Annotated in this window: 57 protein-coding genes (1 of these 57 running past the window's edge); 20 read left to right on the top strand and 37 right to left on the bottom strand. The window is 65.5% G+C overall.

The annotated features are described in order from the left end of the window. From ACWGQ1_RS07495 to ACWGQ1_RS07430, 14 genes are all read right to left on the bottom strand, one after another. Positions 1-987, bottom strand: partial view of an exo-alpha-sialidase gene (locus ACWGQ1_RS07495; protein ID WP_452312685.1) — the beginning only. Its footprint begins 1,224 nt before the window's first position; only the first 987 of its 2,211 coding nucleotides appear in the window; the start codon lies at positions 985-987; its stop codon lies off the left edge, out of view. A gap of 160 nt (positions 988-1,147) precedes the next feature. Beyond that, positions 1,148-1,909: a PIG-L deacetylase family protein gene (locus ACWGQ1_RS07490; RefSeq protein ID WP_211542604.1), complete on the bottom strand. Its 762-nt coding sequence runs from the start codon at positions 1,907-1,909 to the stop codon at positions 1,148-1,150. Positions 1,910-1,956: 47 nt separating this feature from the next. Next, positions 1,957-2,793, bottom strand: coding sequence for a carbohydrate ABC transporter permease (locus ACWGQ1_RS07485; protein WP_211542602.1), 837 nt, complete (start codon positions 2,791-2,793; stop codon positions 1,957-1,959). Further along, positions 2,783-3,691 carry a carbohydrate ABC transporter permease gene (locus tag ACWGQ1_RS07480; protein WP_211542600.1) on the bottom strand — a complete coding sequence of 303 codons (909 nt, stop codon included), beginning with the start codon at positions 3,689-3,691 and terminating at the stop codon, positions 2,783-2,785. Before ACWGQ1_RS07480 ends, ACWGQ1_RS07485 begins: the two co-directional genes overlap by 11 nt. Positions 3,692-3,742: 51 nt before the next feature. Then, positions 3,743-5,041: an extracellular solute-binding protein gene (locus ACWGQ1_RS07475; RefSeq protein ID WP_211542598.1), complete on the bottom strand. Its 1,299-nt coding sequence runs from the start codon at positions 5,039-5,041 to the stop codon at positions 3,743-3,745. Positions 5,042-5,192: 151 nt separating this feature from the next. Next, a complete protein-coding gene (locus ACWGQ1_RS07470) occupies positions 5,193-5,978 on the bottom strand; it encodes an SDR family oxidoreductase (RefSeq protein ID WP_452312684.1) in 786 nt (261 codons plus the stop codon). Next, positions 5,975-6,649, bottom strand: a complete 675-nt coding sequence (locus tag ACWGQ1_RS07465; protein ID WP_452312683.1) for an FCD domain-containing protein — start codon at positions 6,647-6,649, stop codon at positions 5,975-5,977. The genes ACWGQ1_RS07470 and ACWGQ1_RS07465 overlap by 4 nt, the downstream gene beginning before the upstream one ends. Positions 6,650-6,665: 16 nt before the next feature. Next, complete coding sequence (locus ACWGQ1_RS07460; protein WP_452312682.1) at positions 6,666-7,538, bottom strand: hypothetical protein; 873 nt, start codon at positions 7,536-7,538, stop codon at positions 6,666-6,668. After that, positions 7,535-9,046, bottom strand: a complete 1,512-nt coding sequence (locus ACWGQ1_RS07455; protein WP_452312681.1) for a sugar porter family MFS transporter — start codon at positions 9,044-9,046, stop codon at positions 7,535-7,537. The genes ACWGQ1_RS07460 and ACWGQ1_RS07455 overlap by 4 nt, the downstream gene beginning before the upstream one ends. Then, complete coding sequence (locus ACWGQ1_RS07450; protein WP_452312680.1) at positions 9,036-10,631, bottom strand: amidohydrolase family protein; 1,596 nt, start codon at positions 10,629-10,631, stop codon at positions 9,036-9,038. The genes ACWGQ1_RS07455 and ACWGQ1_RS07450 overlap by 11 nt, the downstream gene beginning before the upstream one ends. 4 nt (positions 10,632-10,635) lie before the next feature. Beyond that, complete coding sequence (locus tag ACWGQ1_RS07445; RefSeq protein ID WP_452312679.1) at positions 10,636-11,364, bottom strand: ATP-binding cassette domain-containing protein; 729 nt, start codon at positions 11,362-11,364, stop codon at positions 10,636-10,638. Beyond that, positions 11,361-12,068 carry an ABC transporter permease subunit gene (locus tag ACWGQ1_RS07440; RefSeq protein ID WP_452312678.1) on the bottom strand — a complete coding sequence of 236 codons (708 nt, stop codon included), beginning with the start codon at positions 12,066-12,068 and terminating at the stop codon, positions 11,361-11,363. Before ACWGQ1_RS07440 ends, ACWGQ1_RS07445 begins: the two co-directional genes overlap by 4 nt. After that, a complete protein-coding gene (locus ACWGQ1_RS07435) occupies positions 12,068-12,730 on the bottom strand; it encodes an ABC transporter permease subunit (protein ID WP_452312677.1) in 663 nt (220 codons plus the stop codon). The genes ACWGQ1_RS07440 and ACWGQ1_RS07435 overlap by 1 nt, the downstream gene beginning before the upstream one ends. A 52-nt stretch (positions 12,731-12,782) precedes the next feature. Then, positions 12,783-13,601 carry a transporter substrate-binding domain-containing protein gene (locus ACWGQ1_RS07430; RefSeq protein WP_452312676.1) on the bottom strand — a complete coding sequence of 273 codons (819 nt, stop codon included), beginning with the start codon at positions 13,599-13,601 and terminating at the stop codon, positions 12,783-12,785. 182 nt (positions 13,602-13,783) lie between these two features. Between ACWGQ1_RS07430 and ACWGQ1_RS07425 the strand changes: the two genes are divergently transcribed. Genes ACWGQ1_RS07425 through ACWGQ1_RS07415 form a run of 3 tightly spaced genes read left to right on the top strand, consistent with a single transcriptional unit; the run spans position 13,784 to position 16,546 of the window. Then, complete coding sequence (locus ACWGQ1_RS07425) at positions 13,784-14,923, top strand: enolase C-terminal domain-like protein (protein WP_452312675.1); 1,140 nt, start codon at positions 13,784-13,786, stop codon at positions 14,921-14,923. A 34-nt stretch (positions 14,924-14,957) separates the two neighbouring features. Beyond that, positions 14,958-15,596 carry a bifunctional 4-hydroxy-2-oxoglutarate aldolase/2-dehydro-3-deoxy-phosphogluconate aldolase gene (locus tag ACWGQ1_RS07420; protein WP_452312674.1) on the top strand — a complete coding sequence of 213 codons (639 nt, stop codon included), beginning with the start codon at positions 14,958-14,960 and terminating at the stop codon, positions 15,594-15,596. Beyond that, positions 15,593-16,546, top strand: coding sequence for a PfkB family carbohydrate kinase (locus tag ACWGQ1_RS07415; RefSeq protein WP_452312673.1), 954 nt, complete (start codon positions 15,593-15,595; stop codon positions 16,544-16,546). Before ACWGQ1_RS07420 ends, ACWGQ1_RS07415 begins: the two co-directional genes overlap by 4 nt. Before the next feature lie 54 nt (positions 16,547-16,600). On the opposite strand, the gene ACWGQ1_RS07410 is transcribed toward ACWGQ1_RS07415, so the two are convergent. Genes ACWGQ1_RS07410 through ACWGQ1_RS07395 form a run of 4 tightly spaced genes read right to left on the bottom strand, consistent with a single transcriptional unit; the run spans position 16,601 to position 18,478 of the window. Next, on the bottom strand, positions 16,601-17,068 hold the full coding sequence (locus ACWGQ1_RS07410; RefSeq protein ID WP_452312672.1) for an SRPBCC domain-containing protein: 468 nt from the start codon (positions 17,066-17,068) through the stop codon (positions 16,601-16,603). 9 nt (positions 17,069-17,077) lie between these two features. Further along, a complete protein-coding gene (locus ACWGQ1_RS07405) occupies positions 17,078-17,722 on the bottom strand; it encodes a dihydrofolate reductase family protein (protein ID WP_206252730.1) in 645 nt (214 codons plus the stop codon). Position 17,723: 1 nt separating this feature from the next. Continuing rightward, the gene (locus ACWGQ1_RS07400) at positions 17,724-18,062 is read right to left on the bottom strand and encodes an ArsR/SmtB family transcription factor (RefSeq protein WP_136035516.1); all 339 of its coding nucleotides are present in this window, start codon (positions 18,060-18,062) and stop codon (positions 17,724-17,726) included. A gap of 32 nt (positions 18,063-18,094) precedes the next feature. Further along, positions 18,095-18,478: an aminoglycoside phosphotransferase family protein gene (locus tag ACWGQ1_RS07395; RefSeq protein WP_452312737.1), complete on the bottom strand. Its 384-nt coding sequence runs from the start codon at positions 18,476-18,478 to the stop codon at positions 18,095-18,097. Here ACWGQ1_RS07395 and ACWGQ1_RS07390 point away from each other — a divergent pair. The 7 genes from ACWGQ1_RS07390 (at position 18,470) to ACWGQ1_RS07360 (ending at position 23,473) form a co-directional block, all read left to right on the top strand. Continuing rightward, the gene (locus ACWGQ1_RS07390) at positions 18,470-18,892 is read left to right on the top strand and encodes a TetR/AcrR family transcriptional regulator C-terminal domain-containing protein (protein WP_452312671.1); all 423 of its coding nucleotides are present in this window, start codon (positions 18,470-18,472) and stop codon (positions 18,890-18,892) included. The genes ACWGQ1_RS07395 and ACWGQ1_RS07390 overlap by 9 nt on opposite strands. A 650-nt stretch (positions 18,893-19,542) precedes the next feature. Then, positions 19,543-19,752: a DUF4113 domain-containing protein gene (locus ACWGQ1_RS07385; RefSeq protein ID WP_452312736.1), complete on the top strand. Its 210-nt coding sequence runs from the start codon at positions 19,543-19,545 to the stop codon at positions 19,750-19,752. A gap of 258 nt (positions 19,753-20,010) precedes the next feature. Beyond that, positions 20,011-20,763: a hypothetical protein gene (locus tag ACWGQ1_RS07380; RefSeq protein WP_452312670.1), complete on the top strand. Its 753-nt coding sequence runs from the start codon at positions 20,011-20,013 to the stop codon at positions 20,761-20,763. A 254-nt stretch (positions 20,764-21,017) separates the two neighbouring features. Beyond that, positions 21,018-21,143, top strand: a complete 126-nt coding sequence (locus tag ACWGQ1_RS07375; protein WP_452312669.1) for a hypothetical protein — start codon at positions 21,018-21,020, stop codon at positions 21,141-21,143. Between the two features lie 77 nt (positions 21,144-21,220). After that, on the top strand, positions 21,221-21,943 hold the full coding sequence (locus ACWGQ1_RS07370) for a DUF6338 family protein (protein WP_452312668.1): 723 nt from the start codon (positions 21,221-21,223) through the stop codon (positions 21,941-21,943). After that, positions 21,936-22,091 (top strand): hypothetical protein, encoded by a 156-nt coding sequence (locus tag ACWGQ1_RS07365; RefSeq protein ID WP_452312667.1) that lies wholly within the window; start codon positions 21,936-21,938, stop codon positions 22,089-22,091. Before ACWGQ1_RS07370 ends, ACWGQ1_RS07365 begins: the two co-directional genes overlap by 8 nt. Before the next feature lie 611 nt (positions 22,092-22,702). Then, positions 22,703-23,473, top strand: a complete 771-nt coding sequence (locus ACWGQ1_RS07360) for a hypothetical protein (protein ID WP_452312666.1) — start codon at positions 22,703-22,705, stop codon at positions 23,471-23,473. A gap of 378 nt (positions 23,474-23,851) precedes the next feature. On the opposite strand, the gene ACWGQ1_RS07355 is transcribed toward ACWGQ1_RS07360, so the two are convergent. Next, the gene (locus ACWGQ1_RS07355) at positions 23,852-24,346 is read right to left on the bottom strand and encodes a hypothetical protein (protein ID WP_452312665.1); all 495 of its coding nucleotides are present in this window, start codon (positions 24,344-24,346) and stop codon (positions 23,852-23,854) included. Positions 24,347-24,918: 572 nt separating this feature from the next. On the opposite strand from ACWGQ1_RS07355, the gene ACWGQ1_RS07350 reads away from it, so the two are divergent. Next, on the top strand, positions 24,919-25,803 hold the full coding sequence (locus tag ACWGQ1_RS07350) for an AbiJ-NTD4 domain-containing protein (RefSeq protein WP_452312664.1): 885 nt from the start codon (positions 24,919-24,921) through the stop codon (positions 25,801-25,803). Here the strand turns inward: ACWGQ1_RS07350 and ACWGQ1_RS07345 are convergent. The 7 genes from ACWGQ1_RS07345 to ACWGQ1_RS07315 all read right to left on the bottom strand — a co-directional run bounded on the left by ACWGQ1_RS07345 (position 25,800) and on the right by ACWGQ1_RS07315 (position 34,421). Further along, positions 25,800-27,350: a hypothetical protein gene (locus ACWGQ1_RS07345; protein ID WP_452312663.1), complete on the bottom strand. Its 1,551-nt coding sequence runs from the start codon at positions 27,348-27,350 to the stop codon at positions 25,800-25,802. The genes ACWGQ1_RS07350 and ACWGQ1_RS07345 overlap by 4 nt on opposite strands. Next, positions 27,350-27,955, bottom strand: a complete 606-nt coding sequence (locus ACWGQ1_RS07340) for a hypothetical protein (RefSeq protein ID WP_452312662.1) — start codon at positions 27,953-27,955, stop codon at positions 27,350-27,352. Before ACWGQ1_RS07340 ends, ACWGQ1_RS07345 begins: the two co-directional genes overlap by 1 nt. Before the next feature lie 89 nt (positions 27,956-28,044). Beyond that, entirely contained in the window at positions 28,045-28,599 is a 555-nt protein-coding gene (locus ACWGQ1_RS07335; RefSeq protein ID WP_452312661.1) for a hypothetical protein, read from the bottom strand. Positions 28,600-29,100: 501 nt separating this feature from the next. After that, positions 29,101-30,210, bottom strand: coding sequence for a tyrosine-type recombinase/integrase (locus tag ACWGQ1_RS07330; protein ID WP_452312660.1), 1,110 nt, complete (start codon positions 30,208-30,210; stop codon positions 29,101-29,103). Beyond that, entirely contained in the window at positions 30,210-30,437 is a 228-nt protein-coding gene (locus ACWGQ1_RS07325) for a helix-turn-helix domain-containing protein (protein ID WP_452312659.1), read from the bottom strand. The genes ACWGQ1_RS07330 and ACWGQ1_RS07325 overlap by 1 nt, the downstream gene beginning before the upstream one ends. Positions 30,438-33,359: 2,922 nt before the next feature. Next, positions 33,360-33,737, bottom strand: coding sequence for a hypothetical protein (locus ACWGQ1_RS07320; protein WP_452312658.1), 378 nt, complete (start codon positions 33,735-33,737; stop codon positions 33,360-33,362). A gap of 216 nt (positions 33,738-33,953) precedes the next feature. After that, positions 33,954-34,421 carry a helix-turn-helix domain-containing protein gene (locus ACWGQ1_RS07315; RefSeq protein ID WP_452312657.1) on the bottom strand — a complete coding sequence of 156 codons (468 nt, stop codon included), beginning with the start codon at positions 34,419-34,421 and terminating at the stop codon, positions 33,954-33,956. Between the two features lie 187 nt (positions 34,422-34,608). Here ACWGQ1_RS07315 and ACWGQ1_RS07310 point away from each other — a divergent pair, with 187 nt between their 5' ends. From ACWGQ1_RS07310 to ACWGQ1_RS07285, 6 genes are all read left to right on the top strand, one after another. Further along, the gene (locus tag ACWGQ1_RS07310) at positions 34,609-35,241 is read left to right on the top strand and encodes a hypothetical protein (RefSeq protein WP_452312656.1); all 633 of its coding nucleotides are present in this window, start codon (positions 34,609-34,611) and stop codon (positions 35,239-35,241) included. Further along, positions 35,225-35,845 (top strand): helix-turn-helix domain-containing protein, encoded by a 621-nt coding sequence (locus ACWGQ1_RS07305; protein ID WP_452312655.1) that lies wholly within the window; start codon positions 35,225-35,227, stop codon positions 35,843-35,845. Before ACWGQ1_RS07310 ends, ACWGQ1_RS07305 begins: the two co-directional genes overlap by 17 nt. A 209-nt stretch (positions 35,846-36,054) precedes the next feature. Beyond that, the gene (locus tag ACWGQ1_RS07300; RefSeq protein WP_452312654.1) at positions 36,055-36,558 is read left to right on the top strand and encodes a hypothetical protein; all 504 of its coding nucleotides are present in this window, start codon (positions 36,055-36,057) and stop codon (positions 36,556-36,558) included. A gap of 239 nt (positions 36,559-36,797) precedes the next feature. Continuing rightward, positions 36,798-37,532, top strand: a complete 735-nt coding sequence (locus tag ACWGQ1_RS07295) for a hypothetical protein (protein WP_452312653.1) — start codon at positions 36,798-36,800, stop codon at positions 37,530-37,532. A 102-nt stretch (positions 37,533-37,634) separates the two neighbouring features. After that, entirely contained in the window at positions 37,635-39,527 is a 1,893-nt protein-coding gene (locus ACWGQ1_RS07290; protein ID WP_452312652.1) for a DUF4209 domain-containing protein, read from the top strand. A gap of 464 nt (positions 39,528-39,991) precedes the next feature. Next, positions 39,992-40,834, top strand: coding sequence for an aquaporin (locus tag ACWGQ1_RS07285; protein ID WP_452312651.1), 843 nt, complete (start codon positions 39,992-39,994; stop codon positions 40,832-40,834). Between the two features lie 120 nt (positions 40,835-40,954). On the opposite strand, the gene ACWGQ1_RS07280 is transcribed toward ACWGQ1_RS07285, so the two are convergent. The 8 genes from ACWGQ1_RS07280 to ACWGQ1_RS07245 all read right to left on the bottom strand — a co-directional run bounded on the left by ACWGQ1_RS07280 (position 40,955) and on the right by ACWGQ1_RS07245 (position 49,184). After that, a complete protein-coding gene (locus tag ACWGQ1_RS07280; protein ID WP_452312650.1) occupies positions 40,955-42,259 on the bottom strand; it encodes an MFS transporter in 1,305 nt (434 codons plus the stop codon). A 19-nt stretch (positions 42,260-42,278) separates the two neighbouring features. Continuing rightward, positions 42,279-42,971: a VOC family protein gene (locus ACWGQ1_RS07275; RefSeq protein ID WP_452312649.1), complete on the bottom strand. Its 693-nt coding sequence runs from the start codon at positions 42,969-42,971 to the stop codon at positions 42,279-42,281. A gap of 86 nt (positions 42,972-43,057) precedes the next feature. After that, positions 43,058-43,522, bottom strand: coding sequence for a MarR family transcriptional regulator (locus ACWGQ1_RS07270; protein WP_452312648.1), 465 nt, complete (start codon positions 43,520-43,522; stop codon positions 43,058-43,060). An 87-nt stretch (positions 43,523-43,609) separates the two neighbouring features. Continuing rightward, complete coding sequence (locus tag ACWGQ1_RS07265; protein ID WP_452312647.1) at positions 43,610-44,581, bottom strand: amidohydrolase family protein; 972 nt, start codon at positions 44,579-44,581, stop codon at positions 43,610-43,612. Then, positions 44,578-45,012 carry a hypothetical protein gene (locus ACWGQ1_RS07260; RefSeq protein WP_452312646.1) on the bottom strand — a complete coding sequence of 145 codons (435 nt, stop codon included), beginning with the start codon at positions 45,010-45,012 and terminating at the stop codon, positions 44,578-44,580. The genes ACWGQ1_RS07265 and ACWGQ1_RS07260 overlap by 4 nt, the downstream gene beginning before the upstream one ends. A 13-nt stretch (positions 45,013-45,025) precedes the next feature. Beyond that, positions 45,026-46,279 (bottom strand): FAD binding domain-containing protein, encoded by a 1,254-nt coding sequence (locus ACWGQ1_RS07255; RefSeq protein WP_452312645.1) that lies wholly within the window; start codon positions 46,277-46,279, stop codon positions 45,026-45,028. A 17-nt stretch (positions 46,280-46,296) separates the two neighbouring features. Continuing rightward, on the bottom strand, positions 46,297-47,658 hold the full coding sequence (locus ACWGQ1_RS07250) for an MFS transporter (protein ID WP_452312644.1): 1,362 nt from the start codon (positions 47,656-47,658) through the stop codon (positions 46,297-46,299). 26 nt (positions 47,659-47,684) lie between these two features. Further along, the gene (locus tag ACWGQ1_RS07245) at positions 47,685-49,184 is read right to left on the bottom strand and encodes an aldehyde dehydrogenase family protein (RefSeq protein WP_452312643.1); all 1,500 of its coding nucleotides are present in this window, start codon (positions 49,182-49,184) and stop codon (positions 47,685-47,687) included. 122 nt (positions 49,185-49,306) lie between these two features. Between ACWGQ1_RS07245 and ACWGQ1_RS07240 the strand changes: the two genes are divergently transcribed. Next, complete coding sequence (locus ACWGQ1_RS07240; RefSeq protein WP_452312642.1) at positions 49,307-50,986, top strand: GAF domain-containing protein; 1,680 nt, start codon at positions 49,307-49,309, stop codon at positions 50,984-50,986. A gap of 111 nt (positions 50,987-51,097) precedes the next feature. Here ACWGQ1_RS07240 and ACWGQ1_RS07235 read toward each other — a convergent pair whose 3' ends face one another. After that, positions 51,098-51,934, bottom strand: coding sequence for an alpha/beta fold hydrolase (locus ACWGQ1_RS07235; RefSeq protein ID WP_452312641.1), 837 nt, complete (start codon positions 51,932-51,934; stop codon positions 51,098-51,100). Positions 51,935-52,250: 316 nt separating this feature from the next. On the opposite strand from ACWGQ1_RS07235, the gene ACWGQ1_RS07230 reads away from it, so the two are divergent. Both ACWGQ1_RS07230 and ACWGQ1_RS07225 read left to right on the top strand, forming a co-directional pair. Continuing rightward, entirely contained in the window at positions 52,251-53,060 is an 810-nt protein-coding gene (locus ACWGQ1_RS07230) for an MmyB family transcriptional regulator (RefSeq protein ID WP_452312640.1), read from the top strand. 22 nt (positions 53,061-53,082) lie between these two features. Then, entirely contained in the window at positions 53,083-53,454 is a 372-nt protein-coding gene (locus ACWGQ1_RS07225; RefSeq protein ID WP_452312639.1) for a DUF488 family protein, N3 subclade, read from the top strand. Here ACWGQ1_RS07225 and ACWGQ1_RS07220 read toward each other — a convergent pair. Together ACWGQ1_RS07220 and ACWGQ1_RS07215 are read right to left on the bottom strand one after the other, a co-directional pair. Beyond that, positions 53,449-54,579: an FAD binding domain-containing protein gene (locus ACWGQ1_RS07220; protein WP_452312638.1), complete on the bottom strand. Its 1,131-nt coding sequence runs from the start codon at positions 54,577-54,579 to the stop codon at positions 53,449-53,451. The two genes, ACWGQ1_RS07225 and ACWGQ1_RS07220, sit on opposite strands and share 6 nt — an antisense overlap. Positions 54,580-54,713: 134 nt before the next feature. Next, entirely contained in the window at positions 54,714-55,991 is a 1,278-nt protein-coding gene (locus ACWGQ1_RS07215) for an MFS transporter (RefSeq protein ID WP_452312637.1), read from the bottom strand. Positions 55,992-56,084 lie beyond the last annotated feature (93 nt).

The following is a 56,084-nucleotide window of genomic DNA, read 5'->3' as shown; positions in this document are numbered from 1 at the left end:
CCAGGCGCGGGATCGGTCGCCCCACGTGAGGAGCACGTTGCCGTCGCGCAGACGGAGCAGGTGCGGGGCGTCGCCCTTGAGCCCGGGGATGTCGACCGGCGCGGTCCAGGTGTCGCCGTGGTCGGACGAGTAGCTCACGCGCATCACCGCGTCCTGCGGGTTGTAGGAGGTGCGCGCGACCATCATGACTTCGCCGCCGCCGAGGTCGACCAGCGCGGGCTCCACGTACCAGGTGGCCGGGGTCGTGGTTCCGGGGAGGTAGTAGTCGGGCCCCGACCACATCACCACGCGTTCGTCGTCCACGTCCCAGGTCGCCCCGCCGTCGAGGCTCCGAAGGACGTGTGCGGCCGGTGGCCCCGCGTTGCCGCGCCGGTCTCGCATGGCCGTGAAGGGAAGCAGCAGGTCGCCGTTGTCGAGCTCGATGAGCTCGCCGTTCCCGGCCGCATAGCCGTACGGGCTGTCGTACGCGAGCGTGTCCGGCACGACGGGCGCCGACCACGTGGCTCCGTCGTCCGTGCTGCGGATGAGGTTGATCGTGCGGTTGTTGGAGCGGTTCGGGTTGTTGAAGTCGTAGTACCAGAGCAGGACGTCGCCGTTGCGGAGCACCGTGACGTTGGGCTCCTTCTCGTCCGGCACCCCGGGGGTGTCGACGATCGTGATGGGTGCGGACCACGTGCGGCCCTCGTCCGTCGAGGTGCGCACGGCGATCCGGCTGAAGTTCGAGTGGCTGGGCGAGTCCGAGTACGCCACGAGCAGCCGGCCGTTCGCCAGGCGCGCGATCGAGGGGAACCAGCCGCAGTCGACGACCTCGTTCTCCTCGCGGCTCTTGGTCGTGTCCCAGGGCTCGCAGTCCGAGTTCTCCGGTGACACGATCTCGACGTCGGGTTGGATGGCGAGATCGATCTGGCCGACCGCGACGGCGGGGACCGGCGCGAGGGCGGCGAGCAGAACGGCGGCGAGCGCGGCGGCGAGGACGGACCTTCTCATCTGTGAACCTCTTCTCTGGGATTCCGCGCGACCGGCCGTGCCCGACCGCAGGGTGGACACATGCAAGCACGGGCCCGGTCGCCGCCCCACTCGCGTTCGTCCTCGCCGAACCAGGTCCTGTCGGGACCGCCGCGTCCTCGTCGTCGCGGCCGGCTTCGTCTCAGTCCGCCGGTCGCCAGTTCCCCGGCAGCAGTTCGGGGCCGCCCGTGACCGGATACGTCGGAACGCTGCGGAACCCCTCGACGAACGTCCACTCCGTGCCGGTCGCCCGGACCTCCGCCTGGCGCCGCGCGTCGGCGATGTAGTCGTCGCCGTACGCCTGTGCCATCCAGTCCACCTGGCTGGCGTGCAGGCGCAGCAGACCTTCCTTCCGGGTCTGCTGCGCCGTGATGTCGACGAGGTGTTCGGGTTCGAACGCGATGCCGCCGAGCGTGTCCATCACGAACAGGTGGGGGATCCGATCGAGCGCGGCGTATCGCGTGCGCACGTGCGGCACGGCGGCGGGGATGCGGCTGTCGATAGCGATCTGACCCGCGATGCGGTGATCCGGGTGATAGTCGTCGGTCGAGTGCACGAAGACCACGTCGGGCCGCGCCCGGCGGTAGGCGTCGATGAACGCCTCCCTGGTGGGACGGTCGTTGAACAGCATCTCGTCCGGGAACCCCATCCAGATGAGCTCGGCCCCCAGCTGCGACGTGGACGCCTCGGCTTCGGCGAGCCGACGCGCCGCGATCGCCGCCGGGTCGGGATCCCCTCCCCCGACCTCACCGTTGGTGGCGATCGCGAACGTCACGCGCGCTCCGGCCTCGGCGTACAGGGCCATCGTCCCCCCGCAGAGGATCTCGATGTCATCGGGGTGCGCTCCGATCGCGAGGACGGACAGGGTCGACAGGTCGGGCTGGTCGGCGGATCGAGCGGTCATGGGGGTCCTTTCGGGGCGCAGGATCGGTGGGGAGAAGAGCAGGAACGTCACTTCAGCCCGCTGGACGCGAAGCTGGCCACGATGTGACGACGGAGGGCGAGGAAGACCAGCACCACCGGGATCGCGGCGAGCATCGACACCGCGAGCACCTGTCCGTAGTCGGTGGCGTTGGAACCGCGGAACTGCGAGAGTCCGAGCGGCACCGTCGTCATCCCTGTGCTGCCCACCACGATGAGCGGCCAGAGGAAGTTGTTCCAGCTCGCGAGAAAGGTGAGCGCCCCGAGTGCGGCGAGGGGTCCCCGTGCGAGGGGTACCACGATGGTCAGGAAGATCCGCAGCTCACCGGCGCCGTCGATCCTGGCCGCCTCGAACAGCGCCTGCGGTAGCCCCGCGAGGAACTGGCGCATCAGGAACACGCCGAACGCGCTGACGGCCCCGGGGATGATCAGCCCCGCATAGCTGTCGAGCCAGCCGAGTGAGCGGACCTGGACGAACAGCGGGATCATGATGGCCTGGAACGGCATCATCATCGCGGCGAGAGTGAGGACGAACAACGCTCGCCTGCCGGGGAACACGAATCGCGCGAAGCCGTAGCCCGCCGTCACGCTCCCGATCAGGGTGAGGGCGGTGACCGCGATCGCGACGACGAAACTGTTGACGAAGTACGTCGCGAACGGCGACGACTGCCATCCGAGGAGGTAGTTGTCGAGCGTGAAGCGGCTGGGCAGTTGGAACAGGCCCGTGCTCATCACCTCACCGGTGGGCGTGAACGACGACTTGAGCGCCCAGAGCAGTGGGGTCGCGACGAGCAGTGCCGCGACCACGAGGAGGACGTGCGGGGCGGAGCGGCGGACGATACGGAGCGGACTGGCCTCAGTCGTCATGGGAACTCCTCAGGGCGCGGAACTGGACGATGGCGAAGAGGATGGCGATGACCAGCAGCACGACCGCCATCGCGGACGCCTTACCGACGTTCCCGAACGAGAAGCCGACCTGGTAGATGTACAGCGACAGGGTCTGGGTGGCACCGCCCGGCCCGCCCTGGGTCAACAGGTACGGCTGAACGAACAGCGTCAGCGCCTCGGTCGTCGCGATCACCAGCACGAAGAGGAGGACGGGTCGCAACAGCGGAACGATGATGTGCACGAGCCGCTGTATCGGCCCTGCCCCGTCCATGCTGGCCGCCTCCAGGATCTCCGCGGGGATGTCCTGCAGCCCGGCGAAGACGAGGATCGTGTAGTACCCGACGTTCGTCCACACCATGAGCAGCAGGATCGACACGAGCGCCCAGACCGGATCGGCCAGCCACTTGATCTGCGTTCCCAGCAGGGTGTTGATCACACCCTGCCCCAGATACATCGCGCCCCAGATGATGGAGGAGACCACGCTCGGGATCACGAGGGGCAGGTAGAAGACCGCCTGGTAGGCTGCGCGCCCGCGGACGACGTTGCTCATCAGGAGCGCGAGCACGAGCGCCAGGACGGACCCGGGAAGGGCGACTCCGGCCGCGACCTGGAACGTCACGATCAGCGCCTGCCCGAAGGTGGAGTCCTCGAAGAGGGCGAGATAGTTCGCCACACCGACGAACGTCGGATCGCCGACGAGGAACCACTCGGTGAAGCTGAGCACGACCGCTGCGCCGGAGGGCAGCAGCACGAAGACTGCGAGCCACAGGAAGGTCGGCGCGACGAACGCGAGTCCGACGCGCGCTTCGCGGCGGGGAAGGGAGGCGGGGCGGTCGCGGCGGTGTGCCGTCACGATCGCCGAGGTTCGGTCATCCATGGTTCTCCGTCCGTTCGGGGTGCGGCCGGTGGTCGACCGCACCCCGCGGCGTCACTTGTCCAGCAGAGGCTCGATGGCGGCGTGCGCGGTGTCGAGCGCGCTCTGCGCGTCGTCGCCGTTCACGACCACCCGCTGGATGGCGCTCTCGAGGATCTGGCTGATCTCGTTGTACTGGCTCAGCGGCGGCAGGAAGTGGCCGCGGGCGAACCCTTCGACGAACACGTCCCAGCTGGGGACCCCGGCCGTCGCCTCGTCGGAGAGCACGTCGTTGTCGCCGAGCCAGATGCCCGCGTCCGCGAAGTAGGTGGGCGAGGCATCGGCCAGGAAGCGCGCGAACTCCCACGCCTCCTTCTGATGCGCGCTGGTGACGGGGACGTAGAGCCCGTAGCCGTAGAGGTCGGCGCCGACCGGATCCTCGCCGAAGGTGGGGTACTGGCCGACGGTCCACGAGATGTCGGGGTAGGTGCCGTCCAGCGTGGGGATGAACCACGAGCCGCCGGTGTTGACCATCGCGGCGGTGCCGTCTCCGAAGAGATCCTCGGCGTTCGTGGAGGCGGTCGGTCCGAGCGCCGGATCGTTGACGCGGTGCTCGTTGGCCAGGTCGCCCCACGTCTGCAGAGCCTGGACGGCCTCGGGCGAGTTCACGAACGATTCGGTGCCGTCCGGGCCGAACAGTGCCCCTCCGGCCTGGCGGGTCATGGCGTCGAGCACGAGGACGTCGCGCACCGGGTTGTTCAGCGTCAGGGCGACGCCTTCGGCGGGGCCGTTCGCCGCGTTCTGGATCTGCGCCCCCACAGCCGCGACGTCGGCCCAGGTCTGGGGGAAGTCCTTCTCCGGGTCGAGGCCTGCGTTGGCGAAGTGCTCGTTGTTGACCCAGAACTGGTACGTCGAGATCTCGTGCGGGATGCCGATGAAGTCGCCGTCTGCGGAGAAGCCGGCCGCGATCGCTTCGGTGTACTGGCCGGCGAGCTCCTCGGCGGTCATGCCGTAGGCCTCGTGGTCGACGGGGGCGAGGTAGCCCTTCGCGCTCAGGCCCGCGGCGTAGGACTGGAAGTAGTTGACGATGTCGGGGCCCCCGCCGGCGGCGATGGCGGCGTTGAGTTTCGCGGCCATGGTGCCGAACTCGATGGGCAGGTAGTCGATGCGGACGCCGGGGTGGGCTTCCTCGTACTGCGCGATGAGTTCGCGTTCGACCTCCTGCGCGGGAGCGTTGACGTGCGTCCAGTACGTGATCGTCGTGGTGCCGCCCTCGCTCGGCGCTCCCCCCGCGCCACAGCCTGTGGCGGCCAGCGCCGCGAGCGCGACGACGGTGATGCTTGCTCCGCGCCGACCCCAGAGTCGTCGTTCCATGGTGTTCTCGCCTTCCGCCCGTTCGGTAGCTGACGCCGGCTTCTCTGCCGACGATCAGAATCTAGTCGATTGTCGACAATCTCCCCCAGACCGTGATGCGTCTGTTACGAACGGAGGCCTCCGGGGCCCGAAGAGCGGAAGATCCGCAGCCTCAGAACGTGTTGGCGCTCTTGGCCAGCAGGCCGCCGTCGCAGACCAGATGGCTGCCCGTGACGTAGGCGCTCTCCGCGCTGAGGAGCCAGAGCACGGCGTCCGCGATCTCCTCCGGCCGCGCCATCCGGCCGAGCGGGATCTGCTCCCTGGCGGACTCCTCGAGCTCGGCGCGACGATCCCGCAGCGCCTCCCCCTCCAGCCCGAAGTAGAGGATGTCAGTGTCCGTCGCCCCGGGGACGACGGCGTTGACACGCACCCCATCCGGTGCCGCATCCAGGGCCGCCGCCCGGACGAACGCCGAGATCCCGCCCTTCGACGCCCCGTAGGCCGTGTTCGCGCCACCCGCGAAGCCCACGAACGCCGACGGCGATGAGACGCAGACCAACGAGCCCCCCGCCCCCCGCGCGCGCCAGTGGTTCAGCGCCGCCCTGGACGTGAGGAACGTGCCGCGCAGGTTCACGGCCATCACGCGGTCCCACGACTCCACGCTGGCCGAGGCGAGCGGCTCACTGACCTCGATGCCCGCATTGGCCACGACGCCCGAGATCTCCGGCAGGCCGTCGGCGACCGCGGCGAAGGCCGCGTCCACCCCACGCTCGTCGCTCACGTCGCACACGAGCGGAAGCACCGAGGCCGCACCGGCCGCCGCCGCCGCCGATGCCGTGTCCGCCAGCGCGCCGTCGTCGATGTCGAGCAGCGCGACATGCCGCCCCTGCGCCGCAGCGCGCAGGGCGATCCCGCGCCCGATTCCGTACGCGGCGCCCGTCACGACGATGGTGCTCACCGGTCGCCCTCCGCGGCGGTGGCCGAGGAGAAGTGCGTGCGGATGTGCTCCGTGATGGCGTCGAGGCCGTGACCGCTGTCCCCGCTCTGCAGCGCGCGGATCAGCTCGCGGTGCTGCTCGGCGACCGCGTGGGAGTCTCCGTAGTAGTTCGCATCCCGGCGGAAGTACGCGCGCACCCGCGGCTGGATCGTGCGCCAGATCTGCAGGCAGTGCTGCTGACCGGACAGGACGACGATCGCCTCGTGGAAACGGATGTCATCGTCGGCGAGCCGGGCGAGGTCCCCCGCCGAGGCCGCCTCGTCCATGCTTTCGATGATGGCGTTCAGCGCCGCGACATCGTCTTCGGTCGCCACCGCCATCGCCTTGTCGAAGGCGAAACGCTCGAGCGCGATGCGGATCGGCACGAGCACGTTCTCGATCTCCTCCTGCGAGACCCCGAGCACCTCGGTTCCGCGATAGGGGTAGGAGACGACGAGCCCTTCCTGCTCGAGCTGTCGGAGCGCTTCACGCACCGGGGCGCGGCTGGTCCCCAGCTGGGCGGCGAGCTCGAGCTCGGTCAGCTTCTGCCCCGGCTCGAGATCCCCGGTGGTGATGGCCTCGCGGAGGATCTCGGCGACGCGCTCGCGACGCGACGCCGCGGGAACGGAAGGCAGGGAAGAGAGAGCGGTCATCCTGTCATCGTACCGATCAAGAGCCGATTGTCGACAAAGTCCATTCGCACCGGACGACCGCGTGGAACACGTCGCCCGCGCCCAGACGCTCCACCGCCCCCGCGGCGAGCGCATCGCCCACGCCCAGACCCGCCGCGGTCGACGGCTCCCACGCGAGGGTGTCCGCCCGCGGCAGCTCCGCCGAGGCGTGGTTGAACCACAGCAGCCAGTGCGGAAGAGTGCCCGCCGCATCCGTCAGGGTGACCGCGCCGCGCGGGCCGACCACCGCGGCCGACGCCCCCCGGGCACTCCGGGCGAGATGCCCGGCGGCACCGTCCGCCCGCGCGGGAACCGCGGCCACCGGCTCCCCCTCGAACACCGCTCGACCCGTGGCGAAACGCTCGCGCGAGAAGCACGGGTGCTCGCCCCACGTGAACGCTCCCGCATCGACGCCCGCGTTCCGCACCGTGGTGGAGACGGTCAGCGCCCGGGCCTCGAGCTCCACGCTCCGCGTCAGCTCCGCGACGCCGCCGTCGAGGAACGGTCCAGCGGCGGTGCACGTCACCCGCGTTTCCGTGTGCTCGACCACCGCCCAGGGCACGCGGGGCGCCCACCCGTGCTGCTGCGTGGTGGCGGTGGGCACGCCCGCAGCGGGGAACATCGGGAACCAGCCGCCGAGAAGGATGTCCTCGTCGAACTCCCGCGCCGACTCCTCCCCCACCACCGGCGACGGGTCGAGCACGCGCGGCGGGCGCCCGTCCGCCCACAGCACATCGCCCGCTCCGTCGTCGAGCTCGTGGATCAGACAGCCGTGCGCCGGCGCGATCGCCACCCGGGCCTCACCCGCCCGCAGGACGTACACGGGCGCGGTGCCCGGTCGCCGATCCGCGCCTTCCCGCAGCACCCTCATCGCGGCACCTCCCCCGGTTCGGCCCTCCCCGCGCTCGCGCGCATCTCCTCGAGCGCTCGCCCGTTGGTCTCCCGGACGCCGAAGAACACCAGGAGGAACGACAGCGCCGCCATCACCGCGTAGAGCGCGTAGCTGCCGGGCAACGAGATGTCGCGCAGGCTCGGGAACGAGAAGTTCAGCGCGACACCCGCGAGCCAGTTCGCCGAGGCGCAGACCGACAGAGCGACGCCGCGGATGCGGTTGGGGAACATCTCCCCCAGCAGCACCCACACCACGGGCCCCCACGACACGGCGAACGCGACCACGAACAGGTTGGCGCCGACCAGCGTGATCGGACCCCACACGCCGTCGAGCTGGGGAGACCCGTCGACGATGCGGGCGGTGGAGAATCCGATGCTCACGATCACGAGACTCACGAACATCCCCACGGAGCCTGTGAGGAGCAGGCGCCGGCGGCCGACGCGATCGATGAGCAGGATGGCGACGACCGTGGCGGCCACGTTGATGAACGAGCTGAGCACCGACAGTCCGAACGCGGCGGACTCCTCGAAGCCCACCGACTCCCACAGCGACGTGGAGTAGTAGAAGATCACGTCGATGCCCACCAGCGCCTGCAGCGCCGCGACCCCGATGCCCACCCACACCACCGGGAGGAGGCCACGGCGTCGGTCGAGCAGATCGCGGAAGCGCCCCGAGTCCTTATGCTGCAGGGTCTCCTCGATCCGGTCGGTGAGCAGACGCGCCTCGGTCGCGTCGACGCGCTGCAGCCGGATGAGCACGCGTCGCGCCGCCTCCGCACGCCCCCGGGCGACCAGATAGCGCGGGGACTCCGGCACGACGAGCGCCAGCACGAGGTAGATCACGGCGGGGACGACCCCGGCGATGAACATCCACCGCCACGCGGGCAGCCCGAGGAACAGCTCAGCGTCCGCACCACCCAGCGCGAGGGCGATCCCGCTGTCGGAGAGCAGCGCGACGAAGATCCCGAGCACGATCGCCATCTGCTGCATCGAGGCCAGGCGCCCGCGCACGTGCGCCGGAGCGATCTCCGAGATGTACAGCGGCCCGAGCACGGTCGCGAACCCGACGGCGACGCCGGTCACCAGCCGCCAGGCCGCGAGATCGAACACTCCCTGCGCCAGACCGCAGCCGATCGCCGCCACGAAGAACACCACGCCGGCGGCGAGCATCGTGCGGGGTCGGCCGATGCGGTCCGCGAGCCAGCCCGCTCCCAGCGCCCCCAGCGCGGCACCCAGCAGGGTGACCGCGACGACGACGCCCAGCCCGACCGCGTCGAGACCGAGGTTCCCCTCGATCGCGGTGACCGCGCCGTTGATCACGGCGGTGTCGAAGCCGAAGAGGAAACCACCGACGGCCGCCGCGACGGCGAAGCCCGTGACGGCCGGCGTCAACCGCCCCGTCTCTCGCGGGCCCGGCGCGGCGGCTCCCTCCGCCCCACGGCGGCTGCGGCGGGTTCCGGCGACGCCGGTCGACGATTCAGCGGACATCTGTTCTCTCCAGTCGGGTTCCAGGGCGGTGCAGGGTGCGGGTGCCGTGCGAGACCACCTGCGTGCCGTTCACCCAGACATGACGGGCGGCCGTGGCGTAGCGCTCCGGCAGCACGAAGGTGTCGGTGTCGCGGAGCAGCTGCCGATCCCACAGGACCAGGTCGGCGAAGGCGCCCTCGGCCACGCGACCGCGGTCGCGGAGACCGAAGTGCTGCGCGACGGCACCCGTCATCTTGTGCACGGCGTGCTCCAGCGTCAGCGTTCCGGCGCGCAGGGCGTGATGGCTCAGGAAGTGCTGGGAGCCGTGGAAGAACAGCGGATGCGGGGTCCGCGCACCCAGCACCCCGTCACGGCGAGAGGTGAAGCCGTCGACACCGAGCAGGAAGCGCTCGTGGCTCACGGCCTCGGCGACGTGGTCAGGCTCGAACAGCGCGCCCATGAACTGCACGGCCCCTAGGTCGCCGCCCGCCGCCGCCATCACGTCGAAGTACGCGTCCCACTCGTCCGTGCCGTTGGCCGCGGCGATCTCGGGGAAGATCATGCCCTCCCACTCCGGGGTGGCGGGGCTCACGGCCAGCCGCACGCGCTCCCACTGGCCCCGGTGCACGAAGCGCCAGTAGCGATCGGAGTCCGCGCGCACCCTCGCCCGCACCCGGGGGTCGCGCAGCGCCTCCGCCGCGACGGCCTCTCCCTCGGCGAGCAGCCACTCGGGCAACAGGCCGGCGGCGAGCCCGATGCCGTCGGGATAGGGGGTCATGTCCGCCAGCACGTCGACCCCGGAGCGCCGCTCGCGCTCCAGCCGCGTCACCGCTTCCGTCCACGCGCCGTCCGCCGCCCCGGTGCCGTGCCGCACGTTGAGGTGCGACAGCTGCGCGCGCAGGTCGCCGGCGTGCACGACGCGGAAGAACTCGTCGACGGCCTTCCCGAGCGCCGCATCCCTGTTGCGGATGTGACTGGCGTACATCGCACGGTAGCGACCGGCGACGCGCGCGAGCGCCTCCAGTTCCGGGGTCTCGGCCGCGCGTCCCGCCCCATACTCGAGGCCGGAACTGAAGCCGAGCGCTCCCGCCTCCAGCGCCTCGTGCAGGTGCCGCTCCATCGCGCGGACGAGATCTCCTTCCGTGCGCTCGGCGGCGCGGCGCAGCCCGGTGTGCCCGACGAACCAGGCGAGGTTCTGCGCGGTGCCTCCACGGTGCACGACGTCGAGCAGCTCGGCGAACGAGCGCCACCCGACCTCACCGTCGTAGCCGAAGGCGGCGAGCGCACGACGCGCGGTCTCCTCATCCCCCGCAGCGACCGGGGCGTAGGTGACACCGCAGTTCCCCACGACCTCCGTGGTCACGCCCTGATGCACCGTGCTCAGGGCGTCACGGTTGCCGAGGATCGACCAGTCGCTGTGACTGTGCGGGTCGATCAGCCCGGGGGTGAGCAGCAGCCCGGTGGCGTCGAACTCCTCGCGCGCCGGGGTTGCGTCGGCACGGCCCACCACGACGATGCGGTCGCCGACGATACCGACGTCCGCCGAGAACGGTGCAGCACCGGAGCCGTCGACGACGCTCGCCCCGCGAATGAGCAGGTCGATCACGGGGTCAGAGCACCTTCCCGAGGAACGCGCGCGCCCGCTCGGTCTGCGCGTTCGACAGCAGCTCGTGCGGGGAGCCGCTCTCGACGATCCGCCCGTCGTCCATGTAGATCACCCGGTCGGCGACCTCGCGCGCGAATCCGATCTCGTGCGTGACGACGACCATCGTCATCCCTTCCGCGGCGAGCCCCTTCATCACCGACAGCACCTCGCCGACGATCTCGGGGTCGAGTGCGGAGGTCGGCTCGTCGAACAGCATCACCCGGGGTTGCATGGCGAGGGCGCGCGCGATCGCGACGCGCTGGGCCTGACCTCCGGACAGGTTGCCCGGGAAGGAGTCGGCCTTCGCGGCCAGCCCCACCTTCGCCAGCAGCGCGTCCGCACGCTCGCGCGCGTCCGCGGCGTTCAGTCCGAGCACCTTGCGCGGGGCGAGCGTGACGTTCTCGCGGGCGGTGAGATGGGGGAAGAGGTTGAACTGCTGGAACACCATCCCCACGTCCCGGCGCACGGCGGCGAGATCCGCTCGGCGCTCCTTCGCCGTGAGGACGTGACCGTTCACCTCGATGCTGCCGTGGCTGGGCGTCTCGAGACCGTTCATGCAGCGCAAGAGCGTGCTCTTGCCGGAACCGGAGGCCCCGATGATGCACACCACCTCGCCCTCGGCGACGTCGCAGCTGATTCCGTGGAGCACTTCGGTGGAGCCGAAGCTGAGTCGCAGGTCGGTGACAGTGATCATTTCGAGTCTCCTCGTGAGGGGGCGAGCGCGTCTTCGACCCGGGGGGCCGGCGCGTGGATGGTGAGTCGCCGCTCGTACCGCCGTCCGGCGACGGAAAGGGCGAAGCAGATGACGAAGTAGACCGCGCCCACCACCACGTAGGCGAGGATGGGCTGGCCGGTCTGCGAGGCGACGATGTTTCCGGCGCGCGTGAGCTCGATCAGACCGATCACGGCCACCAGGGAGCTGTCCTTGATCAGCACCACGAGGAAGCCGATGCCGGGCGGCACCATGATGCGCGCGGCCTGCGGCATCACCACGAAGCGCAGTTGCTGGGGCCACGACAGGCCGAGAGCCTGCGCGGCCTCGAACTGTCCGCGCGGGATGGCCTGGATGCTGCCGCGAACGATCTCGCTGATGTAGGCCGAGGCGAAGATCGTGAGCGCGATGATCGCGGCCCAGTAGTCGGGAACGTTGCTGCCCGGCGACAGCAGCGGCAGGGCGAAGTAGACGAAGAAGATGATCAGCAGCACGGGAACGCCGCGGATCGCACCCACCCAGATCGCGCTGACCCACCGCAGCGGGGCGAACGGGCTCGCCGCGAGGACGCCGGACACGATGCCGACAGCCCCCCCGAGCAGGACAGCGAGCAGACAGATCTGGAGGGTCACGAACGCGCCCTGCAGGATCAGGAGCAGGTCGGGGAGATCGAACGACGTGAACATCAGGCCACCTTCCAGCGGATGCCGCGCGTCTCGATGAGTCGGGACGCGCCCGCGATCAGGAAGGCGACGATGAAGTAGAGGAGTCCCCCGACGACGAAGGTCTCGATGGTGCGGAAGGTGCTCGTCGTGATGCCCATCATCACGTGCATGAGCTCCGGCACGGCCACGATCGAGGCGATCGACGAGGCCAGGAAGAGCAGGATCACCTGGTTGGTCAGCGACGGGAGCACGTTGCGCAGGGCCGGCACAAGGCGCACGTGGAAGAACGTGGTGCGCCGCGCGAGCCCGAGCGCGTCCGCCGCCTCGATCTGCCCCTTCGGGATCGCTTCGAAGCCGGCGCGATAGATCTCCGCGAGATAGGCGGAGTTGTTGACGCTGAGCGCGATGACGCCTGCCGTGACGGGATCGAAGTTCACGCCGACGGACGGCAGGGCGAAATAGATGAGGTACAGCTGCAGCAGCAGCGGGGTGTTGCGGATGACCTCGACGTAGGTGGCACCGATCGACCGGAGGACGACGTGACGCGACGCCCGCAGCAGGTACACCCCGACGCCGAGGGGCGAGCCGATCAGCACCGCCGCGAGCGTGATGAGCACGCTGATGCCGAGTCCGGTGAGGAGCTCGGGGGCATAGGGGATCAGGTCCCCGAAGAACAGTTGCATGAGTTTTCCGTTCCGGCTGCCCCACCCGGCGGGCGGGGCAGCCGAGGGGTCGCTACTTGATCAGTTCGGGGACGTCGGTGCCGAGCCACGTGTTGTACGAGTCGTTCGCGGCGTCGCTGATGTTGTAGTTGAGGATGAAGTTGTTGACGTAGTTCAGCCACAGCTGGTCGCCCTGCTTGAGTCCCATGGACACCACGGAGGGGCTCAGCTGCGGGGCGTCGACGATCACGAACTCGTCCCCGGAGTCGGCGAGGATGCCCTGCGCCACGGAATTGCTCTCCATGAGCGCGTCGACCTTGTTGCTGCGCAGCGCCTGGATCGAGTCGGCGACGGCTTCGAAGAGGCTCGCGTTCGCCTCGGGGAACCGGTTCTCGAGGATGGTCGCCGGCACGCTCCCGCGGGTGGCGGCGACGGTGCGTCCGGCGAGGTCGTCGTAGGAGGTGATGTCGCTGCCCGCCGGCACGAGCACGACCTGACCCTCGGCGGCATACGCGCGGGACATCGCGACCTTCTGCGCGCGCTCGTCCAGGTTGGTGAGCGCGGCGATGACGATGTCGACCTTGCCGGTCTCCAGCAGGGGGATGCGGTTGGCGTTGGTGGTGGAGACGTACTCGATCTTCGCACCGAGGGAGTCGGCGAGCGCCTGCGCGGCGTCGATGTCGAAGCCCTCGTACTCGCCCGAGCTCTTCATGACCCCGTAGGGCGGGGCGTCGGCGAACACGCCGACCACGAGCGTCTTCTTCTCGAGGACGGTGGTGAGGGTGCTCCCCTGCGTCCCCGCTGCCGGGCTGCCGCTCGAGGTGCACGCGGAGAGGGCGAGGGCGGCGGTCGCGGCGACGGCCACGCCGGCCAGGATGCGCGTCAACTTCATTGTGATGCCTTTCGGGTTCGGGCCTCCGGCGCTGCCGTCGTGCACAACGCTGTGAGTCGCTGATCGCACCGCTGCTGGGTGCAGAAACAGACATTACCGATGGATTGCCCTGTTGTCGACAATCGACTATCTTCAGTTCTCGGAAGGGGCTCCCTTTCCCTCATCACGGTTGGAAGGTCTTCATGCGCATCACCCGAATCGACACGTGCGGCCTGCGGGGTGCGACACCCGAGGGCGGGTGGTCGCACGAACTGCAGCCGGACGACATCGTCCACACCCTCGTCGCGGTCCACACCGACGACGGCACCGTGGGCATCGGCAGCGCCTTCACCACCGAAAGCCTCGTGCGGGGCGCGATCGACCTGCTGTCCCCGCACCTCATCGGCGAGAACCCGCTCGAGGTGGAGCGCCTCACCGAGACGCTCCACCAGACCGCCTTCTGGATGGGGCGCGGTGGCTCCCTCACCCACGCGACGAGCGCGATCGACATCGCCCTGTGGGACATCGCAGGGAAGGCCTCCGCCCAGCCGGTCGGGCGACTGCTCGGCGGACGTTACCGCGACCGCGTGCGCCCCTACGCCTCGGTGCTGATGGACGAGGCGGGCCCCATGACCGAGAACCTCGAAGACCTGGTCGCGAGCGGGTTCTCCGCGTTCAAGATCGGCTGGTGGAGGTTCGGGCGCGTCGACGCCGCGACCGACGAGGCCACCGTCGCCGCGGCGAGGGCGGCGGTGGGCGATCGCCTGCTGGCGGTCGACGCCGGCGGCTCGGAGGCGTTCTTCCCCGGCGACGTCGCCTGGGCGAAGCGCACCGCCCGGATGCTGGCCGACTACGACGTCGCCTGGTTCGAGGAGGCGCTCGCCCCCGACAACCTCGACGGATTCACGGAGCTGCGCGCGACGTCGCCGGTGCGGATCTCGGGGGGCGAGGTGCTCACCCGGCGCCAGAGCTTCGAGCCGTACCTCGACCGGCACGCGTTCGACATCGTGCAACCCGACACCACGAAGGGAGGCGGCCTCAGCGAGTCGCGTCGGATCGGCTGGGCCGCCCAAGACCGCGGCATCCGCCTGATCCCGCACGGCTGGAACACGGGAATCGGCCTCGCGGCGGACCTGCAGCTCGCCTCGGCCCTCTCCTCGACCGACCTCGTGGAGTACAAGACCGGCTCGGCATACGTCGACGACCTGATCCGCGGCGGCTGGACGCTGGACGCCGAGGGGTTCCTCGACATCCCGGCCGACCCCGGGCTCGGTGTGACCCTCGACGAGGATGCGCTCGCCCGCTACGGCACCCGACCGGACTTCGCCGTCCCTGCGGCGTGACAGCCCCGCCCACTCGATCACCGGAGACCCGCCCATGCGCACCACCCCCTCGGCCACCCTCACCCGCACCGGCGTGATGGCCGTGCTCCGCGCGCCAGACGCCCGACTGTACGAGCCGGTGGTAGAGACCCTCGCCGACAGCGGGATCCGGTGCATCGAGCTGACACTGACGACCCCCGGCACCCTCGCGGTGCTGCCGCAGCTCATCGCGGCAGCACCCGAGGCGGAGATCGGGGTCGGCACCGTATTAGAGGAGCGGGACGCCCGTGACGCGGTCGACGCCGGAGCGCGCTTCCTCGTCTCCCCCGGAGTCGTGACGGAGGTGGCGGAGGTCGCGGTCTCGGCTGGGGTGCCCGTCTACCCCGGCGCGGTGACTCCGACCGAGGTGAACGCCGCGTGGAGGCTCGGCGCGGCCGCGGTGAAGATCTTCCCCGCCGCGACCGTCGGCCCCGGATTCATCGGACAGCTCGCCGGCCCCTACCCCGGTGTGCTCACGATGCCGTCCGGGGGCGTCGCGCTCGACGACATCCCCGCGTGGATCGCCGCGGGGTGCGTCGCCGTGAGTCTGGGCGGACCGCTGCTGGGCGATGCGTTCGCCGGGGGGAGCCTGTCCGCGCTCGGCGACCGGGCCGCGCGGGCGCTCGCGGCGGTCGAGCGTGGACGCCGTCCGTGACGTCGCTGCACCCGCACGTCGTAACGGTCGGCGAGACCATGGGCCTCGTCACGAACGACCGACCGGGACCCCTCGACGCCGCGCGCGCACACTCCCTCAGTTTCGGGGGCGCGGAGAGCAACGTCGCGATCACCCTGGCGCGCCTCGGCGGGCGGGCGACGTGGGTGAGTCGGCTCGGCGACGACCCGCTCGGAGACCTGGTCGTGCGGGAGTTGCGGGCGGAGGGCGTAGCCGTGCACGCGGAACGCGACCCCGATCGTCCCACCGGACTGATGCACAAACATCGCCGGACGACCGCGATGGCGACCGTGACCTTCTGGCGCCGCGACAGCGCCGCATCCCGCCTCTCCCCCGCCGATCTGCCGGACGGACTGCTCGCGACGGCGGATGTCGTTCACCTGACCGGCATCCTGCCCGGCCTCGGCCCGGATTCCGGTGACTGCGCCGTGACCGCGGCGCGCAGGGCGCTCGCCGCGGGAGCCGCCGTCTCCTTCGACGTGAACCACCGCGAGGCGGTGTGGCACGGGCGGGACGCGCGCGCCACCTACCTCCGGCTTGCGGCGCTCGCCGATGTGGTGTTCGCCGGGGAGGACGAGGCGGCGCTCCTGGTGGGCGAGGGGACTCCGCTCCAGCTGGCTCAGCGGCTCCGCGACCTCGGGCCGCGCGAGGTGGTGATCAAGCGCGGAGCCCAGGGGGCCTTCGCGCTCGATGAGTGCGGCGGTCACGACGTGCCCGCGGTCACCGTGGACGTGGTCGACACCGTGGGGGCCGGCGACGCCTTCGTGGCGGGTTACCTCAGCCTCTGGGGCAACACCGCCACGACGCTCGACCGACTCCGGCGGGCCGCGGCCGTCGGGGCCTTCGCGTGCATGTCCCTGGGCGACTGGGAGGGCTCGCCCACCGCCGCCGAGCTCGCGCGCCTGGGCGCTGAGGAGGGCGTGCTGCGCTGAGGCTCCGCGGTGCGCGGCAGGGGCGATCCGGCGCCGATCCCGCCCCGCCCAGGCTCAGGCTCCGGCGAGGAAGGAGCCGAGGGCGTCGAGGAGGCTGCGCGTCCCCGCTTCCCGGCCGGGCCCGCCGTCCCAGAAGCGGTCGAGGAAGACCCCGTGCTCGGTGTGGGTGAAGCGCGTGCCGAGGTCGACCGCCTCGAACTCCAGGGACGCGACCGAGGTCGACATGTGCTCCCCGTCCAGCCACATGTCGTACGCGGTGACGATCCGCACCCGGTCGACGATGTCGGTGTAGGTGGCCACGTACCGCGACACGGGTCCGTCGTGGAACCGCCCCTCGTGGACGTCGCGCCCGCCGACGCGGAAGTCGAACGCCCACTCCCGCTCTTCGATGGCGTCCGCGTCGCCCCACCATCCGCGTTTCTGGTCCTCGTCCGCGAAGGCGGCCCACACCCGGTCGAGCGGCGCGGGGTAGTCGCGGGTGAGGGTGAATCCGGAGTGTGCGAGCCGGTGCTCCGTCGTCATCGCAGTGTCCTATCGCGTCAGGGTGACGTGGACGACGCCGCTCTCGGCCGCTTCCGTCGTCACGGTGTAGGTGTTCTCGAAGCCGGTCAGGTCGTCCCACAGGCGGTATCCGCGGCCGAGGAAGAGCGGCGCGACCAGGAGGTGCAGGTCGTCGACGAGTCCCGCGCGCAGGAACGCCTGCGCCGTGCGGTACCCGCCGCCGATGCGCACGTCGAGGTCGCCCGCGGCGTCGGACGCCTCGGCGAGCACGTCCTCGATCGCGGCATCGCGGAAGTGGAACGTGGTGCCGCCGTCCATCGGGATCGACGGGCGGGGCGCGGTGCGGGTGAGCACGTAGACGGGCGTGCCGAACGGCGGGGTGTCGCCCCACCATCCCTTCCAGTCGGGGTCGTCGGGGTGGGAGTGGAGGCCGAACATCCCCGCGCCCATGATCTCGGCGCCGACGCCCTGGAAGAACGCGCGGGCGTAGCGGTCGTCGACACCGGTGGTTCCGGCGCCGCTGGTGTCGCCGAAGATCCTCTCGCGGAACGTGCGGGTGCCCGCGTAGGCCGCGGTGAGGCGCCCCCAGTCCTCCCCCATGGGGCTGTCGGGTGTGAGGTCGGAGGGCGTGTAGCCGTCCAGGGAGGCGAACAGGTCCATGCGGACGCGTGTCATGTCAGTGCTCCTTCGGGGCGGTGCGGGCGAGGTGGATGCCCAGCCGGTCGGCCCTGTGCTCGGCCGGTGTGCGCTGCTGGCCGAGCCAGAGGTGGAGCACGTCGAGGCCGCCGGGGCGCAGGGTGACCGTGCGGACCCTGCCCTGCTTCTCCGACGTGATCACCCCCGCGGCCTCCAGGACTCCGAGGTGCTGCAGCAGCGAGGGCAGCGTCATCGTGAACGGCGCCGCGAGCTCCGAGACGATGGCGGGCGATGAGGCGAGCCTCTCGACGATCGCCCGGCGCGTGGGGTCCGCGAGGGCGCGGAGCACGGCGTCAAGGTCGTCGGGATACTTAGGCATATACCTAAGTATTGGGCGGGGTGCCTCTCCCGTCAAGACCCTTCGCCGACGCCGACAGAGGCGAGCGCCTCGTCCACGACCTTCGCCGGGACACCGATGGCGGTGTGACCGTCTTCGATGTCCCACAGCGTGTTCTGCAGCAGCCGCGCGCGCGTCCACGCGGCGGCGCGGCGGCGATCCAGGTCGAGCATCTCGGTCAGGATGTCGAAGCGGCGGCGCACGAGACCCACGGCGTCGGCCGCCCCGCCGGCACTCCACCGGCTGTCCAGGGCGGGCCAGAGGTCGAATCCGGGATCGCCCACGAGCGGCTCGGGGTCGATCGCCAGCCACGGTGCACGGTCGGCGGCGAGCACAAGGCCTCGCTCTACCGCGACCACTCCTCCAAGACCGCGCTGTACACCGCGGTCGTGCGGCAGTGGGCGGCCGCGGGCCGCGACGCGATGCGCCCGGCGCTCGAACGGCTCGCCGCCGACGACGATGTGCGCCGCGGCCTCACCGAGCTCGCGGAGACCATGCGCGCGGGGATCCTGAGCGAGCCCGTGCTGCGGATGCGACGCCTCGTGATCGCCGAGGCCCCGGCCCACCCCGAGGTCGCGCGGCTCTACCTCGAGGAGAGCTGGAACCGGAACATCCAGAACCTCGCCGACACGCTCGCGCAGCTCCCCGTCGACCGCGGGCTGCAGATCGACGATGCGCACGCCGCGGCCTCCGAGTTCACGTGGCTCGTGATCGGGCCCGCCCTGAACGCGCAACTGCTAGGGGTCGACGAGACGGGCGGCCCAGTGCCCCGCGCGGTGGACGCGTTCCTCGCCCGCTACGGACGGCCCTGACCCGCGCCGTCGGCGTCACCCGACAGGACGAAGGCCCCGCATCCCCATGTTTCCAGGGGAGTCGGGGCCTTCGTGGTGGCGGTGACGGTGGGATTTGAACCCATTGCGTAGGCCCTGAGCCGTGGTCCTTCAGGGCGATATCCGCGCGATTACGGGGAGCGAACGCCCAGCTGCTCCCGCCTGCTCACGTACGGACACAGTTTCCCCTGCACCAAAATGCACCACGGCCGAGAGCCGCATCGTCGACGTTCCGCGCGAGCCGCTCGAGTTCCCGATCGATGGATCCTCACCTCACATACCGCGGCGAGCACGACTGAGGACGAGCATTCTCCACCGTCTCATCGACGACATCTCGAGGGATAGAGTCAATCCTTGCCCACGCCGTCTTCGAGATGAACTAAGTTGCGCTACGACTGGAAATCCTGCTTGATATTCGGCGCTCGCGAATCCGCAAGACCTCGGACTGTAGTCGACTCATGGAGTCTCTCTATCAGCCGGGATGAGCGCGAGGATGAGACGACCGCAGCACGCTCCCGGGTCCAGAGGCCCCTATTCTGGGCGCCTTAGACCCACCGATAGTAGATATCATGTCAACTTAGGTTGACGCCCCGCGTCCCTTAACTCGTCTCACCGACCTCCTCCCCGCCGGCATACACACGCCCCTCGAACCCTTCCGCCGCACCCACGAAGACGCTGGCATCGCCTCACTCGTCGACGGGATCCAGAAGAAGGCCGGCAAAGACGCCCCCGGCCTCGGCCACGGCGGCGTCCGACCCGGCCCGTCCTGGCAGATGAAACGCGGAATGCTCACCCCCCGCGCAACCACTCACTGGGACGAACTCGCACGCGTCCGCGCCTAGACAGGCACCCGGGCTCCTGTCGGTCCGACATCGGGCAAGAAGGTCACAGATTCAACACCCGCTCGCCGGCGTCGTTCTGGGGAGGGTGGGGCGAAGCCCGATGGCAGGGTTTTGGGCTACTTGGAACTCGCACTGGAACTTGTACGAGGAACTTGTACGAGGTACTTCCACGGTACTTATATAGGCAACCGTTGGCAGGGTTTTTAACTGATCACTGCTCAGCCACCAAAAATGCGGAGGTAAGGCACTATGGTTCACATGGAACGCGAACTAGGACACGGCGAACGGGAGACAATCGCCGACATGCTGAAGGCTTCGAAGCGCCCCAGCGGCATGGTGCAGATCCGCAACTCCTTCGTGCAGCGTGGAGTGAGCGGGGCGAGGACCCCTGGCGTGCTTGCTGACATGGTGGCGGCGCACGATCGTGGAGGTCTCGAGCTCTTCCTCCTTCACCGCCTGATGGCTAGCGCGCCGCCGTTCGACGCCGGTAAGGATGCCGGCGTATGGGCCCGCGCGCTCGGGCTCGCAGAGAGCGACCAGAAGATGCACGCGGAGCGTGTGTCTCGTATCTTCTCCCGTCTGGAGAGGAAGTACGCGCTGGTCCGGCGCGATGTGGCCCGACGAGGCGGCAAGATCACATCACTGCTGGAGGACGGCTCTGGGGATCCCTACACCTCCCCCAAGAAGCACTACTTTCGACTCCCTTTCGCCTACTGGACCGAGGACTGGTACCGCATCCTGAACATGCCAGCCAAGTCCGTGCTCTTGATCGGGCTATCTCAGCGCCCTGGCTTCGTCATCCCACCGAGCCAGGTGAAGTCCTGGTACGGGATATCCGACGACACCTGGGCCACCGGCATCGCGAGGCTGCGCAGAGAGAAGCTGCTCACGAGCAAGGTCGGTCGGCAGCGGAACTGGTTGAAAGGTAGCGCCTACAACAACGACGTCGAATACACCCTTCGGGCGCCGTTCAACACCCAAGAACTCCCCGGATTCAAGGAGGAACCCTGACATGAACGGTTAGCGCGTATCACACAAAATCATCGCTGTCAACCCCATCTGCTATGATGGTAGAAGAAGAATCGCGCGACGGCGCTCCCCCGGACACGGGTGAGCGCCCGGTGCTACCAACACCGAGCGCTCAAATCCGAAACGTGACCCGAAAGGCCACTTCAATGAGCAATCATACCCCCGCAGCGACTCCCGAGCCTGCAAGTAATCACAGCGTCAACGTCACGGTGAATGTCAACACCGATCCCACCTCCGTGGCACCCCTCCCCCAGCGGCTGTCTGCCAGCGTTCTCGGATACGTGCTCCTCGGAGTCGTCGTCCTTGGGTTCATCGTCGGTCAGATGGTCGTGGGCGGTGTGATCACCATCGCCGTCCCGTGACGACAGGAGTTCGCGCCCGATGTCGTCGGGCGCGAATATCCTGTGAACGTGGAATAGACAGAAGCGAGGTCTCGTGAATGGGCGTACCTGAGAGCAGCTTCGCCGTCGCGGCGTTCATCGTGCTCGCCCTCCCGGGATTCATCTACGGATGGGTTCGGCGGTGGTTGCGCGGCGAGTACGCGCATGATCGGGACGTCGGACTGGCCGTGGCTCGGGGAGCAGCTTTCGCGGTTGCCCTCACGTCGATCTATCTGGTGATGTTCGGTGAGCTTCTGATCACCGGGGTCAGCTTCGGGCCGGACTCCGATGCTCTGAGCATCCGAGACCCGCGTGGAGTCGGCCTGACCGTTCTGGTGCTGTATGTCATCGTCCCCTTCCTTCTCAGCACGCTGTCTCAGCTGAACCACATCGGCTGGCGCCCGCCGGCGTGGCTGAAGCGTGCTCCTGAGTGGGTCGTGAAGTGTTTCAGCTGGATGCGAGTACCGCATTCGAAGCACGGATACAGCTCGGTCCCGACAGCATGGGACTACGCCGTGACAAACAATCAGGCAGGGTGGGTGTCGGTCCGCCGCTCCGATGGCAGTTGGGTCGGAGGCTGGTATTCAGGCGAGTCGTTCGTTTCGACCTACCCCGAGAAGCCCAGCATCTATATTCACCGCCAGCACGCGATGACCGACAAGGGCGAGTTCGGCGACGAGTTGCCCGACAGCGGCGTGCTGGTCATGATCAGCGACGGCGACTCGGTCCACTGGACACGTGAACCCGTCCCAGAGACGCAGAAAGGAGGTAGAAATGGCTAACGACAAGACCCCTCGCGGCTTTCAGTACATGGTGCCGAACCGCGACAGCGTGATCGAGCACGGGCAGCAGCCTACGGCGATCGTGCGGCCCTCGACCCCGCCGCCCCGTATCCCTAACGGCGGCGTCGGCGTCCCCAAGAAGAGCTGATCCCCCTTGGGGGGCGGCGCTCCTAACCGAACACGCCTCCCCACGGGTTACCGACGAGCCCCTCCCTCATCTCGTGGGCCGTCGCGGTGCCCGAGTGCGGGTTACGGCAGCCCAGCCGGCGCTTCTACCCCGCGGCCGAATCTTGTGAAATGACCACCGGGTCCGCTCCAATAGGTGCGGACCGAGAGGATCTGCCAGCCGTCGGGGATCTGCTGTGCGAGGGCGGCCCGGCTGTCGGCTTCGATTTCGCGGATGCCGTCCATACGGCGGAGAGTGCCGGTAGCTTTCATCGCTGCTTGAACGCGAACCGCTGCCCACGCTTCCGACGAGGCACTTCCTCGGGCATGACCGAATCGACGACCATCCGCCGATGGATATCCGAGAGCGGGATCATCAGTGACTGAGATGCTCACTCATCGCGAAGCTGCCAAGCGCGTCCGTCACACGATCCGCGCAAAGAACCGATGGCGGAAAGCCGGCATGCCCATGACTTGGGAGACCCGACAAGGTCAGCGCGTTCGGGTCGTCGACCAAGAAGTGCTACTGGCATACTGGCGTGATCGGGTCCGGTACACATGCGCGCGACGCTGAGACTGTGCCAACATCGCAGCATGCCCACCGACGACCTCGATCGAATCTTCGCCGCCCTTGAGGCGGGCCCCTCAGTTACGGACTGGATCTCAGCGATAGCGACGCTTCTCACAGCGTTCATCGCAATCGGAGCTCTCTTCTATGCCGCGGGGCAGATCAAGGAGGCCAAAGCTGCTCGGCTACTTGCCAGCGATCTGGAGGTGAAGCGCGCACAGCCGTACGTCGTCCTGTACACCGAACAATCCGCCGCAACGAACCTCGCAATCGACCTCGTGATTAAGAACTTCGGGCCCACCGCAGCCACGGATGTCCGCGTCGTACTGGATCCTTGGCCAGAACGCGCCGGTCGATCCGACGACGGCGCGCGTGTCGGCATCCCCACCTTCCCCGTGCTCGCACCCGGGCAAGAATGGCGAACCTCATGGGTGTGGACGCCCGACCGCGAGCGATCCGAACTTCCTGCTCGTCACGAGGGTTTCGTGACCTTCCTCGGGATCGACGACGAGGAGTTTACGTCGCCGGTGGTCCTCGACCTCGGCATCTACACGCACCGCGAATGGATCGAGGTGCGCGGCATCCACGACGCGGCGCAAGCGCTCCGAGACATCCGTGACAACCAGAAGAAATGGACGGAAGATCTTCACGGCAGCCTCAGCGTCGTGACTCGCGACGGAGCGGCGAAGGACGAGCGGGAGCGGAACCGCATGGAGGAGGTGCGCGCCCGGCGTGCAGCTCGCGCTACGACGCCTCCAGAGCAAGCCGAGGAGTCGCCCGTGATCAAGACCGAATAATCGAGCTGACAAGGAAGTGCTGTCACCCCAGACTCGCACAACCTCGACCACTACTTCATCGTCTCCGAGCACTACGAGATGCAGTCCGACCCCGACAACTTCGACCACTCGCACACCTCTGCAACCAGCAGCACGGCGCCGGCGCACTCACACTCGGCGAACAGATGCCCGCCTGGGGGTGATCAGTCGGGGTCGCGCACGAGGGCGAGAAACGCTCGCCCAAGCTTCGAAACTGTGTCCGGACGCGTCCCGTCACCCGTGTTCGTGAGTCCTATAGTCACGGGCTGCGTGCGCACGAGCAAGCCATCGTTCCGCAGGTCGTTGAACGCCGGCATCAACAACCCATGCGGGTCGCCAACCGCTCTTTGGACGAAGAGGTCACGCATAACCCCATCCTGCTTCCCATCTACGACAGGGAACGACGCCTCCATCGAGACAAACGGCGCGGAGGGGCGCGGCCACTTCCAGCGCGCGCACATGCAACTCGCTGTACCGGTCAAGTAGGCGCACGAACAGCGCAGCCCGAATCTCGTCGACGTTATTGATGTGTGTGTTGAGGACGGCGTTCCGCAGGCGTCGTAGCTTGTCGGGGTCGGCCGTCGCCTTCGACGCGAGAAACGCGCTACTCAGCACAGCCATGAACCGTTCCGAGGACGCGAGGCTCTCGATGTCAGGGAGGCGACTCCTGCTCTGCAGCTCAGCGATATCAGTAGCGAACCCGTCCAGAATCCTCGACGTACGCTTCTGCTCCGCGGACTCGATCGGTGCAAGCAGAGCGCGACTGAACAACGACCCCAAGGGCAATGTCTCGAGTACCGCCGCTACTGTCTGCGCGGCGGCGAACTCGACCGCATCCTTTTTCGACTCCTTCATGGCGTCAATTTACCGGGTGCTTGACTCCCGCCATCGCTCGAGCCCCCGCCCCTCGAAACTTTAAGAACCTGGCCGGGGAGGACCACAGTAGGGATTCGACGACGTCCAAATGCGCATCCGGACGATGGGTGAGGAGAGTCGGTGCGCGGTGCGCTTGGAGGCGCAATGCCGCTCGCGTTGAACAAGGGGTGATCAATCCCGCGACGGCAGTCGCCTGGTTAACGACCCGCTCTCGGATCTCGTCTGAGCAGTTCCCGCTGCGTGACCCGTCGCTGGCGCGTTCCGGCTGCTCGACGACAGATCCGGTCCCGCGCGGAGCGCAGATCTCACTTCAACTTCTGGCCTATTGGGCGCGATAAAACCCCTTATCCGAACTATCCGCACGAGCCCCTTCGAGACGTGTTGATCTGCATTCGAGCGTCTCGGATCCGCGAAGGTGGCGCCCGCCGCTGTCGACAGTTGGCGTTGACCTCGGCGAACCTATAGTTCGCCAGCGAGCGTGGAACCGAGACGTAGCTTCGTCGGTCTCGGTGGTCCGTGGCCCAGACACACCCCACCACTACCCTTGAAGTATGGTTTCATTCTCCGAGCGGCATGGTTACAAGAAGGTCCGTTCCGTCGTTCAGCGCGAAAGCCTCGATGACGCGACACGACTCGAACTGTGGAATCTTCTTGCGGTCCTGCCGAAGGAGTTCGGCAAGTGGTACCAGGACCCGACTGAACACGGCGTCCTCGAAGCCATGTGGCTCTGGTACTTCAACCAGGCTCGTGACGAAATGCCGTCCGATGGTGTCGTTTGGAAGCTGATCAAAGAGGCCGTGCTTACTCGGGACTGGAATGAGGTGTTCGATCTCCTCGAACAGTTCATGAAGCACTGGGACCGTTTGCAGACCTCGAAGTCCGAGGGACTCAAGGGAGCGTTCCTGAAAGCCTTGAACACGCGGTTCGAATCCGAGCTCGTCGGGTATCGGTTCATCGGGCTAGAGATAACGCCAGTGGACTCGAAGGCCGAGAGCGAAGCGATTGTCGCCGCAATGTCAGACTCCGTGTCCATTGCTGGAGCGCGTCACGCGCTGGACCGCGCGGTTGAGTTGCTCGCCGACCGGCAGACACCCGACTATCCAAACTCGATCAAGGAGTCGATTTCAGCCGTCGAAGCGGTCGTCAAGAAGGTCACCGGGGAGGGCACGCTCGGGGCGGGACTGAACAAGCTAGAAGCGGCGGGTTTGAAGATCCACCCGGCGCTCAGGGGAGCGTGGTCCAAGATGTACGGGTGGACCTCAGACGAGGACGGCATTCGCCACGCTGGAATCGACGCCGCCGAGGTAGATCAAGCGCTCGCGAAGTACGCCCTGGTGACGTGCTCCGCGTTCGTGTCCTACCTCATCGAAGAGGACGCAAGGTCGGCCTGCTCGCCTAGGTTTCCAATACGAGCGCCCACCCCTGCCGCAAGCTAATCCGACTCCGAGGAATCCCAGTGGGGCTCGATCACGTCATCGGAGAGCTCTTCAAACATGAAAAACGGCGGTAAGAACTCGGTTCGCACGCCAGGAAGAAGCGCAGGTAGCTCATCGCGTGATTCAACTGGCTCCAGCTCGAACATTCCTAGCGGGGTTTGCCCGGTGTCGTCGTCGTAGGTCAAGAATGCCTTGATCCCATCAAGCACCTCATCCGGAACATCCACCACCAACGGGATCGTTGTCACAAGCAAGTCCGCCATACGCACTTTGCTCTGGGTCTTGCCCGTGCCGGAACGTTCGGGGAGATCGACAGTCACGCGACCAGTTCGGGAGCCGACGATTGCCTGCGCCACCTCCGCTGCGCCGCCGAACGTCGCGGAAACTCCGCGGAGGTTCTCGTTGCTGATTGCGCCTTCATCGTTTTTCACGCTGATGTGATCCGGCCCGGAGTGAATCGTGACCTCGACCAAGTCTGTATCTCTTGCACGATCGATGAAGGCGTCCACGGAGACCGCCGCCGCTTCCTCATCTTCCACATCATTGAGATCCGTCTTGGCGCTGCCGACGACGGCGAACAGCTTCGGTGCCTCAAAAGTGATGTGGCGACCGCGCTTGCTCCAACCGAAACGCCCCCGCAAGTCGGTCGCATTGAGCCCAAGAGGGTCCGGCTTGATGATCGTTGCGCGAGCCGAGATTACATCTAGATTCGCCTGGATGAGGCTCTCGACATTCCCCGGGGCCTCTGCGAAGTCGAGGCTCTCCAGGTCGGCAAGTGTCAGCCCGCGCCCTACTCGTCGCCAAAAATCGCGATCGGCCGTCCGCATGTACTTGACCAGATAACTCAGGGACTCGGAGTTCAGCTTCCCCGACACGTCGGCCTCGCCGGGGAATGTCGACAGTGACCCCTCGCTACCCTCCCAAACCGCTTGCAGAACGCGGTTCATGCGCCACGCCTGCTGACCCTGCAAACGATCGCTGAGCGCCTCGACCGCCGAGGCCGTCCCCTCGGTCTCCACCTGCGCAGCGGCAGCGAAGCCATGTTGCACCACATCAGCCAGGTCAACTGCTTCGTCACCGACGAATGATCCACGCCCGCCTTGAGCGAGCGCGTTGCTGAGCATGTTCGCTGTTGAATCAGACTTTTTGCGGTCGATCAGCTTCTCAAGTGCCGCGGGCTCAGTGAACATCGCGTCACTGTTGGCGATCACCTCGTTCACTTGCGTCTTCGCCTCGATCGACTCGGCCTCGGTGAGGCCAAAAATCAGTGGGTCAGCCGAGTCAATGAGCGCTACATCGTCCACAAGTGCCTCAAGGTCGTACGCCATGCGGAGGTAAACACGGCGGGTGCGCGCGTCGGGCCACGTCATGATGAAGTCTGGGGCAAAGGTGTGATTGAAGTAGTCGGTGCGCTTGATTCGCGCCGTGGCGTCGAGCGCCGTCAGCTCCTTCGCCACGGCATTCTTCACCCGGAGGATGGACTCGCTCGGCGACGGGTCGAACAGACCGTCGTGAATTAGCGCGGCGAAAACGGACGAGTCAGCCATTAGTCGCCTCTCTCCGCCTCGTACTTGTCGATGACCCCTCGATGCTCGCCCGAGATGACAAGCGTCTCTTGCTTCTCCGAGAGGATGATCAACCATAGTTTGCTTGCCACCGCCGACACTACGTCGAGATCGACCATCGCCTCCGCCTTCGCCTCGTCAGGCTCGCCAAATACGCGCTCGCGGTGCTTGATGACGTGCTTCTTCACATAGTCGGCCGTGGTGAGGATCGGCCACTTCGTGATGTCGTGAGGGCTCCATGCAATCCACATGAAGTGATCACAAAAGCCTGGCTTGTCGAGGTGCGCAACATAGCACTGCGCGAGGAACTTTGAGTAGTGGTCACGAAGGTCGTGAGGCTCTGAGTAGTTCTTCGACTCGGCAAAGAACACCTGCCCGTCGAACTCGCCGTACTTAAGGACGCCTCCGAGGTCGAACGAAAAGTTCTGGTTCCCATGGGGCCACGCGAATGTCAACTTAGGAACGGCGGGCTTGTCGGGGTTCACCCAGTTCGCGCTGACGCGTGTGGTCGATTCCAGCCACCGCTTTGCCCGGCGCGCACCGTCCGCTCCTTTGGCCTGAGCCGACTCCCCCTCGATTCGGGTCATGAACGGTACATTAGCGAACTCTCAGCGACCGGTCGGTCATTGCGGCGTCCAGCCAGTGGCGGAGAAGCATCCCCGCCAAGAACCCGCGATCAAGACGGGATGTCATCCGAGCCACCAGCACCGTCCCAGGGATTGGGCTTCGGCCCGCGGATATTGAAGAACATGGTCTGTCGGACCCGATTCTGGTCGTGCCAAGTCAACTTGAGTCTGGCCTGGTTGAAGTTGTCCGTCGACGTGACCTCTCCCTCGAACTCGCCTCGGGACTCGCCAGACAAGTCAGGCCAGAATGCGGCATCGTCGAACGAAAACCAACCTGTGTTCGAGTTATCCATGCGGACGTTCAACGCGACGCTCTCCGGCACGAGGTTCGCAACCGCGTAGCGGCGGGACCTTCCCTCAGTTCCATCAAGAGAGAGCAGCTTCCACCTCGGTTCCGGGCCGGGCAACGGAACCGGAACTACATCGTCCCAGGGATTCTCGTCACCGGTAGCATCAGCTTCCTTCGCAGTGCGGTACTCCACCATGAGCCGCGCAAGCTCCTTCTTCGCCTTCTCCAGCTCCGCTGAGTCTGTGATCGCCTTCTCCGCGACCAGCTTCGCGGAAACCGCGACCTCCGCCGTAACCACGTCGCGGAGGCGGACCATCTCGTGCTCGTAGCGCCGTACGCTGACCGGTCGCCAGGACCACAACCAATTGGCCCCGGACCGCACGTGTGGGCCAACCTTCGGTAGACGAGAGAATCCCCACAAAAGGGCAGCGAGAATCAACCCGCCGATGATCGTCGCAGCAAGTTGGTTGTCGTTGACCCACGTCCAGAAGTCGGTCCACCACTTCACACTGTCGAAGACAGCGGCGAACGTCCGCGCCTTCCCCGGCCGAGGACGGCGGCTCCGGTAACACAACGAAGGCCCGGCGCCCTCCGAGGGGGCCGGGCCTTCTCCAGTTCTCGATTCTCAGATTTGGTTCTTCGCCTCGACATGGAGCTGACATTCGAGCCCGGTTTCTCAGCTCGCGGCCCTGTCGCCGTTGCCATCGAGTTTTCTTCCACAGAAGGACGGCAGCTGAGTGGGCCACGCTTCGCTACTGAGGGCGCCGATTCCCCTTCGAAGCGACAGGTCCACCTGTCGACCTGCCCGATGGGGGAACTACCTTGGACTGTGATATCCGAGTTGGTGTTCGCGATGACGAGTGAGCGCGGCAGTCACGTTGCTCAGGTCATCGGGAAACAGGGCCGCATAAACGTCCAGCGTGACCTTTGCGGACTTGTGTCCAAGCATCCGCTGAATGACCTTCACATTCGCGCCGGCGCTGATCGCCAAGGACGCGGCGGTGTGGCGTAGGTCGTGCGGCGTGATTCGGGTCAGGTCGGGATCTTCGGCCATGAACCTCCTAACTGCCGCCTGGAACCAGCCGTCGCGACTGTTGCCCGCTCGCAGATAGCTGCCGTCCGGGGAGACCCAAACCCGATCGTCGAGGCCCTTTGCGCGAATCATGTTGGCGATCTCCGCGTCAAGGAAATCCGGATACGCAACTACTCGGCGCTCGTGACTCTTGACGCTGCCGAGGATGTGCTTCCCGTTGACTTCAGCGACAGCTTCCCGGATCAGCAAGCGCCGCTTCACCGTGTCAACGTTGCGCACCCGCAGCGCGGTCGCCTCACCCCAGCGGAGTCCGGTGTACGCGAGGAAGCGGACCAAAGTGGGATATCGGGATGCTCGCGCGAGCGCCTCCACCTGCACGTGCGTCAGGAATGTCTCCTCGGGGAGCGGCTTCCGCTTGATCACGATGCCGCGGGCCGGGTTCTTCACGATCCGGCCGTCCTCCATCGCGTCGTCGAAAATGCCACCCAGAAGGTCTCGGGCGCGCGCGACAGTGGTGTGCGATCGAGATTCGCCGAGCTCCGTCAACCAGAGAGCGAGATCGCGGCGTGTGATCGTGCCAACAGAGTGGGTGCCCCATCGGGGAAGGACATGGACCCGCCACGTGCTTTCGACTGAATGGTGACTGCTAGCGGTGACCTTCGCCTTGTGGCGCGCCAGCCAGTCGGGTCCGAGCTCTGCAATGCGAATCTTCGAGTCCGCCGGGTCAACGTAGGACCCACGGAGCTTTGCCACCTCGACGGTAGCGAGGTGCGCTTCGGCGTCTCGCTTGAGCTTGAAGCCGCGGTCGTGACCACGCGTGCCGTCGGGCTTGGTGTACCAGACCTCGTACATCCGCCCCTTTGTCTTCGTAGAGTACGCCTTGACGGTTCCCATCAGGCGGCTTCCTCGGAAGTGCTCGCGTGCTCTTGGGCGAGCAGCCACTCATCGACGGCTTCAGGACGATAGCGCGGGCAACGACCGATCCGGATGAACTTTGGGCCGCGGCCCGTTATACGCCATTCGCTGAGGTTGCGCTCGGTCGTCCCGAGGCGCTCAGCGAGCGTTGCCGGCGTGATGAGCGAGTCGAGCAGCGGAGTGCTCGCGGCGGTTGAAGTAGACACAGGTCTCCTCTTGAAAGATCCGTGCAGAGGCACGGTTCACCTTTCAAGAGGACCTTGGTAGCCGAACCCATTAGCGGTTGCTTGGCGTATCCACTTGTCGAGCGGTTGCTCTGGCCCGTTTGTTTATATGAGGCTTGCTCCCAACTATACACACGCACCCACCTCCACCCACGTTAGGAAGTGCGGTGCTAACGTACCTGCTCCGTACCTGCGAGAAACTACCTAGCTGGTACACAACCAGGTACGACGGCTTTCCCGGAATCTCGGGGATTTCGGGGCCTGAACGAACGGTGTACCTGGTGTAACTACTTGATCTAGAGAATCAGATAGACAAGGCGTTCATTTTCATCGCTCTCTAGACGCATATGGGCCCCTCATATAAGTGGTTTGATGCTCGCAGGAGGTACACCAGGTACATTTCGATAAATTGCTGATCAGCGTGAAATTCTCGTAGGAACGACGCTCATCACTAGCTTCGGACTGGCGTACACGTTTACCCCGCGGGGCCTGGGATATTTTCTCTCGCGGCTTGTACCTGCAAGCTTCTAGTTACCTCCAGGTACGGTCCACCTCGACCGCCAGCCGCGAAGTTCACTTCGGGCGCCACGGCTCACCGCGCCCTACCGAAGCCCCTACGAGATGTGCACCCGTCGCACTGTCCGAAGTACCGCGAGCGACACCGGCCGATGCGGTCCCGCTCGGGCGAGGTGAGGACTGCGAGCTGTCGTACGGTCTTCGCCAGGCCGCTGAAGCCGACAAACGGCCTACTCGACACTCATCACCCGTCCGCCTGATCTAAGAAATCGATGACGAACATTTCGCCGTAAATATGTGGCGCGAATATTCGCTAGTCAGACATCGAGCCCGGCTCGGACCTCGCGGCAAGGATCGAGCGTCGGCAGCAGCAGCGATCCCCTAGCAAGCCGCACGCTCCCCCGCGAACTGGTCGACCGCGAAGAAGGGGTCATCGATCCCACCAACGCCAATGCAAGTCGAGCGCAGTATGGGTCACCGACCTGAGGCGCTCGGTGACCTCGCCGACGAAGAGCGTTTGCGACGGACGATCGATCCGACGCATGATCGTCAGCATCATCCAGGATCGCGCTAGCCACTCCGCATCCTGAGCGATGCTCGCAGATCTCTCCGGCGAGAGCTATCTTCAACCTGCTTGCAGCACTCCACCGTCGACGCCCTGTAGTTCCTCCCCGACGCCCCTCGGCACATCGATCTCGCAGGGTCGGGTAACACCGCGACACTGGCCCCCTGGTCTGCCGTGGAAGCTGCCGCGCTCTTGCTCGACGCCCGCAAAAGGCGGCGTCAACCGGCGGCGTCCGAGCCAGAGCGGAGCGGCGGCACGGCATCGGCGGGAGCACCCGATAAGGCCCCCGATGGGGCGTTGGAGGGCGAGGAGCGCCAGCTCCGAAGTGAGGCCCTCGACGCGCAGCGGAGAGGGTGAGGGAAACCATGAGAAGGAGCGAAGCAACGCTCGAATGGGTGCCCGAAGGGGTGTCGGCCTCGCCGACCACCGAGCGAGATTCCGACCGAGCGAAGCGAGGGTGGAAACGTAGCTCGGTGCCACCTCCCCTTATGCTCTTTCACTCTTTTGCGGCCGTTTCGAGCTCAAGCGAGAATGAGGCATCCTATTTGGTGCTTGATCTGGGAAAAGATGCGGTACCTCACTCTCAGGTACCTGACCGAAATCCACTGGGTCCGAAGGGAGGTCAGGTACCTGAGGCACCTCTTTTCCCCGGAAAGTCGGGGGTCGACTGGTACCGGTGTTTTGAACGACGTGGCACACCGGTACCAATCGTGGAGCGAAGCGAGGAAAGGGGAGCGAAGCGGACCGGTACCACCCCCGACGCGGCCGCCCGGAGGCGATTGCCTTTGGTCCTCAAGCAGCGCAGGCTGCAGCTGTGCTGCGGCCTCCTTCTGACGTCTGTTACCCATCGATGGGGTCGACGAAGGAGAGCCCGTCGGACACTGTCGACAAGGAGCACAGCGACGCCGTCGATACTTCTGTTGACCTGGTTGGGACATGCGACCGATAAGCGCCCAGTTCTGGAGGCCACTTACACTTGAGCCCTAGGCGTGGTCGGACGAAGTCGGCAGTTTCGGGGGGGGGCATCCATGCCTCGCGCCGGGGTGCCCCGGCGACGGCTACCCGCCCGCCAGGCTCCGCGGGCCGAAGGTTCCTTCTCGACGCCTCCGCCGGCGAGCTCAAGATGGCGCTCGCCTGCGAGCGGTGCTCTCGGCGGAGGTAAAGCCTCACCTCAGCTCGGGATTCTCTACGCCCCGCCAGGGGCTCTCACGCCAGTGGGTCATCCGACGGGGATGGTGGCGATCAGCGACGGAGGAGTCTGCTGAGTGACGCAGTCACGGACGCAGCGACGGGTGAGCTGGAGAGCCTCCGTCCGCGGTAGAGGTCTGGCCCCGGCGCGAGCCTTACTCGCTCTCCGCTCCCGCCCACCTTCACCCTTCTCGAAGCACAATCCGGTGCTTTAGCACCGGGGATCGTGGTCCCCAGATGGTCCGGATTGCGGTCCACAAGTGACCATTTCCGGGACAGAAGTGTCCGCAGAGTGGGCACAATCGGACCGCAACTGGACCGCTCAGCGGGCCAAACACCAGAACCGAGGCTCCGTCCGAGGAAATCGACCCCGAAACCGCACCTGTGCCCACAGATGGCCCGCGTGGCGGTCCTGTAGGGCCCACTTTCGGGGCACAGCTCACGAAAAAGGGTGTCGCAGCAGGGCCGAGGGCGCATCTGTGACCACGAATGGACCGGAAACGGGGCCAGAGTGGACCACATTGCGGTCACTACTGCCGGGGCGACCTCCGGGGCCCGCATGTGGGTGCGGCCGGCGAAAAAGAAGAACCCCCGCCACCCGGTGAGGGTAACGAGGGTTCCGTGAGAACTGCAGCTCAGCCCTGAGCGGGGAGCGTGAGGAGGTAGTCCTCGAGAGCGCGGGTGTACTGCGCCTGCTGCTCGATCGGGGTGCGCTGCGCGGCGAAGGAGAGGGCGACATTCCCGTCGCTTGAGACGTAGATGTTGCCGCCGGCGCTCATCCGCTCCGCACCCTCGGCACTGGGCTGGATGATGATCGACACCTGCTCGGAGGTGAGGAACTCGACGCAGTCCCACATGTCGGGCTCGCACCAGCCCTTGTCGCTGTTGTCTCGGGGCGCATCAATGAGCAGGCCCGCGGTCTGGAAGTAGTTGACCAGCTGCAACGCCGGCGGGAACTCCATCGGCGCTGGTTCGACGGGCTTCGACGAGGGCGTGGGCGTGCCCTCGGTCACGCTGGCCGTGTCGGAATGCGTCGGTGATGGACTCGAGGCAGCGTCGTCACCAGATGGAGTGCATCCGGTGACCAAGAGGGAAGCGATGACGAGAGCGCCAGCGGCCGGCGCGAGACGGACGTGGAACATGAGTATGTGTATACCGTGATGGGGTCGCAAGGGAAAATGGCGATTCCCAATGTCCGGAGTTAGTCCACCGCACGGGATCCGTCAGTACTAGCGGCTACGAAGATCCGGCATCTGCTCGGGCAGGAGCTGTTCGATAGGCACCTGGAACACTTGGGCGATCGCGAGAATCGACCGCAACGCTGGATTGGCGGCCGTCCCCCGGCGCGACTCCCCGCTTTCGTACTGGCGGTAGATGAAACGGCTCAGGCCCGCACGGTGGGCGACTTCCTCCTGGCTCAGCCCGCAGTCGAGACGGTGGCGGCGCAATTGCACAGCGAGCTTCAGGACGAAGTCCTGCCACTCTGCGTCTGCCGATTCCCCGCCGTTCGCCACGAGTTCAAGCGTTCCGATGTTGGCAGCCTTGTATGGGCTTACGGGTAAGCCATAGTCTGGTTTCGCGATTCCACCGACTCGCTGGTTTTGGAGCGCGAACATCCGTCGGTCCCGTATCGGGACGAGTGAGCTCCGCATCTGACCGGGCTGACGCAGAAGGAACGAGAGGAGCACAGCGGCCATGGCAAGTTCATCGTCGAGACGTAGGCCCGACGCTTGGTGGGGTGGACGAGGGCGCCCACCTGCCGCATGGAGCACGACCTTCGAGGACTTCACTAGAGGGACCCCCGGGCGCGAATGGGGTTTGGCGGCCTCATTGTTCGTCATGCACTATCGTCGCAGGCACTCGGAGGGGCCAACGTTCCGTGAAGTGTTCGAGCACCTCCTACCTGAGACTGGCGGCGCACCTTCGCTCTTGGTCGGATGGGAACCCGCCGAGCGAATGCAAACGGTGCATCGCTTCCGCTACTTCGTTCTGACCAAGTGGAAGAAGCACGGGTTCGTCGATTTTGATGACAAAGTCGCTCGAAGCCTGCGCACAGGTCCGCAGTTCCGAGACATTGCTACCCGGGAACGACATATCCAAGCGCTCGTCAGAAAGAAGCCTCCTCGATCTGGGCGAGGGCCACACGATGGCGTGGCGGCTGCGACGCTGTCCTCAGAAGGCGCAGCGGCCCGACTTCACATCAGCCAAACCGCAATGAGGCGCCTCACGAAGGCGGGGTACCTCCGTCGCGTCACGCACGAAGGTCAAGTGCTCTACCCGTCCTGGCAGTTCTCGCCACGGCCGGACAAGCCCGTGGTCGCTGGCATCGAGGTCGTCGCCCCCGCTATCCCAGAGCACTGGCCGCTGGGTGCAGAGCACTACTTCATGGCCGCCCCGCGTATGGAACTTGCAATCGACGGTCGGCACCTCTCCCCCTGCGACTGGCTCGACCTCGGCCTGAATCCACACATCGTCGCCGGCATTCTCGAGAAGTACTCCTATGACATCGGCAGATGAGCGCCCGCAGCATGCGGCGGACATGGAATCAGAGCCATGGAGCCAAGTCGACGTTGACACCGTTTCGGAGTCGATCAACACCCTCATCGAGACGGCGGCGGCGCAAAGGCGCGATGCGAAGCTCATCAGCGCCCTCCTGACCACATTGACGACGTTCATTACAGAACGGGGAGCTGACGTGCTAGCCCCGGCCGATCTGGAGGATATGACGAGGCAGCTCCGCCCCGCGTACCGAGCGAGAATTGAAGCAGTCGTCGACTCTCTAAGCGACGATGAGACAGCCGCTTTTCTTGGAATCGGCACACGCCAAGTACGGCGGCGCGCACACGATGGCGATTTGTACTTCTTCACCATTGGAACGCGACGCCGCTACCCCGCGTGGCAATTCGATGAGGAGCTCGGCGTGCTGCCCGGCCTGCGCGAGGTCGTACGGACCATGCCCAGAGAGTGGACACCTGAGCGAGCACATGACTTCATGACCGGGCTCGAGACGGAACTCAAGATCGCGGACAAGCCGATTGCGCCTCGGATTTGGCTGATTGTGGGAATGGATCCCGAGGAGATTATCAATTTAGTCCGAGAGGATGCATCACCGGATGAATGAGGCATCGTTGAGACTCGAAGAGATCTGATACGTGCTCGCCTCTACCGGCAAAGGCGACTGCCTGAGCATGCAGAACGGGCGGTGCCCACCGGTCCGTGACTTCAAGGACTACGGAGGTCGCGCGGTCTCAGGAGTCGTCGCCGGCTGCGGTCACGCATAGCGATGTCATCAATGTCGACTCCCCCAGCGCTTCTGGCTACGTTCGGAGGGTGACTGATACGAAGCATCCCAGCGGCATGAAGTTCTACCGGATCAAAGCAACCAAGAGCCGGATCGGCGCTGGGGTCGGAACTCAGGGACGGTTGGACGAGGGTGAGTTCGCGTACGCCCATTCAGAGGATCGCGAGTGTCCGAATTGCCTTCGGACATGTATGCCTCGCCAAGACGCCGATGTGCGCCGTCGCAGCCGCTCGTTTCAGATCACGATGACCGGGGCATGCGTGCTCGTTGGGATTGTCGTGTTCTTCGCGTCCGTCATCTCCGAGGGCTGGCCGTACGAAACGGATCCTGATTGGTGGCGTGCCGCGTGGAGGGGTTTCAGCGGCGTCATGGTGACCACCGGAGTCGTCTGGGCTGGAGCTCGCAATGACTTTCGGAAGAAGGACCTTTTGACGGACGTCCTGCGCGATTGGAGGCGTGGGGTTCCGTTTCTCTTTGCTGTGGTCGGTTACGGAGCCTTCCTTGTCGAGATCCTTGGCCTCGGGCGAAGCTGACCGATTGGACGTTGCGACGGTGCGCTCCTATGCGCCGCATCTGCCGCATCAGAAGCGTCGGCGAGCACGCAAGGAGAACGCCGATGATGCCCCGGCACGCCTGTTCCTGTAGACAACCACTGGAGATCGGAGCTAGGAACATTATGGGAAGTCATGGCCGAGAACAACGGTCCGACAGCCTCTCGAACAGAGCGGAACTGATAGCTGCGCATCTGGTCCGGAGCGAAACCGGTGCAGAGGTGACCGCATACGACACCGACGGCAGACAAGGCGCAGTCGATTTCGTCCTCCAGTGGTATGACGGACGGCGAGCCGCACTAGAGGTCACTATGGTGACCGAGCCAGCATCTATCGCCTGGCAAAGCATGGCGATGAAGGACGGCTGGCGTTGGCCAGCGAGTACTGGCTGGGAGTTCCGACCAGCCGAAGCCAACTTCCCGTACAAGTTCGTGCGCAGCGTTGCGGTACGAGCCGCCGCGCTCTGCGACGCCCTCGGCGTCGACGATCTTGACCTGATCAACTCTTCAATTCTGGCGGCGGATGCCGAGCTCTCGATATTCCTCGCTGAAGGGTACGGCACCCTCCGCCGAACCAACCTCAGCCCAGGGATCACGGTCTATCCCGTGACCCGCACAGAGTTCCTCGACCGCGAACCAAGCGACTTCGCCCGAGTCATCGAGTCCTGGCGCGACCACGCACATATCGGACCTCATATCGACAAGCTGATTCGAGCGGAAGGGATCTCGGAGCGCCACCTGTTCTTGGTGCCAACGGACGACGTATTGCCGTCCCGGTTCTTCACCGACGATTTCGAACCGCCGCGATCCAGGCCCGCTGGCTATGACGCCATCGATGTGCTGTGGATCTGGTCGAACTACTGGCACCGCTACCTCAAACTCCAAGGCGAATCCTCGGCCTGGATAAGGTTCCCACCTCGAGACAAGTCTGGTTCGCAGAGCGACGCCGGCGGGTGATCTCTTTGCGTTCCGCAAGCGCCTCCCTCGTTTCCTGCTACCAGAGGCGGTGGTCTCGGCGACAAGAGCCCACATGTCAGAGCGATCCGATACATTCGCGCTGTGACCGAAGCTCAGCAGAGTTCCCCTGGCGAAGTGCGCTGGATGACGGCGCTCGAGGAAATAGTTGGCACTGACGTCTTCCGTAGGGATCCAAGGGACGATGAGGAGCGCCTGCCCTCGCTATGGAGCCGGCTCCGTCGACTAGCTGACGACGCAGAATCATCGGATGCTGCCGAGGTCGCCGCGCTCTTGAGTCGAGTCGCGTCATTCAGTGCGCGACCCGATGACTGGGCACAGCCCTATGAACCGATGGTGGTGCTTCAAGATGGACGATCAACGATCCCGGACGACCTCACCGAGGATGAGCTATCGATACTTCGATCCGTCACACCACAGTTGCCCGACACGACGCTCCGAGCGCGCGTCGCTGATGTCCTCGCGATCCGCTCATCAGGCAAGGAACGGATCGGCTGGTACGAGATCGAGCTAGAAGCACTCTGCGATCAGCCACTGCAGGAAGCGATGTGGCCACGCGATGCTGATACTTGGGATCGCGCTCTACTCGTCGCGCGCCGACACGGAGCAGTCTTCGACGAGCACCTCGATCGTCTCACCTCAGCGTTGAAGGAACTCGTCCTGTCCGCCAGCCCTTCCGAGAATCCAGGCGCCGTCGCTGATGTCTTGGCGAAGCACAGCCTTGCTCGGCCGGATGCAAGCCACATCGCCGAGCGTCTTCGCATGCATGCTGCCGAGTCCACCTCACCCGACCATGACGCTCGTCGGGCGTACCGGCGTCGAGCGGCTCAGTGGTTCGACATTGCGAAAGACCTCAATGAGGCCAGCTTTGATCGTCTGGCGATCGTTCAGAGCTACGTTTCAGAAGCAGAGGCTCTGGATGCCCAGGCAGAGGCGGGATCTCACGCGCGGTCCGGGCATCTCTATGAGCAGGCCCTTAAGGCGCTCCGACAGATCCCGCGCCGTCGACGCGAATCGCTCGGGGTGGGCGACCTGACAGCGGACCTGGCACGGCGAATCCGCTCCTCCGGTGCCGCCATACTCGGCATGATGGGCGTCTTTGAGTCTGACCCCGTGGATCTCGCGGGCCTTCGCGCCGAGAGCATGTCGCGGGTCAGCGGAAAGGAGCCTCTTGCAGCATTGCGGGAATTTGTCGACCTCGCGTCGTTCGCGTCCTACGAGTCCGACCGCAAGCAGGCCGAGGAGCTCATCCACGAACATCCGCTGCAGAGCTTGTTCTCCAACACACACTTCTCCCATGACGGGCGAGTGATTCATCGTTCCAGCGGCCGCGGCGGAGACCCCATCTATGGGGAGGACCCGTCAGTGTGGCAACAGATGATCCAGATTTACGAGTTTCGTGTTTCCCTGACCGTCCAAGGAGCCCTGGCGCCCGCCTGGGTGGCGCTCAGCAATGAGCATCGACTCTCGGTGGGGGACTTTTTGCAGCTGACTCAACAGAGCTCGATCGTTCCTTCCGATCGAGAACGCATGCTGGCCCAGGCCCTGTATTACGGATACGACGGCGATTTCCTCACTGCTGCGCAGCTACTCGCTCCGCAGCTGGAGCACCTCGTTCGCCTTCACCTTCGAAACGCGGGACAGCCGACCACCACGCTGGATGAGCGCGGGATCGAAAGCGAAGTCGGCCTATCCGCGCTCATGACACGCGAATCAGCGACTGACATCTTCGGCCCGAACCTCGCGTACGAGATTCGGGCTCTGTTCTGCGGCCCGATCGGGCCGAACCTCCGCAATCAGTATGCTCACGGTCTCAGCAACGACGCAGCTGTCGGCTCAGCCGAGGCGTTGTACAGCTGGTGGTTCATGCTGAGACTCATTTTTGTCCCATTCTGGAATCACAGGCATGACGCGGAGACGGCCGATAGCCAGGAGCCCCCCGAGCGCGCGCCGGGAAGGTCGGACGACGGGCCCTAGCTGCCGGCGAAGGGACTCCATCGCTCCTTCAGTCCGCTACAGCGCTAAGAGCGCGCGCTCAGCCTGTTCTTACTTCCCTGTCTGGCCCTTTACCGACGATAAGACCACTTATCCGGACTATCGCGGCTTGACCCGCTGCGAGCAACGCCGAGCACTGGCGCCCCGATCCACCGCAGGATGTTGGCGAAGGTCCCTTCCTGACGGACATGTCACCCCTAGAGCGATTCCGGACCTTCTTCAGTTACTTAAGACTGAAGTCCGGCTCACATCCGGCGTCGCATCATGTAGCGCGTAACCCAAAGCAACTTTGCAACCTTCGCTCCTGGCGGCATCCGCATACTGAACACTCGTCGAGCCAGTGCTCTACACATCCCTGAACCCATCTTTCTCGCCCTTCATTAGCGTCGAAGCACCACCGCGAGTAGTCACTCATCACGCTCATCGGCCCGAGAGAGTCTTCGGCCGTGCCCGCCGAGAAGGAATGCCTCCTGATGTCGAGCCCCAAACCCGCTCTTCGCCGCCGCCGCCTGCACCCGCACCCGCTGGGAAAACCACCCGTCGCTCCGCTCTTGTCGGCCGCCGCCGCCGAGGCCGCGGGCTCGTTCGTCCTGGTCTTCGGGGTCGTTGGGGCTGCGACCTTCTCCGTTTTCCTCGCCAAGTCGGGTGTCGCGTTAAACATCGGCTTCCTTGGTGTCGCATTTGCGCTCGGCCTCGGCGTGCTTGTCGGGGCCATCGCGTGGGGCCCCGTGTCGGGCGGCCACTTCAACCCGGCAGTCACGCTCGGAATGGCGACCGCCGGATTCTTCTCATGGCACCGCGTCCCGGCCTACATCGCGTCGCAGATCGTCGGTGGAGTGCTCGCTTCCACCGCACTGGTTCTTGTCGCGGCCGGCATGGGCTCAGGTTTCCTCGCGGATGCGAGAAAGAGCGGATTCGCGTCCACCGGATGGGGCCCTCTCTCCCCCAGCGGCGCATCGTGGCAAGCGGCGTTCCTGATTGAGGCGGTAACCACAGCCGTGCTCATGGCAGTCGTCCTCGCCGTCTCCACCCGTCGCACCGACGAGACGCTCGCGCCGTTGGCCATCGGATTCACCCTCACGGTCGCAGCGCTCGTCGCGATCCCGGTCTCCAACGGCTCCTTCAACCCGGCGCGCTCGATAGCCACCGCGATCTACGGCGGCCACGTTGCCCTCGGGCAACTATGGCTCTCGCTCGTGGCACCGACTGTCGGAGCCGTTGTTGTCGGCCTCGCGGTGACGGTGGTGCGCGGCCTTGCCCCATCTGCCAGGAGGAGCTCCTACGTGTGAGGGAGCGTCCCGTGGCCGGCAGGTAGACATTCGTCGCGGCCATAGGCCTGACGAGCACTCGATAAAACAATTGCGCTGGGGCGGCTGCCGCCTCTGCGCAGCCGCCCCAAGTGAGTAAACCTACCTCCGAGATGTCCCCAAATCGGATTTGTGCACGCGATAGGTTTCGGGAGCAACGAAAGCAGCAATCGCCGAGACGCCCGCGGCTCCCGCGCAGATCAGGGCCGCCGGCCACCACATCGTCGAGTCGGCTCCAGCTGCCTGGGCGGCCGCCGGCGCGAACCCGGCGAGCAGGATTCCGAGCATCAGCCCCACAGCCATGCCTGTGTATCGAACGGCTGTCGGGAACTGTTCCGGGTACCAAGTCGCTCCCACCGTGATGGGCATGCAGTAGAAGATTCCGATTCCGACGATTCCCGCAGCGAAGATCCCGGGAATGTTGCCGGTATCGATGGACATGAACAACGCCACCATCGACACTGCTGAGCCCACGACGCCGATGATGAAGACCGGGCGCCGCCCCCACCGGTCGGATAGCGCACCGATGAGCGGTGCCGCGACGACTGCGGTCAGGTTAGCGAGCGTCACGACGGTGAGCATGAGCGCGCTCGCGATCCCGTTCCCGGTGCCGTACGCGAGGACGAAGACGTTGAAGATCGTGCCCACGATGTTGATGGAGCTGAGCAAGAGCACTCGAACCACGGTGCGCCAGTGACTGTGCAGCAGGTTGGCGATGGGGAGCTTGGCGCGGCGCCCTTCCGAGCGCATGTCAGAGAAAGACTCCGTCTCGTCGAGCTTACGTCGAAGGAAGAATGCGACGAGGGTGAGGATGCCGCTGAGCAGGAACGGGATGCGCCATCCCCAGGACAGCAGCGCCTCCTCGGGGAGCAAGGCCACGGGAATGAATACGAGGCTGCCCATCGCGATGCCGAACTGCATCCCGCTCATCGTGAAGCTCGTGAAGAACGCACGACGACCGTCCGGGGCATGCTCGACAGTCAACGACGTCGATCCTGGCGATTCCCCTCCCGCCGACAAACCTTGCAGGAGTCGAATGAAGACGAGCAGGATTGGGGCGGCCCACCCGATGGTGTCAAAGGTCGGGAGTAACCCGATAACGAACGTCGCCACACCCATGAGAGCGATGGTCAGGATCAGGGCAAGCTTCCTCCCGTATCGGTCACCGATATGCCCCCAGAGCACCGCACCGAACGGACGTACGACGTAGGCGACACCGAACGTGGCAATCGCGATGAGGGTGCCCGTTGCGCCAGCTTCGGGGAAGAAGAGTCGGCCGAAGATCAACGCGGAGGCCGAGGCATAGATAAGGAAGTCGTAGTACTCGAGTGCGCTTCCGAAGAAGCCAGATATTGCTGCGCGCCGCACTCTCACGTTCGAGAGCGAGCGAACGTCGGTGTTCGTCATGATGTCTCCTCGTTTCGGGTTACAGGGTGATGGGGTTGAGCCGAAGTGTCTGGGGACCCGCCGAAGAAGCGAAGCTGACGGCGTAGAGCCCGTCAGGGCCTCCGTTGTACCGGATGGAGATCCCGAGGTCGTCGGGGTTCAGGGGCCCGAGCCACGCGCGAAGCTCAGCTTCGGTCCCACCGACTTCAATTGCCGTGATGCCCTCCCCGCGGACGTCACCGCTGCCCGGCTGTGGCGGAAGGCCACTGGGGTGCCCCGTGAGGGTCTCAACCAGGTAGACGTTAGGCTTTCCTGCAAGCCAGGAGTTTCGAAAGTCTGGCGCGTGAACAGCGCTCCTGCGCTTGACACTCCGGTCGACTGGGCGTTTACCGCCAGCGATCTCCCCGAAGACCTGCGTACCAACGTGTGCGGCAAACGCTTCGATCTCGCTGATGTCGTCACTTCTCAAGCACAGACCCGCGAAGCACGCACCTCCGAACGTCTGACGCTGGAGCTCCGCGGCAAGCGGGTCGCCATCCGCAATCATGCGATGGTCGACGATGCTTTCTACTTCGATGTAGACGCCAGGCCCCAACGAGATGAGCTTCTGGCCTAGGCCCAAACTCGGGAAGTAGCCGCCGTCCGTACTGCCAAGGCCGGTCTGTTCGCTGAGATCGATGGTGGTTTTGTAGAGGTTGTCGGACCAGACCGCGATGTGGTCGAGAGCAATCATGTCTGCGCTTTCCGTCAGAGAGTAGTTCAAATTTGAAATTACTGAGCAAGGCCGACCCATAGGTTTCGTGCATGTAACAGATGCGGCTAGCTGGGCAGTTGCCCGCCCGTTGCCTCGCCTCGCAGGTGCACCTGCAGGGCACCGAGGGCTCGAGTGACGCCGTCGATAGTGGCTTCATCGAGTGGTGTGACGACAGCGTTGGTAATCATCTCGGTCTGCGCTTCATGGGCTTCGACGATGAATTCGCGTCCGCGAGGCGTCAATCGGGCCACGACCCCCCGCTCGTCGTCGGCCGCGGTGAAGCGTTCGGCGAAGCCAGCCTTTTCTAGCTGCGCCAAGTGATAGCTGAGCCCACTGGGCGAGGAGACGAGACGCGAAGTGAGATCACTCATCCGCAACTCGCCGCCCGCGTTTCGGAGGCGGATGAGCACCTCGTACTGCGAGTACTTCAAGCCGATGGTTCGCCGCGTGGCTCGGTCTGCGCGCTTCTCCAGAAGCTTGCCGACGTCGATGAGCCTTTCAAACAGGGCGAGTTCGGTTGCAGTGAGCATCGCTAGTCCTCATCGTCGGACGACGGATGATTCCCGTCGTTCTGTCATGGTAACGACACGATGATCGCCTCCTCGTCCAGCTCGGGATCACTCCACGCGCAGGAACTGGCGTGTGGCTTGGTCGAGGTCGTGTGTTGTCAGACCTCGGTTGATGGCGTTGTTCAAGGGGTCGCTGTCTGCCATGTCGAACGGGTAGTCGCTTCCCAAGAGGATGCGCGCGTCCCCGGCTTTCTCCTCGAGAAGTGCGAGCGCGAGCTCATCATGGGTGACGGTGTCGAAATACAACTGTCGGAATCCATCGCTCGGCGGCGTCGTCGAGTTTGCGGAGACATCGGCACGCGCATGCCACGCATGGTCCCACCGTCCCAGCAAGTCAGGTGCGCACCCACCGCCGTGAACGAAGCAGATGCGCAGGTCCGGGATCTCTTCGAGTACTCCGCCGAGGAGTGTCGATGCGACAGCGACGGCGCTCTCAGTCGGATTGCCGATGAGGTTGGTCAGGTAGTGCCTGCCCATCGCCGGCGCTGGAAGCTGCATGGGGTGGACGAGGACAGCGAGGTCAGCGTGAGCGGCCCGGCGGAGGATGTCGCGAAGCGTACCGACGTCGAGTGACTCGTCGCCCACGATGGGAGGGATGGCGATGCCGACGATGCCGTCGTCGTCGCGGAGCGTCTCGATCTGGCGTGCGCTGGCATCGAGGTTCCCTAGGTTGACGCTGCCGAACCCAGCGAAGGCGCCGCGGCTGTCACTCACGATGCCGCTCAGAGCGCTGTTGAACGCTTCCGTGTATTCGTTGGCCCCCGGGAGGTCATGCCGCGCGAAGGCAAAAGGGGGCGCGGAAAGCACCCGAACTGAGATGCCGGCGGCGTCCATGTCTGAACGGATGGCGTCCACGTCGCTCATCAACCGGCTGTCGATGGACAGGGGAATATCCCCGATGAAGAGTTGTCCATCGCGGTCGGAGATGGGACGGTACGGTGCTCCGGGCGGGAGGCCGAACAGGTCGGTGGGGAGCCAATGCGCGTGCACATCGACGGGGCCCGGCCGCAACATCGTCATGAGGCCTCCAGCGCGAGGGGAACATTGTCGCTGTCGAGGTGTTCGACTGTGGTGAAGATCAGCTCGGTGTCGCCGACATTTTCGATGTCATGCAGGAGATACTCCCCCGGTCCGAAGTGGAAGTATCGCGTCTCGCCCGCCTGATAGGACACGTCTCGGGTGGTTCCGTCGAAGGTGTGCTGCCGGGATGTGCCGGCGTTGATGGCCGTCCAGAAGTAGTCGAGCACATGGCGGTGCGCGTGCCAGCGCTCTCCCGGCTGAAGACGGATCTCCCAGATGCGTGTGCGAGGGGTTTCCGCGAGCAACCGCGAGCCGACCTCGCCGTCGTGTGAGTGGGCCTCGAACTCGGCGTGCAGCTCGTCACTCCACCCTTCGAAGTTGCTGCCGATGAGCGTTCCCGCGAGGGGAAGGTCTGCGAGGAAGTTGGTCATGATTCTTCTCCTATCAGTGAGTCGGTGCGAGGGCGGCGTCAGAATGGGCCGAGGGCCGCTCGGTGACGCCCGAGCCGTAGAGTCCGAAGCGCAGCTCGGGGTCTCCCGGAGTCCAGGTGCCGTGCACCTGCGACCGCTCCCCCATTGCGACGACTCGCGAGAGGAGGGCGGCGCTGAGCTCGAGCTGGCCCGGTTCCCACGCCGAGAGCGCCGCTTCCACATCGTCGGCCGCTAGCAGCGCATCACGCAGAGCCCAGGCGTCGGCTGCGGCCTTGGCAGTACCTGCTGCCGCGTGGGGCCGTGCCGCGCACGCTGCGTCTCCGATGAGGGCGCCGCGTCCGAGGGCCATGCGAGCGGACCGCAAGTCCTGGACGACCTGGACGTACGGCTGCTCGGTCTTCAGGACAACTTCCTGCGGGCCGGGCGCGAGTTGCGTGCGAGCAACCTCGCGCAGCTCCTCCACGTGCTTCTCTCGCACCAGGCCCGGGGGCACGGTGAGCACGCCAACGTATCCATTGAGTCCGTGCAAGAGGTCAGTGAGCTCACCACCTTCGGCGACATTCCGATACCACACGTAGTTCATGAGCTGATGTTCCGGCTCGACGCCCTCCTCCCCGGGGATCGGGTACAGCGTGATGTGGGAGTGGTCGAGCACGTTATAGGTGATGGCGTCGCCCATCGACGCCCTCGTTTCAGGTGAAAGGTCGGCGACCGGGACTGTCCCGCGCCATCCCACGTATCCGGAGTATCGGCTGAGCGCATCGGCATCGAAGAGTGGCCTTCCAACAGAGCCGATCCCGTCCGCGAAGACGACGAGATCTGCACGTCGGGTCGTCCCGTCTGCGAACTCCACCGCCGCTTGCTCGGCGGCGGAGCCTGGTGTCCACCGCACTGCTTGTGAGTCGAGGTGGTAGCGCTCTTCCCCGAAGTCTGCGAGCAGCGCGCGGTAGAAGGTTCCCCAGGACGTGTATTGCCACTCGCGCGGCTCGGCGAAGACGGTTCCGTTGTCCCGCTCGACGTACTGAACGGTGGACGTCGTAGTGAACAACGAGCTCGCGTCTTGGTCACTGCGCTCGATGAACCAACGCATCGTGTCGGGCTGTAGGACGATGCCGCCGCCGCGGCCGTGCAAAGGAACGGGGGTACGTTCGAAGATGTCGACGTCGAAGCCGATGTCGCGAAGCACGAGGCCCGCGGTCAGCCCGCCGATGGATCCGCCGATAACGAGAGCGGTGGAGCCTGCGAACTTGTCACTGGTGTACTGCATAGTCGTTCTCCTGGGTGTTACGTATGGTCGGAGGGGTTGGGTTCGGCGACGTCTGTCGGCAGGGGCTTTCCGCGGGTCTCGGTTGCGAACGCGACACCGATGAGGCCGACGACACCCAGCGCGGCGATCACGGTGGTCGCGATTCCGAGGTTGCCAGCGAACCAGGAAGTGGCAATGACTCCTGCCACGAGCGGTCCAGCAGCCGTGAAGATTCGCCCGACGCTGTTGCAGAAGGCGATTGCGGTCGCCCTGAGGCTTGTGGGAAACAGCTCCGGTCCGTAGATGAAAGACCCAGACAGAGAGCCGAAGAGCGCGAAGCCGAGCACCGGCATCGCCCCTAGGAAGACACCGAGTGGCCTGTCGAACGGGAAGATCACCGCGATGGTGACCGCGGCGACACCGAAAGTAAGCAGGAAGGTTGGTTTGCGTCCGATGGCGTCCGCGATGAACCCCCATGCCGCGTATCCGATGATGCCGCCCGCGTTGAACAGCATTGAGGCAAGCGCAACGTCTTGGGCGATCTGGCCCGGTTCCGTCCCCGCCGCCGCTCCCATCTGGCGAATGATCTGCGGGTACCACGTGCTCACGCTCCAGAAGGCGATGAGCGCACCAGTGGCGATAGCGGTGCAGATGAGGGTCGGCTTCAGCAACGGTCGCATGAACAGCCGCTTCAACACGAAGGCGTCCCGGTGGTCTCGGCGACCGCTCTGCTTGCGTTCGCGGCGTACGCGGATCGCTTCGGTGGATTCTTCCGGCTCCTTGACGAATCGACGGATGAACCAGACGAGGACGGCGGGAAGGACAGCCAGGGCCATCATGAACCGCCAGCCGAGGTCGCCCAAGAGGGCGTATGCGAGCGCGGCGGCGAAGAACCCCATCGCGTAGCCCGACATCATCAGTCCGCCGGCACGCGCGCGGTAGCGGTTTCGCCAGGACTCGGCGATGAGCGCGGCCCCGACTGGAGCTTCTACACCGGACCCTACGCCGGCGATGAAACGAAGGACGCCGAGTAGCCACCAGTTGTCCACGAATGCGGCACCCGCCGTGAATACGGCGTAGGTGAGGACGCCGAGAGCGAGGATCTTCGTGCGGCCGATGTAGTCCGCAAGGACTCCGAACGCCACCCCTCCGACGGCCCACCCCGCAAGAAAGAGGCCGACCGTGAGACCTCCGTAGAGCCCAATATTGGCAGGGGTGGCCTCGATCCCGCTGTTCGGAAGGAGCTCGGTCATTGTGGGGCCGAGGACCAGGATGTAAAGGCTCCCTGCGAATCCATCGAGCCCCCACCCGAGCATCGTTCCTGCGAGAACAAGCCATTGAGCTTTGGTGATCTCTGCCCTCCATCCGGTGCGGGCAGTAGTGGCCGTGCGCGTCATCATTGACGTCCTTTCGGTCGTGGTGCGTGTCAGTTCAAGCGTTCGTTGGCTCCGCCGTACCAATCGGAGTACCCGGGGGCAGTGCGGGCGACGACAGTCTTGATCCAGGAGAAGTCGTCGAACGACTCCGAGCCTGCGTCCTTGCCGATCCCGGATTCTTTGACCCCACCCCAGGGGAGCGAAGGCTCAAGACGGTGGTGGTCGTTGATCCACACCATTCCGGCTTTCACACCGTCCGCGACCCGGAGCCCACGTGAGAAGTCACTGGTCCAGACGCCCGCTCCCAGCCCGTAGGGGTTGTCGTTTGCCATCGAGATGGCCTCGTCTTCAGCGTCGAATGGGATGACGACTGCGACCGGTCCGAAGATTTCCTCGCGGGCGACGCGCATGTCCATCGTCGCGTCGGAGATGACTGTCGGCGCGTAGAAGAAACCATTGGCGAGTTCACCTTCGAGTGCAGGGACATTGCCGCCGGCGAGGATGGTCGCGCCTTCCGCTCGTGCCGAGTCGACGAGTTCGGCGACCTTTCCACGTTGGCGCTCGCTGATCAGCGGCCCCATCTGCGTCTGGGGGCTGCGGGGATCTCCGATCCGAATTGCGGCAGCACGGGCCGCGAGATGCTCGACGAAAGAGTCGTAGATGCCCCGCTGCACAAGGAACCTCGAGCCGGCGACGCACGACTGCCCCGCGGCGATGAAAGCAGCGAATGCTGCGCCTTCCGCGGCTCCCTTCGCATCCGAGTCGTCGAAAACGATGATGGGGGTCTTACCCCCGAGCTCGGCGGTCATCCGTGCGAATCGACGTGCAGCTGCGACGGCCGCAGAGCGTCCGGTCTCCGTCCCGCCAGTGAGCGTTACTTTCGCCACATCGGGATGCTCTGTGAGACGTATCCCCGCAGGTGCGGCACCGGTGACGACGTTGACCACCCCCTCAGGAACGCCTGCGCGCTGGAGGATTGGGAGGAGGGCGAGCGTCGTCAGGGGCGTCATCTCGGAGGGTTTGATGACGACGGTGTTGCCGTTAGCCAGCGCAGCCGACAGGCTGCGGGCGAGGATGAGCATCGGGTGGTTGAAGGGCGTGATGATGGCGCAGACGCCCAGCGGAGCGCGCCGCTGGTATGTGAGATACGGACCATCCGTGGGCAACACCGCCGTGCGCTGGGCCGCAAGGAGTCCCGCGTTGTATCGAAACCACTCCGGCACCCGGGACAGCTGAGCGCGTGTTTCGTTCACAGGGCGGCCATTGTTCAGGGCCTCGAGCTGATAGAGCTCCTCGCTGCTCGCCTCAATCTCGTCGGCGACGCGGAGCAGGATTCGTGCCCGCTCGGTCGCGGTCAACGCCGGCCACGTTCCGGTTGAGAAAGCAGCGAGCGCCGACGCCACCGCGATGTCAACGTCGTCAGGGCCGTGTTCGGGGACGGACGTGATCATGGACCCGGTAGACGGATTAATGATGTCGCGGAGCAATGCTCCGTTAGATTCGTACGGCTGCTGCGGATTGGGGCGAACAGCTGCGTCGAGAAGACTCATGGCACTCCTTTGTGTTTCGCACCGGCGGGACCGGTCTGACAAGTTGAGCATCGCGCATTCCAGCCCGCGATGTTTCCAGGAACACTCTTGTGCGGAACAGGTGTCAGTGGTCACATGGTGTGGTGACCGCAGATCTTGTCTCTTGGCTTGCCCGCCTTCGTGAAATCACCGAGGTGGCATCGCGTGGGATTCTCGTCGAAGAAGCACTCGGTCTCGTCGCGGCGACCGCACGTGAGCTACTCCCCCTCGACTTCTGCGGGGTGTTCACTCCGAATCCGTCGCGGACGGCGCTGCTGCTCACCGGATGGGACGGACTATCACGGGACTACGTACAGCGCATCAACCAGACCAACCCGGTCGGACTCGGAAGCGAAGCACCGTCGAGCCGTGCATACTTCGGTGGCCTGCCCGTTGTTGTGTCAGACATTGAGGCGGAGAGCGGGTTTGAACCTTGGGGAGGCATTGCGCACGACCAGGGCTACACCTCGATGATCAGCGTCCCGCTGCGCAGCGAACGAGGCATTCTCGGCACCTTGAACGGTTATCACACCGAAAGGCACACGTACACCGCAGACGAGATCGAACGCTTGACCCTACTCGCCAATCACGCTGCAGCAGCAATCGCCTCGACCGCACTGGTGGACGACCTGCGGCGGTCGAACGAAGCACTAGTGGAGCAGCGCGACCTGCTCGCACGCAGCCAGGCGATACGTGAAGAATTGCTGCAGGCATCCCTGAGCTCTCGCGGTATCGATGCCATCGTCTCAGCACTTCAAGGGATCGTGCGCAGGCCCGCATCGTACTCATCGTCAGCTGACTCGGACGCCTCGCCCACCGACCCCCGGGAGGCACTCGCCACGCGACCGATCACCGTCGACGGCGAGGTAGTTGGAGAGCTGACGATTTGGGGCGATGCGGGCGAGAAGCCGCAGGACGCACGTCTAGAGACTGTCGAGGAAGTCGCCATTGGCCATGCCGTGGCGGTGCTGACTCTCGAGCTGCTTCGGCAGCGCGCCGCGTTGGACGCCGAGCACCGCATCGCTGGCGAGCTCCTGCAGGACGTGGTCACGTCTGGCATCAGTGAGCAATCGCTTCGGCGGGCAGATGCCATGGGCTTCGATCTCACTCGGCTGCGCGTTGCAACCGTGATCTCGGTTGTGCCTCATGAGCCGTCAAATCCGACTGCGAGTAGCCACCTACATCGCGGGGTTCTCGCTCGGCTGGGTCGCCTGCGGCTGCAGAAGGAGGACGTCACTCTCCGCCCACTCGTCGCCGAGTACGGCGGGAGCATCGTCGCTGTGTGGCCCGATTCGGTAGGTGATGAGGCCGGGGAGGAAGTACACGCCACTCTCTCCGTCGCGTATCCCGCGACGAGCGTGACTGTGGCTGCGTCAGGTATTCCGCGACGCACCCTGGCAGAGGCGGTCCGGGTAGCGACTGGAGCGCACGCGTTGGCACTCCGCTTCGCACCAGGAAGGTCCGTGCAGGCAACCCAGCTCGGGTACGCGGGTCTTCTACTACACATTGACGAGCCGGACGTTCTCGGCCAACACCTGCAGACCCAGCTAGGTCCAGTCCTGAACTACGACTCTATGCGTGGGGCGTCTTTGATGCGCACGCTGCAATCCCTCGTCGCCCACGATTTTGATCGAGGCGCGACCGCGAAAGCTCTGCGGCTACACGTGAACACCGTGCAGCAACGAGTACGGCGAGTAGAAGCGCTGCTGCAGAAGGACCTCTCGAATCCTCGAGACCTTCTCGACGTGGTCTCAGCGCTTTCGATTCACTCGATGCTCGAATGATTGCGTTCAGACGCCCGACAAGGGATAGGGACGACTCGCGCTAGCGACATGCGAAAAACGGGGTGCCTTCGGACTCGTCCGAAGGCACCCCGTTCGTGGACGAGACGCTGCTTACTTCTGGATGAAGGCGAGCAGGTCGGGGTTGATGACGTCCGCGTGGGTGGTCAGCATGCCGTGCGGGTAGCCGGCGTAGAGCTTCAACTCGGAGTTCTGAAGGAGCTCGTGCTGCAGAAGCGCGGCCGCCTTGTACGGGACGACCTGGTCGTCGTCGCCCTGCATGACGAGGACGGGAACCGTGATGGCCTTGAGGTCTTCGGTCTGGTCGGTCTCGGAGAACGCCTTGATGCCCTCGTAGTGGGCGAGCGCGCTGCCAGTCATGCCCTGACGCCACCAGTTGGCGACGACCGGCTCGGAGACCTCGACGCCGTCGCGGTTGAAGCCATAGAACGGACCCGAGGCGACAGCCTGGAAGAACTCGGCGCGGTTGGCGGCGAGAGCGCTGCGGAAGCCGTCGAGGACCTCGATGGGCGTGCCCTCGGGGTTACTGTCGGACTTCAGCATGATGGGAGGAACAGACGAGACGAGAACGGCCTTCGCGACGCGGCCCTGAGGCTGACCGTACTTCGCGACGTAGCGGGCGACCTGGCCGCCACCGGTGGAGTGGCCGATGTGGATGGCGTTCTTCAGGTCGAGGTGCTCGACGACGGCGTTCACGTCACTCGCGTAGTGGTCCATGTCGTGGCCGGTGCTGATCTGCGACGAACGGCCGTGACCGCGGCGGTCGCTTGCGACCACGCGGTAGCCCTTGGCGAGGAAGTACAGCATCTGTGCGTCCCAGTCGTCGGACGACAGCGGCCATCCGTGGTGGAACACGATGGGCTGGGCGTCCTTGTTGCCCCAGTCCTTGAAGTAGATCTCTGCGCCGTCTTCGGTGGTGATGTATCCCATGATGAATCCTCTGTCGTGTCGTCGAACGAGCAAGCCCGCGCGACTGGTGGGTAGTTTGCGCCTCGACGATGTGGCGACTGAATTCAAGGTAACTTTCGTGCGTTCGCGATGCCTCCGACAATTGCCGATTCTCATTACTACGTCTATCCGAATGAGGGAGGCGGTCGAGACGCGGGTCAGCAGGCCGCTCGAAGAGGGGATGTGGATTTTTCAGATAGGTGATGTGAATCGCCACTCCGCCTCCATACGGTGAAGCGTCCATACTCCTGACTCCGCACGAGCCGGGAGGACTATTCATGCATCTTCAGGGAGCTCGGTGAGCAGTAACAAGAGTGTTCTGGGCAACTTTCTGCGTGCGCGGCGTGCCCACGTCCTGCCAGCGGACGTCGGCCTGCGTCCCGATGACGGCAGAAGGGTCTCCGGACTCAAGCGCGAAGAAGTGGCGATGCTCGCGGACATCAGCGTGGAGTACTACACCCGCCTCGAACAGGGACGGGGAGCAGACCCCTCCACAAAAGTGGTCCGTGCCCTCGCTCGCGCTCTCAATCTGGACGACGTGTGCGTCGAGTACGTCAATCGCCTCACCGGGAGAGTCGAGGAGCAACGGCGCACCATCCCGCCCGAGAAGACCTACATCATCCGCGAACTCCTCGACACCTGGGCCCACATCCCGGCGTACATCACCGACGGTAACCTCGACATCGTCGCTGTCAACGAACGCATGCACTCTCTGAGTTCGGGGGCCATCCGCCCCGGTGTCAACGCTGTAATCACGCACTTCGCCTCCGAGAACAAGCGGCAGATCGTCAACTGGGACGAGCTTGCCACTCGAGGTATCGCGACCCTCCGTTTCCTCGGGGATCGCAGATCCGCGCGATATGAGGAGATCGTCCGCGAACTGTCGAGGGACCCAGACTTCGTGAGCCGCTGGAACTTGCACGAGGTGGCTCGACCTTCGGACCTCGACTCTCACCTGCGCTTGGATGGGATTGGCGAGATCCAGATGCGTGTCCACAACTTCGAGGTGCCCTCGTTACCGTTCCACACCATGACCACGCAGTACCCGAAACCTGGCTTCGAGGTGTTCGCTAGCGCACCTGAGGCAAGCGAGAAGACTTTCGCCTGACCCATTTCACGAAAGGCCACTCATGTCGAACGTTCTCATCAAGCGTGCGTACGAACCGACGTCCACCGCAGACGGCTACCGGGTTCTCGTAGACCGCCTCTGGCCGCGTGGCGTTTCAAAGGAGCGCGCGGCTCTTGACGAGTGGTTGAAAAACATCGCGCCCTCGCCTGATCTGCGGACGTGGTGGGATCACGACCCCGCGCGCATGGCGGAATTCACGGTTCGATACGACGCAGAGCTGGAGGAGAACACCACGGCAGTTCAACATCTCCTCGATGTCGCTAACGCACACGACACGGTGACCCTGGTGTACGCCGCGCACGATCCTGCGGTCAATCACGCCCTCGTGCTTCAGCGTTTCATTCTGGATCGTTTGGCGGACGTCAGGTCATAGGGGCAGCTGCTCGCCGAGCCTCACGCCGTATTCTGCGATACTCCTGGCCACCGGGAGCCGCTGCTCGCCATAGGCGACGAGAGCGTCGTCGATGGTCGATGAATGGAGTGCGCGGGCCAGAGTGAGAGCGTCGCCGGCGGCCTTGGCCGCACCCATCGCTGTATGCGGACGCACGACCGTTGCCGCATCCCCCAGAAGCACTGCGCGATCTCGAGTGATCCGGGGAGCGACATAGTCGAGGACACCCTGCAGGAATGGTCGTGGCTCCATCGCGACCACCTCAGCGAACTGGGGTGGAAGGCGATGCTGGGCCGCTGCAATCAGGTGCGTCGCGACATCCGCCGGCGTCTGGCCCGGGGCGAGAGACGTGGATGTGGACGAGCGACCGGCCGCAGTCGTCAGCGTCGATAGATCCCCTGAGCTCATCGAGCGATACCAGACCCAGTTGTACCGACGACTCCCCGGCTGCGTCTGACCTTCGGGCCCGGGGACGAGATATCCGAGCGCGTGCTCCCCCGGTCCCGTGTAGAACGTCATCCGTCGAAACAGGGTGTCGGCGGCACCGGAAGGAACGAGGTCTTCAGGGATGAGGCCGCGCCAGATGGCATAACCGACGTAGGCAGGTTCGCCGCCTTCTGGCGCAACGAAACGACGCACGTGCGAGTGCGCTCCGTCTGCTCCGACCAGCAGGTCAGCCTCATGTCGTTCGTTACCCGCGGAGAAGGAGATGACGTCGGCGCCGGCCCGGACGCCCGTTACCGGACTGTCCAGAACATACCGAGAGTCGGGGATCACCCCGCGAAGACCGTCGTAAAGCCGGTCCCAGGACAACTGCGTCTGCTCGGCACGTTCTCGGTAACGAATCGCTCCTCGCAGGTCGAGGGTGATCCGTTCGACGGACGTCACGCCAGGCACCGCAGACGGTGCGACGCCCGCAGCGTCAAGCGCCGTGAAGACCTCGTCCTGGGCGACGAGCCCGGCACCCCGCGCTCGAAGACCGTGCACCGACTTCTCGTACACCGTCACGTCATGCCCCAGCCGGTGCAGCATGGCCGCGGCGAACAGTCCGCCGATGGAACCTCCTGCTACGGCGACGCGGTGCGCGGATCTTGAGAAATCGCTCATGTGGTCACGGTAGGTGTGACCATGCGGGAACCCCTGCGACAACTGACGGACGCCCCTTCGACCGCTGATCAGAAACCCACTTGAATCGCCGGCGACTGGGGGCTCCCCGCACAGCGTTCGGCGGAGCCGCTACTTCACAGACTTTGGCGGCGTGGTGCGGTTGTCGCAGCCGCGTCAGCGGTTCGACGGACACTGCGAGGTGGCTCAGCGAACGGAAGAAAGGCCTGCACCACGGCCAGGAGAAGGATCACGGACCCAGCGCCGACGAGCACCGCGTCCGCACCGACGACAACAGCCACGGCGCCGCTCGCCGCCGACCCCACCGCGGTACCCCCATAGAGGACCAGTTGGTAGATCGACAGACCCCGCGTGCGTACGTGTTCCGGCAACGAGGCCTGAACGACCGCGTTCACAGTGGCGATGACGCCAATCCACCCCGCACCGCCAGCAACGAGCGCGAGGAAGATGATCCACAAGTCGCCCGTGAATAGCAGGGCGCACAACGCCAGGCCGAAGAGCGTCCTCGATGCGAGCAGTACGCCGTTCACTCCCCATCGGTCACGCCACGGCGCCACGAGAGCCGCGCCGACGATGGTGCCCACGCCCAGGACTCCCAGAAGCACCCCGTAGCCATCTGCTCCGAGACCGAGGGTGCGCTGAGCGAAAACGGGGAGCAATGCCCAGAGGGCATTGGCCGGCACGAGGAAGATCGCCAAGCGCATATAGAGAGAGCGCACCTTCGACGAGCGGAAGACGAAGCGAACGCCCTCGCGCATCGCGTGCAGGAAAGGCTCGGCCGGTGTCTGCGGGGCTCGATAGTTGCGCCAGGCGATGAGTGCGCCCAAGTAGATGACGAACGAGGCGGCGTTCACGATGAACACCGCGGTGATCCCAAACTGCGCGATGGTTAGCCCGGCGACGGCCGGACCTGCCGCGCGCGCGACGTTTACGCTGATTGACGACAGTGATGCCGCGTCCGCCACCTGTGCACGCGGCACGATGTCCGAGATCACTGACTGCGCTGCGGGCATCTGCACGGCGGACGCAGCACCGAGCACGCACGTGACGGCGAGGAGTGTGCTCGCTGGGAGATCGCCCCCAGCCGACAGCGCTACCAAAGCCACTGACGCCCCCAATTGCACGACCTGTGTGACGAGCATCACCGTGCGTCGATTCAGGAACTCGCCTAGCACTCCCGATGGCAGCGCCAACAACAACACAGGGGCCGCTGACGCCGTTTGCACGAGAGCGACGACAACAGATGAGCTGTCGTCGGCAACGAGTTGCCATTGGGCGCCGACAGTCTGCATCCAGATGCCGATATTGCTCACAAAACCCGCGACCCACAGCAATCGGAATGCCGGGACCCTCAGCGGCGCCAATGGCCCGTCGCGCCCCGGACGCGAAGACACGCGTGTTTTGGGGGGGGGGGGGGGTACACCAAGCACAAAACCGTAGTGTAGGAAAAGTAGTTGTAGCGGGTATGGGTAAACGCTTGGAGTCTT

Source organism: Microbacterium sp. NPDC055599 (genome assembly GCF_053618975.1).
The sequence above is the reverse complement of the archived record's forward strand: the minus strand, read 5'-3'. Positions and strand labels throughout refer to the sequence as shown.

Excerpts from the sequence above, each read along its gene's own strand:
- ACWGQ1_RS07490 (WP_211542604.1), bottom strand. The coding sequence starts at position 1,909 with ATGACCGCTCGATCCGCCGACCAGCCCGACCTGTCGACCCTGTCCGTC.
- ACWGQ1_RS07485 (WP_211542602.1), bottom strand. The coding sequence starts at position 2,793 with ATGACGACTGAGGCCAGTCCGCTCCGTATCGTCCGCCGCTCCGCCCCG.
- ACWGQ1_RS07480 (WP_211542600.1), bottom strand. The coding sequence starts at position 3,691 with ATGGATGACCGAACCTCGGCGATCGTGACGGCACACCGCCGCGACCGC.
- ACWGQ1_RS07475 (WP_211542598.1), bottom strand. The coding sequence starts at position 5,041 with ATGGAACGACGACTCTGGGGTCGGCGCGGAGCAAGCATCACCGTCGTC.
- ACWGQ1_RS07465 (WP_452312683.1), bottom strand. The coding sequence starts at position 6,649 with ATGACCGCTCTCTCTTCCCTGCCTTCCGTTCCCGCGGCGTCGCGTCGC.
- ACWGQ1_RS07460 (WP_452312682.1), bottom strand. The coding sequence starts at position 7,538 with ATGAGGGTGCTGCGGGAAGGCGCGGATCGGCGACCGGGCACCGCGCCC.
- ACWGQ1_RS07455 (WP_452312681.1), bottom strand. The coding sequence starts at position 9,046 with ATGTCCGCTGAATCGTCGACCGGCGTCGCCGGAACCCGCCGCAGCCGC.
- ACWGQ1_RS07445 (WP_452312679.1), bottom strand. The coding sequence starts at position 11,364 with ATGATCACTGTCACCGACCTGCGACTCAGCTTCGGCTCCACCGAAGTG.
- ACWGQ1_RS07440 (WP_452312678.1), bottom strand. The coding sequence starts at position 12,068 with ATGTTCACGTCGTTCGATCTCCCCGACCTGCTCCTGATCCTGCAGGGC.
- ACWGQ1_RS07435 (WP_452312677.1), bottom strand. The coding sequence starts at position 12,730 with ATGCAACTGTTCTTCGGGGACCTGATCCCCTATGCCCCCGAGCTCCTC.
- ACWGQ1_RS07430 (WP_452312676.1), bottom strand. The coding sequence starts at position 13,601 with ATGAAGTTGACGCGCATCCTGGCCGGCGTGGCCGTCGCCGCGACCGCC.
- ACWGQ1_RS07425 (WP_452312675.1), top strand. The coding sequence starts at position 13,784 with ATGCGCATCACCCGAATCGACACGTGCGGCCTGCGGGGTGCGACACCC.
- ACWGQ1_RS07420 (WP_452312674.1), top strand. The coding sequence starts at position 14,958 with ATGCGCACCACCCCCTCGGCCACCCTCACCCGCACCGGCGTGATGGCC.
- ACWGQ1_RS07410 (WP_452312672.1), bottom strand. The coding sequence starts at position 17,068 with ATGACGACGGAGCACCGGCTCGCACACTCCGGATTCACCCTCACCCGC.
- ACWGQ1_RS07405 (WP_206252730.1), bottom strand. The coding sequence starts at position 17,722 with ATGACACGCGTCCGCATGGACCTGTTCGCCTCCCTGGACGGCTACACG.
- ACWGQ1_RS07400 (WP_136035516.1), bottom strand. The coding sequence starts at position 18,062 with ATGCCTAAGTATCCCGACGACCTTGACGCCGTGCTCCGCGCCCTCGCG.
- ACWGQ1_RS07380 (WP_452312670.1), top strand. The coding sequence starts at position 20,011 with ATGGAACGCGAACTAGGACACGGCGAACGGGAGACAATCGCCGACATG.
- ACWGQ1_RS07370 (WP_452312668.1), top strand. The coding sequence starts at position 21,221 with ATGGGCGTACCTGAGAGCAGCTTCGCCGTCGCGGCGTTCATCGTGCTC.
- ACWGQ1_RS07365 (WP_452312667.1), top strand. The coding sequence starts at position 21,936 with ATGGCTAACGACAAGACCCCTCGCGGCTTTCAGTACATGGTGCCGAAC.
- ACWGQ1_RS07360 (WP_452312666.1), top strand. The coding sequence starts at position 22,703 with ATGCCCACCGACGACCTCGATCGAATCTTCGCCGCCCTTGAGGCGGGC.
- ACWGQ1_RS07355 (WP_452312665.1), bottom strand. The coding sequence starts at position 24,346 with ATGAAGGAGTCGAAAAAGGATGCGGTCGAGTTCGCCGCCGCGCAGACA.
- ACWGQ1_RS07350 (WP_452312664.1), top strand. The coding sequence starts at position 24,919 with ATGGTTTCATTCTCCGAGCGGCATGGTTACAAGAAGGTCCGTTCCGTC.
- ACWGQ1_RS07345 (WP_452312663.1), bottom strand. The coding sequence starts at position 27,350 with ATGGCTGACTCGTCCGTTTTCGCCGCGCTAATTCACGACGGTCTGTTC.
- ACWGQ1_RS07340 (WP_452312662.1), bottom strand. The coding sequence starts at position 27,955 with ATGACCCGAATCGAGGGGGAGTCGGCTCAGGCCAAAGGAGCGGACGGT.
- ACWGQ1_RS07335 (WP_452312661.1), bottom strand. The coding sequence starts at position 28,599 with ATGGTCCGCCTCCGCGACGTGGTTACGGCGGAGGTCGCGGTTTCCGCG.
- ACWGQ1_RS07330 (WP_452312660.1), bottom strand. The coding sequence starts at position 30,210 with ATGGGAACCGTCAAGGCGTACTCTACGAAGACAAAGGGGCGGATGTAC.
- ACWGQ1_RS07315 (WP_452312657.1), bottom strand. The coding sequence starts at position 34,421 with ATGGCCGCTGTGCTCCTCTCGTTCCTTCTGCGTCAGCCCGGTCAGATG.
- ACWGQ1_RS07305 (WP_452312655.1), top strand. The coding sequence starts at position 35,225 with ATGACATCGGCAGATGAGCGCCCGCAGCATGCGGCGGACATGGAATCA.
- ACWGQ1_RS07280 (WP_452312650.1), bottom strand. The coding sequence starts at position 42,259 with ATGACGAACACCGACGTTCGCTCGCTCTCGAACGTGAGAGTGCGGCGC.
- ACWGQ1_RS07275 (WP_452312649.1), bottom strand. The coding sequence starts at position 42,971 with ATGATTGCTCTCGACCACATCGCGGTCTGGTCCGACAACCTCTACAAA.
- ACWGQ1_RS07270 (WP_452312648.1), bottom strand. The coding sequence starts at position 43,522 with ATGCTCACTGCAACCGAACTCGCCCTGTTTGAAAGGCTCATCGACGTC.
- ACWGQ1_RS07265 (WP_452312647.1), bottom strand. The coding sequence starts at position 44,581 with ATGACGATGTTGCGGCCGGGCCCCGTCGATGTGCACGCGCATTGGCTC.
- ACWGQ1_RS07260 (WP_452312646.1), bottom strand. The coding sequence starts at position 45,012 with ATGACCAACTTCCTCGCAGACCTTCCCCTCGCGGGAACGCTCATCGGC.
- ACWGQ1_RS07255 (WP_452312645.1), bottom strand. The coding sequence starts at position 46,279 with ATGCAGTACACCAGTGACAAGTTCGCAGGCTCCACCGCTCTCGTTATC.
- ACWGQ1_RS07250 (WP_452312644.1), bottom strand. The coding sequence starts at position 47,658 with ATGATGACGCGCACGGCCACTACTGCCCGCACCGGATGGAGGGCAGAG.
- ACWGQ1_RS07245 (WP_452312643.1), bottom strand. The coding sequence starts at position 49,184 with ATGAGTCTTCTCGACGCAGCTGTTCGCCCCAATCCGCAGCAGCCGTAC.
- ACWGQ1_RS07235 (WP_452312641.1), bottom strand. The coding sequence starts at position 51,934 with ATGGGATACATCACCACCGAAGACGGCGCAGAGATCTACTTCAAGGAC.
- ACWGQ1_RS07225 (WP_452312639.1), top strand. The coding sequence starts at position 53,083 with ATGTCGAACGTTCTCATCAAGCGTGCGTACGAACCGACGTCCACCGCA.
- ACWGQ1_RS07220 (WP_452312638.1), bottom strand. The coding sequence starts at position 54,579 with ATGAGCGATTTCTCAAGATCCGCGCACCGCGTCGCCGTAGCAGGAGGT.